The sequence below is a fragment of the Saccharopolyspora phatthalungensis genome (assembly GCF_014203395.1).
In the GTDB taxonomy this organism is placed as follows: Bacteria; Actinomycetota; Actinomycetes; order Mycobacteriales; family Pseudonocardiaceae; genus Saccharopolyspora; species Saccharopolyspora phatthalungensis.
In genome coordinates this window covers 918,144-973,196 of record NZ_JACHIW010000001.1, presented here as the reverse complement: position 1 = coordinate 973,196, position 55,053 = coordinate 918,144, and the positions used below count along the sequence as shown (strand labels likewise).

The window sequence follows — 55,053 nt, the reverse complement described above, 5'->3', positions numbered from 1 at the left end:
TATGCAACGCCACGCTCGCGGGCACAATGGACATCAAGCTCGGCCGTTGCGCCGACTGTCCCTCCGATGTGGACGAGGACCTGCTGTCGCGGCTGAAGGCGTGGCGCAGCGAGCGCGCCCGACAGCTGAAGGTCCCCGCCTATGTCGTGTTCACCGACGCGACGCTGACCGCGCTCGCCGAGCAGCGGCCGTCCGACGTGAGCGCTCTGGTCGGCATCTCGGGGATCGGCGCGTCGAAGGTGCAGAAGTTCGGCTCCGACGTGCTCGCGCTGATTCAGCGCGAGCACCGCGGTGGCCCTGAAACGCCTGGTGACGCAGGTTTTTCAGACGATCGAGCGGATTCTTCGAAAAATACGTTGCGATCGGCACGGCGGTCCCAATAACCTGCAAGAGCGCGAGCCGTGGTCGGACGAAACCGCGGTCTGAGTCCAGAAGGGAGGTGGCCCTGGTGTCCACGATTCTGATGTCTCGCACCCCGAGCCACCTCATGGTGGGGGCCATCGCCCTGTTCCGCGTCACTTTTGCGCCATTCCCGGCTGTTGCCGAACACGATGCCGACTATGGCCGAAAGTCCGCTCCGCGCTGGCTCCGCGCGTTCCCGCAGGGCGTGGCCGCCCTGCGCCGGTCCGTTCGTTGGCGATTCCTTGATCCACTGATCTAGGAACGCCCCAGGCTTCTCGAAGGCCGCGGACCTCACATCGGGTCCGCGGCCTTCTTGTTGTTCCTGGTTTTCCGTCATCCACAACCACAACCTGCCGCCGATCGACTACAGGAGGAAGTTGCATGTTGACCGCGAGTGTGCCGATACCCAGGTCGGGCGGGGTCTTGCTGCCGGACGGGGACACCGTGGCCGGCTTGTTCGACGGCTCCGCAACGCTGGACTGCCGACTGCCCTGCCGTCAGGACCCGGACCTGTGGTTCGCCGAGAGTCCGCGGGACCTGGATCAGGCCAAGTCGCTGTGCGCCGATTGCCCGATCAAGGCCGAGTGCCTGGCCGGCGCCCTGTCCCGCGGTGAGCCCTGGGGGGTCTGGGGAGGCGAAATCTTCGAGCGCGGCGCGGTGGTCGCTCGCAAGCGTCCGCGCGGCCGCCCCCGCAAGCACCCGCTGCCCACCGAGACGCCGGTTGTCGGCGCAACCAAGCGACAAGGTCAGGAGCAGGCAGCATGAATTACCACCGAACGACCGATCCCATCACCGGCACCCGGACGAAGAACGAGGTACGAATGTTGTTGCCCGAGGACCTGTCCCGGTTACGAAGTAAGGAGTTACTGGACGAAGCGCATCGACAACGGTTGGCCCGGCAGGTCGCCGCCGGCCGTTGGTGGCGTTGGCTGGCCGATTACGCCGGCAGGCGGGCGGAACGCGCGGCCCGTGGCGCGAGCCCCTGGGGCCGGGACCGCCTCAGCAGTCCACGGTAGCCACGCGGTGCCGAATCGTTTTGCATCGTTGCGGATTCTCAGTCGCTGTCTCACCCGGCCCCCGACCCGACCACGCCCGGGTCGTCGGAAGTCCGAGGTCGGGGTGGCGACTGAGAATTCGTCGCTTGAAGAACCCGCCGCGCAGCTCGAAGCGCGTTCGAGTGCCTGCGCACCTTGAAAAACTGGCGCGCCGGGCGGGGAGATGCTCGTAAGGTGGTGCCCGTGGCCGCGCACTCACACGACAACATCGACTGGGACGAGCACCTCCAGCACCTTCGGGACGGCGATGAGCTGAACGCACCGGAGATCGCCGAAGTCGTCGCCGAGCTGCTGCGCCCGTCCGACCGCACTGTGCTGGAGATCGGCGCCGGGGCGGGCGGGAAGGCGGCGGCCTTCGCAGCGGCGCTGGCGGATTCCGGGGGCGTGCTGACCATCGTGGACACGGCCCCGCAGCTGCTCGCCGCGGCGGGCGCCCACGTCAAGCAGGTTTCCGACCGGGTGCAGGTGCACGCGGTCCGGGCGGACGCCGCCGAGGACTCGTTGGCCGAAGAACTGGCGCAAGCCGGCGCTCCGACGCAGGCCGATCTGGTCTTCGCGGCGTTAGCCGTGCACCACCTGCCCGACCAGCTGGCCGGGGTGCGACGACTGGCGAGCCTGGTGCGTCCCGGCGGCCGACTGGCGATCATCGAGTTCGGGCTCGCCACCAAGGTGCTGCCGCCGGACGTCGGGCTGAGCGAGCCGGGACTGGAGGCCCGGTTGATCGCCGCCCGCGAGGATTGGTTCCGGCAGATGCGGGCCGAGATGCCCGGCTCGGTCCGGATGCCGCTGGGGTGGGGCAAGGCGCTCTCCGCGAGCGGCCTGACCGAGGTGCGCTCGTGGAGCTACCTCGTGGACCGCCCGGCCCCGGTCGCCGGTGTCGCGCGCCAGGCGGTGCTGCGACGGCTCGAATTCCTCCGGCGGGATGCCGAGAACCGGATCGGACCCGCGGATCTGGCCGCTCTCGACCAGCTGCTCGACGAAGCGAGCGAGCACTACGCCGGGAACCGCGACGACGTGTACTACCTCGCGGCGAACACGGTCCACGTCGGCACCCGGCCCGTGGCTTGAGGGCAGCGGCGACCTCCGGCGCTGCTCGCCGGGGCTGCGGTTGACCACGCGCCCGACCGGAACGGCCTCCGGGGTGCGGCGGCGGTCAGTCGGAAAACCCCGGCTGCCACCGAGCGATGATGTCGCGGGCGCCGACTTCGGCATCGAGCTGGCAGAGGATGCCGGTGGCGCCGAGCGTGACTCGGTGGATCAGCAGGTAGTCGGGCGGCAGGTTCAGTGAGCGCCCGGTCCGAAAGTCCGGGCTGCGCAGGTCGCCGACCCGCTCCGCCTGGCGCTGCAGCCAGCGCCGGGTGAAGTGGAACGTCGGCATCCGGGCCGGGTCCACGAACGGCGCCAGGTAGGCCAGCACGTCCTCGGCCTGGATTTCCCGGTCGGCCTGCACGAACCGCTCCTCGCGCAGCAGGTCCAGCAGTTCCGCGGATTTGTCCTCCAACGCGAGCCGGATCATCCGGCCGAAAGTCGTCGGCAGGCCGTCCGGCAGCCGGGAAACCGCACCGAAGTCGATCACGGCCAGCTTGCCGTCCGGCAGCAGCATGAAGTTGCCGGGATGCGGGTCGGCGTGCAGCAAGCCGACCCGGGCGGGCGCGGAGTAGTGGAACTCGGCGAGCAGCCGACCTGCGACATTGCGCTCCTCGCGGTCGCCGTCGGCGATGATCCGCGCGTACGGCTTGCCCGTCACCCATTCCGTGACGACCGCCTTGGGGGCGCTGGCGACCACGGCCGGCACCCGGACATCGGCATCGCCATGGAACACCTTGGCGAAGGCCCGCTGGTTGTCTGCTTCCGTGCGGTAGTCGAGCTCCTCGACCATGCGGTCCTGCAGCTCGGCCAGCAGCGGCTTGATCTCGGCGCCGGGTGCCAGAGACTGGAAGAGCCGGGAGAAGCGCATCAGCTGCCGCAGGTCGGAGCGCAGCGCCTCGTCCGCGCCCGGGTACTGCACCTTGACAGCGACCTCACGCCCGTCATGCCAGATCGCCCGGTGCACCTGCCCGATGCTCGCCGCGGCCGCGGGGGTGTCGTCGAATTCGGCGAACCTCTTCCGCCACGCGCGCCCCAGCTGTTCGCCGAGCACCCGGTGCACGCTGTCGGCGGGCATCGGCGGAGCCGCCGACTGCAGTTTGGTCAGCGCTTCGCGGTACGGGCCGGCCATCTCGTCCGGCACGGCGGCCTCGAACACGCTCAATGCCTGGCCGAACTTCATCGCGCCGCCCTTGAGCTGGCCCAGAACGGCAAACAGCTGTTCGGCGGTCTTCGCCGACACCTCGGCGTTGATCTCCGCCACGTTCTGCCCGGTGAGCCGCTTCCCCCACCCGGCGGCCATGCGACCTGCGACACCGAGCGGCAGACTGGCGAGCTTGGCGGTGCGGTGTGTTGCTCGGCGGGGAATGTCGGCCACGAATTCTCCTTGGTGCGTGCAGGAAAACCCTCTCGATGTCCGAAGAGTCCGAAGACCTATTCGAGATCGAGAAACCCAGTCACATGCTAGAGGTTTCCTGCGACACCTTGGGCCGTGATCGACATGTTGAGCGCCGTGTTCGGCTCACTGGCGGCACGCACCATTGCACCGAACAGAAAAAAGCGGTGAGCGGATCAAGCCGGGGGACCGCCGAATCGCGACACACGTCGTCCCCCTGGCGCCCCGGCGCGTGACCGGTGCGATGTCGAACGCACGAGCGAAGTGCGTCGGCGTTGCGGGCGGGTGGGCGGCCGGCCGGCGGCCCACCCGTGCCCGGTCACGCCTTACCGAGGATGCGGGTCATCTTGGTGCCGCAGACCGGGCAGATGCCCTTGGCCATCCGGCGACCGTTGGTCTCCGAGACCTCACCGGAAAAGTCACGCTTCTCCCGGCACTTCACGCAGTAGCCGTTGTACGTCTCGGCCACGGCTCCCCTCCTTCATGTTGTGATCCAGCCTGATAGCTGGGTCGTCTGCGGCCCTCCTCCGGGCGGCTGGGGGAACGGTACATGTGGGCCATTCGACATGCATGCATTAAGAGGATCGCACGTTCGACTTAATGGAGTAATACCTTGGCGGATCACGGTCGGTAGGTGCTGAGGCTCAGCTCACAGGGGGATCCGTTTGTCGGGCCCACTCGCTAAGGTCCACTTTCGTGGCTGAACCCCAGGTCGAGGTGCGCCGCAGCAAGCGCCGCCGACAGACGGTTAGCGCCTATCGCGACGGTGACAAGATCGTGGTGTTGCTTCCGGCGCGGATGAGCCGCGCGGAGGAAAAGCGCTGGGTGGCGGATATGCTCAGCCGCTTGCAGCGCAGTGAGACGCGGCGGCGCTCGCCCGCGCGGGAGTCCGACGAGGCGCTGATCCAGCGGTGCCTTGAGCTGTCCGCCAGGTACCTCGACGGCCGGGCACAACCACGTGGTGTCCGGTGGGTGCCACCGATGCGCACGAGGTGGGCCTCCTGCACGCCCAGCGAGGCCACCATCCGGGTGAGTCAGCGCCTCCGAGATGTACCCGGTTGGGTGCTCGATTACGTGCTCGTGCACGAGTTGGCGCACCTGCTGGTACCCGGGCACGGCGCCGACTTCTGGAAGTGGGTACGCCGCTACCCGAAGACCGAGCGGGCCATCGGGTACCTAGAGGGGATTTCGGCGGCCGCCCAACTCGGCATCGGCCTGGACGACGACGCGGAGGAACCCGAAGCGGCAGCAAGATGAGGGGCACCTCCGAAGACGGTTCGAAGGTGCCCCGCCGCTCGCTCGCAGGTGGTCGGTATCAGCTCTCGTCGTCGCGCTTCGACGAGCCGTCGTCCTGGTCGTCGTGCTTCGTCGAGCCACCGCGCTCATCGTCGGACTTCGTCGCCTGGTCGGCCTCCGCGCGGCGGATCGCGGCGATCGGGTCGTCCAGATCCGCGGAGCCCGCGCCCCAGCGGTCGGCGAAGTCCAGCGGCTCGTCCAGGTCCGAGCTGCCCGGCAGCAGGTCCGGGTGGTCCCAGATCCGGTCCCGGCCCTCGATACCGTGGCGTTCGGTCAGCAGCCGCCACAGGTTCGCGGCGTCACGCATCCGCCGGGGCCGCAGTTCCAGGCCAATGAGGGTCGCGAAGGTCTGCTCCGCCGGCCCGCCGCTCGCCCGGCGCCGCCGGACCGTTTCGGTCAGCGCACCGGCGCCCGGCAGCCGTTCGCCGACGGCGTCCCCGGCGACCATGTCGACCCAGCCCTCGACCAGCGCGAGCAGCGTCTCCAGCCGGTTCAACGCGGCCTGCTGCTCGGGGGTGGTCTTCGGTTCGAGCATTCCCGAGGTCATCAGCTCCTGCATCGAACTCGGGTTGGCCGGATCGATCTTGCTGGCCAGGTCTTCCAGCGCCGAGGTATCGATGTGGATGCCGCGGGCGTACTCCTCGACGGTCGCAAGCAGCCGCTGACCCAACCACGGCACGTGGCTGAACAGCCGGTGGTGCGCCGCCTCGCGGGCCGCGAGGAACACGGTCGCCTCGCTGATCGGCCGGTCCAAGCCCTCGATGAAGCTCTCGATGTTGGCGGGCAGCAGCGCGGCAGTGCCCGCCGGGCCCAGCGGCAGGCCGATGTCGGTCGAGGTCAGCACCTCGCCACCGAGCTGGGCCAGGCCGCTGCCCAGTTGCGACCCGAAGGTCATCCCGCCCATCTGCCCGAGCATGGACAGCAGCGGGCCGGCGGCCTGCTTCGCCTCCTCCGGCAACGCCTCCAGCCAGGCGCTGGACATTCGTTGCGCGACCGGATCGCACAGCCGTTGCCAGGTGGGCAGCGTCTTCTCCACCCAGTCCACCGACGACCAGGTCTGCACCGACCGCACCCCGGCGGGCAGCGAGGTGGTGGCATCCAGCCACAGCTCCGCCAGTCGCACCGCGTCCTCGACCGCCTTGACCTGCTCCTGGCTGGGGCGCTCGGTGCGCTGGCTGTTGTGCAACTGCTGCACCGCGAGTTGCTTGGCGAGGTCGTAGTTCACCGGGCCGGAGCCGCCGCTGCCGGAGTGGCTGAGCGCCTGGCCGAGTTGGGTCAACATCTGGCCGAGCTGGCCGATGTCGAAGTTAGGCATGCCGCCCGGTCCGGGCATGCCGCCGAAACCGAAACCGGGTAGATCCCCGGAGTTTCCGGCGCCGCCCTCAGAGCGGCCTTGCGACGAGTCGCCCTTGTCGGGGTCGTCGGGATCCTGGGAGCTGAACCCGAACGGCAAGTTGGTCATAGTTCCACCGTACGCGGCCTGCCTCGCCGCGCAGAAGGCATCCGGAGCTCGCCAGACGCGAACACCGCACACATCGTTAACAGCGAACACGTACGCTGTCGCCTCGTGAATCGCCGTACGTGGACGCTGTTGACAAGTGTCGTGCTGGTAGTCGCGTTCGGCCTGCTCGGCGCGTTCGTCCGGGTGCCGTACGTGGCGTTGGGGCCGGGGCCGACATACGACACGCTCGGGCTCGACGGGAACGTCCCGGTCATCAGCATCGATGGTCAGCAGACCTTTCCGACCGGCGGACACCTGAACATGACGACGGTGTCGGTGACCGACCAGCTTTCCCTGTTCGGCGCGCTGGGGCTGTGGATCAGTGGTCGGTACGCGCTGGCGCCGCGCGAGCTGTACTTCCCGCCGGACAAGAGCGAGCAGCAGATCGAGCAGGAGAACACCAGGGCGTTCAACGACTCGCAGACCTCGGCCGAGACGGCGGCCCTGCGCTACCTCGGTTATCCGATGAAGGTGGTGGTCGGCGAGATCGTCAAGGGCAGCCCGGCCGACGGGGTCCTGGAACCCGGCGATCACCTGCTGACGGCCAACGGCAAGCCGGTGACGGACCCGCCCTCGCTGAAGGCGGCGCTGAACGGGACCAAGGCCGGTGACCGGGTGGAGATCCGGTTCCGGCACGCCGACCAGCCCGAACGGGCCGCGAGCGTGCAGCTGGCGGCGAACCCGGGCAGCGACCCGCAGGGCTTCCTGGGCGTCGGCGCGGTCGAGCGTCCGGACGTCAACTTCCACATCAAGATCAGCCTGGCCGACGTGGGCGGCCCGTCGGCGGGGCTGATGTTCACCCTGGCGATCATCGACAAACTGACGCCGGGCGAGCTCAACGGCGGCCGGTTCGTCGCGGGTACCGGGGAGATCAACCCGGACGGCGCGGTGGGGCCGATCGGCGGCATCCCGTTCAAAATGGTCAAGGCCCGCGAAGCGGGCGCGACGACCTTCCTGGTGCCGGCGGGCAACTGCGCCGAGGCAAAGGCGCAGGCCCCGGAGGGGTTGCAGCTGGCCAAGGTCGCCACCCTCGGCGACGCCACCAAGGCCCTCGACGACCTCCGCGACGGCCAGGTCCCGCCCAGCTGCTGACCGCACGGCGATTTCAGCGGGAGCCTGGTACCGCGGCCGCCAGCAGAACGGCCGCTACTCCGCGAAGGTGGCGTGCAGGGCGGTGAGCAGGTTCGGAGCCAGCGACGGATCTTGAACGATCTCGCCGCCAGTGTCGTCACCGGATGTGCGCAGCCGCATGACGCACGCCTCGCCGCCGTCCCGCAGCACCGCCGCGACCAGTCGTGCCTCACGGCGCTCCGGGTGCTCGGCGGCGGCCTGCCGCGCCGCCTCGGCCTCGCCGGGCAGCTCCGCTTCCGCCTCCGGCGGCAGTACCACGATTTCCTGCACGAGCGCACAACCGGAAACCTGGTCCGGCCACTCGATGCGGCTCAGCGCCTCGGCGAGGTCCTCGGCGGGCAGCGCCTCCTGCGCGATCGGCGTCAGCGGTGCGGCCGGGTCGAGCTGGTCGGCCAGCCCGGGTTCGGCGGCCAGCAGTCGGCTCGTGGGCACGAGGGCGAACACCTGGGCCGGTTGGTCCCAACCCGCCGCGTCGACGAACTCCTCGATCTCGCGGGCGGCCGACGGCAGCGCCGCGGTGAGTTCTTCGGGGGTCTCCGGTGACATGCCGCCATAGTCGCACCGCCGGTTCCGGCAACCGCCGTCGGCCACGGCGGCGACCTGCGAAAGATGTCCAATTAATCCAGTTCGCGACGCCGCTTCCAGGAACTTCCCGGGGGGGTCGTAGAGTTGAACATCACGAGGGCGGCCGTCTTCCGGTACCGCCCAAGGCCTGCTGATCGTCACCAGGAGCGTGCGTTGTGGCCATGCGGCCCCCGGTAGGAATGCCGAAACTGTCCCGGCGAAGCCGGATCCTGTTGATTCTGGGCGGCATCGTGCTGGTCGCCTTGATCGCCGGATCGCGACTGCTGGGCACCTACGTGGACTGGTTGTGGTTCGGTGAGGTCGGTTATCGGCAGGTCTTCACCACTCAGCTGCTGTCGCGGGCCGGGCTGGGGGTGGGCGCGGCGATCTTCCTCGGCGGCGTGCTGGCCCTGAATCTGTGGCTCGCCTTCCGCAACCGGCCGGTGTTCGTACCGGTCAGCGGCCCGGACGACCCGCTGGCCCGGTACCGCACCGTGGCCACCGAGCGCTCCCGCCTCTTCGGCCTAGGGGTGCCGATCGTGGTCGGCGTGATCGGCGGCCTCGCCGCGCAGTCCGACTGGCAGACCCTGCAGCTGTTCCTGCACAGCGTGCCGTTCGGGCAGGTCGATCCCGAGTTCGGCAACGACATCAGCTTCTACACCTTCGAGCTGCCGTTCTGGCGCTTGCTGCTGTCGTGGGGGTTCATCGCGGTCACCGTGTCCTTCATCGGTGCGTTGATCACGCACTACATCTTCGGCGGCATCCGGCTGGCCGGGCGCACCGGCCAGCTGTCCATGCCGGCCCGCGTCCAGCTGGCCGTGCTGGCCGGCCTGTTCGTGCTGTTCAAGGCGGTCGATTACTTCCTGGACCGCTACGACCTGCTGCTGTCGCAGCGCAACCCGCTGTTCACCGGCGCCAGCTACACCGACCTGAACGCGGTGCTGCCGGCGAAGCTGATCCTGATGTGCATCGCGGTGTTCTGCGCGATCGCGTTCTTCGCGGTGATCTTCTTGCGGAACCTGCAGATTCCGGCGCTGGCCACGGTCCTGCTGGTGCTCTCCAGCGTCGTGGTCGGGGCGGTGTGGCCGGCGCTGATGGAGCAGTTCTCGGTGCGCCCCAACGCGAACCAGCGGGAGGCGCAGTCCATCGAGCGCAACCTGGCGGCGACGAAGGCGGCGTTCCACATAGACGGTCCGAACGTCCAATTCATCGACTATCCGGGCCGGACCCAACTGCAGCCGAGCGACGTGGCCGCGGACAAGGGCACCATCCCGAACATCCGGCTGCTCGACCCGAATGTGCTGGCCCCGACGTTCACCCAGCTGACCCAGCAGTACAACTTCTACGGCTTCACCGGCAAGCTGGACGTCGACCGGTACCGCGAACCCAACGGCGAACTGCGGGATTACCTCGTCGCGCTGCGCGAGATCAACACCGACGGGCTCGCCGTCAACCAGCAGAACTGGATCAACCGGCACACCGTCTACACGCACGGCAATGGCTTCGTCGCCGCACCGGCCGATCAGGTCGACTCGACCTTCAAAGAGGGCGCCACCCAGGGCGGCTACCCGGTGTTCCAGATCAGCGACGTGGCGAACAAGGGCCAGGGCGCGATCCCGGTCAAACAGCCGCGGGTCTACTACGGCGAGCTGGTGGGTCGCAATGACTACGCGATCGTCGGCGGGAACCCGGGCGAACAGCCCCGCGAGTACGACACCGACCAGCAGCAGTACACCTACACCGGTCAGGGCGGCGTCCCGGTCGGCAACCTGTTCCAGCGGATGGTGTTCGCCGCCTACTACGGCGAGCGGAACTTCCTGTTCAGCGGCGCGATCGGCAGCGACTCCAAGATCATCTACGAGCGCAACCCGCGGGACCGGGTGCAGCAGGTCGCGCCGTGGCTCAAGCTCGACGGCGACCCCTACCCGGCGGTGGTCGACGGCAAGATCAAGTGGATCGTCGACGGCTACACCACGCTGAACAACTACCCGTACTCCGAGTTGACCGAGCTCGGCGAGGCCACCAACGACACCCTCACCGGCGTCGAGCGGCAGCCCAACCAGCAGATCAACTACATCCGCAACTCGGTGAAGGCCACCGTCGACGCCTACGACGGCAGCGTCGACCTTTACTCGGTCGACGACAAAGATCCGGTGCTCAAGGCGTGGGAAGGCGTCTTCCCCGGTGTGGTCAAGCCGCAGAGCGCGATCAGCCCGCAGCTGCGCGACCACTTCCGGTACCCAGAGGACATCTTCAAGGTGCAGCGCAAGCTGCTCACCGAGTACCACGTCGACAACCCGGGCGACTTCTTCTCCACCCAGACCTTCTGGGAGGTGCCGTCCGACCCGACCAATCGCGGCTCCGGCGGCGGCAGCGCGGGGCAGCAGCCCCCGTATTACGTGCTGGCCCAGATCGGCGACCAGGCGAAGCCGCACTTCCAGCTGACCAGCGCGCTCACCGCCCTACGGCGGCAGAACCTGGCGGCCTGGGTATCGGCGTCCTCCGACCCGGACAGCTACGGCAAGCTCAGCGTGCTGCGGTTGCCGACCAACACCCAGACCCCCGGCCCCAATCAGGTCCAAAACCAGATGGAGTCGACGCCGGAAGTCACCGAGAACCGGACCCTGTTCAACAACCCGAATGTGACCGCGATCTTCGGTAACCAGCTGACGCTGCCGGTCGCGGGCGGCTTGCTTTACGTCGAGCCGATCTACATCCAGCGCAACGAGTCGGACGCCTATCCGCAGCTGGCCCGCGTGCTGGTGTCGTTCGGCGGAAAAGTCGGCTTCTCCGAAACCCTGGCCGGGGCGCTGGAGGAGGTGTTCGGTTCCGGTGCGGGGCAAGCCACCAACCCGGGCCAGACCCCCCAGCCGCCGCCGACAACGGGCCAGCAGCCGCCGTCGCAGACGACGCCCGGCAGTCCCCAGCTCTCCCAAGCGGTGACCGACATCCGGGCGGCCCTGGAGCATGTCCGGAAGGCCCAGCAGTCGGGCAACTTCGCCGACCTCGGCACGGCCTACCAGCAGCTCGACGATGCGATCAAGCGATTCGAGCAGGCCCAGGGCGGCGGCGGCTGACGGAGCGGCACGACGACGGGGCGGGGATTGCGCAGCGGTCCTCGCCCCGCCGCTTTTCCGGCGTCCGTTAGGGTGCAAAATGCCGTGCGTCACTTCTCTGGCCAGGCGATTTGCACTAAGGTTCACTGGCCCGTAAAGTTAGCGGCACACGACGCGGGGTGGAGCAGCTCGGTAGCTCGCTGGGCTCATAACCCAGAGGTCGCAGGTTCGAATCCTGTCCCCGCTACCAACCGCGTGGAAAAGGGCTCCGGCTTTTGCCGGGGCCCTTTTCCCGTTTCCGTCATTTCTGCGTGCGGCCCGCAAGCTGCTGCGGTGCCGGTGCCGACTTCGTCGGCTCCCCGTGTTGCGGGCTGTTCCGGTCTGGACGCCCGACCGGCCCCAGTGGAACGGCCGTGCTCGGGTCTTGCCGTGAACTTGATGTAGGCCCACGCCTTTGGCGGGTTCCCCGCACGATGCGCCGTGGCGTCGGCGGCCTTCGGTCGGCCGCCGTTGCGTGGTTGCTCTGGCGGGTTGGGTTTTTGCTGGTGGGGTGGGGTGCATTCGAATTAGGGACCCCCGTGTTCCGGTCCTTTTCGCGGGGTGTAAAGTTCCTGGCACAACAGAAAAACGCACACGGCGCGGGGTGGAGCAGCTCGGTAGCTCGCTGGGCTCATAACCCAGAGGTCGCAGGTTCGAATCCTGTCCCCGCTACTAAAATCGGTAGGCCCGGCAAGAGCCGGGCCTACCGATTTCTTTTGTTTCCGGCGGTCTTCGGCGGCTACGAGAGGCCTTGGGCCCATTGGCGGGCGCAGGTCGGTGAACACACCCTTCCCTCGCCCCGCACCACGCGCGCCGGGCGCATCGCGCGTCCGCACACCATGCAGGCGTCGGTTTCGCCCTCGCGTTGCATGGGTACAAGCGACTTGGCCCGCCTGGCTTGCTCGGTGACTTTGTTGGTCATCTTCGTCTTGCTCTCGTTGACCTTGGTACGCAACCAACTGCGATGCACGCCCGCACCTCCTGAATCGGCCGCTCGTCGGCCGCCAACTGGTCGGCCAAGTGCAGAGTGCTCGTGACATGACGTAGTTGGGCGGATCCGAAACGTGATAACACCGCATCGCGCCGCGAAGAACCCCCATCCAGGCGAACCGAGGTAGTGCTCGTTGCAATGCGTGGGGGCGCCGGGCCGTCGGCGTGTGCGCCCCGTGTTCGGCGGCGCGGCCTCGCCAGTCATCCGGCGCGCGCGCCAATGGCGCAACCGTTCGTCCACTTGGACCAGTGCACTGCAACCACAGTGGACAGAACCTGGGACCACTGTGGACAGCGGCGCGATGGCATGGCACCGTGGCAGATGTGACCGAGCTGAATGCGACATCCGCTGCCCTGTTGGGACTACTGCACGAAGGTCCGAAGACCGGTGGTCAGCTGGTTGCGGCCGCCACCGAGCGCTTCGGAGGGTTCTTCAGCGTGACCCGCAGCCAGGTTTACCGCGAGCTGCCCGCGCTGACCGACGCCGGTCTGCTGCGCCTCGGCAAGCAGGGCCCGCGCTCCAGCCAGCAGTACGCGATCACGGCCGCCGGCAAGCGGGCTTTCAAGTCGTGGCTGAACACCGAACCGGGACCGGACAACGTCCGCAGCCCACTGATCCTCCGGCTGGTCTACTCCGGCTCCCTGACGCCCAAGCAGCGTTCCGGGCTGGTCGAGTCCGCTCGCTCGCAATACGCGGTCAAGATGGACGAGGCCAAGAATGCCGCCAAGGCCGCCACGGACCCGTACGAGAAGGCGGCCGCGGACTTCACCGTCTCCTACAACCGGGCGATCATCAAGCTGCTGGACTCGATTCCGGACTGAGTCACCGTGAGTGGTGCTGGTCATAACGACGGCCAGAACCGCCCACTGCCGGAAACGGGCCGTCCTCGTGGGCGGCCCGTGGCCGGTGAAGTACGCTGAGCACTGTGAATCCCGACGTCGCCGCCGCCCTCAAGGAACTGTCCAACACCCTCGAAGGCATCGAGAGCGTGATGGATCTGGATACTCTGCGTGCGAATATCGCGGAGCTCGAGACCGAGGCGGCCAAGCCCGACCTGTGGGACGACGTCGAGCACGCGCAGCGGGTCAGCAGCCAGCTCGTGCACCGGCAGTCCGAATTGCGCAAGATCACCGAGTTGCGGCAGCGCCTCGAGGACCTCGAAGTGCTTTACGAGCTCAGCGAGGACGAAGGTGACGCGGCCGGGCTGGCCGAGGCCGACGACGAGCGGGACCGCCTGAAGAACGACCTCGAAGCCCTCGAGGTGCGCACCCTGCTCTCCGGCGAGTACGACGAGCGCGAGGCGATGGTGACGATCCGCGCCGAGGCAGGCGGCGTCGACGCGGCCGACTTCGCCGAGATGCTGATGCGGATGTACCTGCGCTGGGCCGAGCGCCACTCCTACGCGGCGGAGGTCTACGACACCTCCTACGCCGAAGAAGCTGGCCTGAAGTCGGCGACGTTCCGGGTCAACGCCCCCTACGCCTACGGCACGCTTTCGGTCGAGCAGGGCACCCACCGGCTGGTCCGCATCTCGCCGTTCGACAACCAGGGGCGGCGGCAGACCTCGTTCGCCGGTGTCGAGGTGCTGCCGGTCGTGGAGGAGACCGACCACGTCGACATCCCGGAAAAGGACATCCGGGTCGACGTCTTCCGCTCCTCCGGCCCCGGCGGGCAGAGCGTGAACACCACGGACTCCGCCGTGCGCATCACGCACATCCCAACCGGCATCGTGGTTTCCTGCCAGAACGAGAAGTCGCAGTTGCAGAACAAGGCCGCCGCGATGCGCGTGCTGCAGTCCAAGCTGCTGGCCCGCAAGAAGGAGCAGGAGCGCGCCGAACTGGACGCCCTCAAGGACAGCGGGTCGAGCTGGGGCAACCAGATGCGTTCCTACGTGCTGCACCCGTACCAGATGGTCAAGGACCTGCGCACCGATTTCGAGGTGGGCAACCCCGACGCGGTGCTCGACGGCGACATCGACGGCTTCCTGGAGGCCGGCATCCGCTGGCGCCGCCAGCAGCAGAGCGTGGCCTGACCAATACCGCCCGCAGGGGGCTGACCGGTGGCGAAGCCGCAGGTGAGCGGTGGTGTGGCCGCCGGTCCGGGTGAGTGCTGTCCCCCTAAAGGTCGCAGGTAAACTCACGCCCCGTGATCCGCCTTGAGCACGTGTCCAAGACGTACAAAACGTCGACCAGGCCCGCTCTCGACGATGTCTCGGTGGGCATCGACAAGGGCGAGTTCGTGTTCCTGATCGGGCCCTCCGGGTCCGGCAAGTCGACGTTCATGCGACTGCTCCTGCGCGAGGACGTGCCCACCCGCGGACGGGTCTTCGTCGCCGACTGGAACGTCGCCAAACTGCCGCGACGCCGCGTCCCCAGGCTGCGCCAGCGCATCGGCTGTGTGTTCCAGGATTTCCGGCTGCTGAACAACAAGACCGTCGCGGAGAACGTCGCCTTCGCGCTGGAAGTGATCGGCAAGCCTCGCAACGACATCCGCCGCGTGGTGCCTCAGGTGCTGCAGTTGGTCGGTCTTGAAGGCAAGGCAGATCGGATGCCACACGAGCTCTCCGGTGGCGAGCAGCAGCGGGTGGCGATCGCCCGGGCCTTCGTCAACCGGCCGCTGGTGCTGCTCTGCGACGAACCCACCGGGAACCTCGACCCCGACACCAGCCAGGACATCATGCTGCTGCTGGAGCGGATCAACCGGACCGGCACCACGGTGATCATGGCCACCCACGACCACTCCATCGTCGACTCGATGCGGCGCCGTGTCGTCGAGCTCAGCCTCGGCCGGGTCATCCGCGACGATGCTCGCGGCGTCTACGGCGTCGGACGCTAACCCCCGCGAAAGCGGTCGACCCGCACCTGAGGACAACATCCCCGACCGGCAGGAAGCTGACACAAGATGCGCGCGAGCTTCGTATTCAGCGAGGTCGTCAACGGCCTTCGGCGCAACGTGACGATGACCATCGCGATGATCCTGACGACCGCCATTTCGGTGGGTCTGCTCGGTGGCGGTCTCCTCGTGGTCCGGCTGATCGACAAGATGCAGGAGATCTACCAGGATCGCGTCGAGGTCGTGGTGTTCCTGACCGACGACGTCAGCGCCAACGACAATGACTGCACCCAGCAGCCGTGCGCGAGCATCATGTCCGACCTCAAGCGCACCTCCGGCGTGGAGTCGGTGACCTTCGAGAACCGGCAGAAGGCGTTCGAGAACTTCAACAAGGTCTTCGCGTCGCAGCCCGAACTGCGCGACGTCGCCCGCGCCGAGGCGATGCCCGCCTCGCTGCGCGTCAAGCTGTCCGACCAGGCGCGCTTCCCGGCCCTGCAGCAGAAGTTCACCGGGCGGCCCGGCGTGGACAACGTCGTCGACCAGGCCGAATATCTGAACCGGCTGTTCGACGTGCTCAACGGAATCCGCAACGCGACGTTCTCCATCGCGCTGGTGCAGGCGCTCGCGGCGCTGCTGCTGATCTCCAACACCATCCAGCTCTCGGCGTTCACCCGGCGCACCGAGACCGGCATCATGCGGCTGGTCGGCGCCACCCGGTGGTACACCCAGCTGCCGTTCCTCCTGGAGGCGGTGGTCTCCGGTCTCATCGGCGCGTTCCTGGCCATCATCGGCCTGCTGATCTCCAAAGCCACCTTCATCGACCGGGTCATGGCACCGGTGTTCGGCACCGGCATCATCCCCAACGTCGAATGGGGCGACATCGCCCTGATCTCGCCGGTCCTGCTGCTCGTCGCGGCGGCCGTCTCGGCGGTCACCGGCTATGTCACACTCCGCCTCTACGTTCGCCTGTAGCGGGACTATCGGTACCTCGGTTTTCGTTGGAAACCGCGGTACCGAAACTCACGTGACAGGAAAGCTAGAGTTGTCCGCATGGTGAAGGAACGCGGCCGCAAGGTCATCGCGCAGAACCGCAAGGCGCGGCACGACTGGTCGGTGCTCGACACCTACGAGACCGGAATCGTGCTAACCGGCACCGAGGTCAAGAGCCTGCGGCAGGGCAAGGCGCAACTCGTCGACGGCTTCGCCACCGTCGACGACGGCGAGGTCTGGCTGCGCAACGTGCACATTCCCGAGTACACCGAGGGAACGTGGACCAACCACGAGCCGCGCCGGTCCCGCAAACTCCTGCTGCACAAGCACGAAATCCTCCGGCTGATCGGCAAGATCAAGGAGAGCGGGCTGAGCCTGATCCCGATGGCGCTGTACTTCAGCGACGGCAAGGCCAAGGTCGAACTCGCCCTTGCCCGCGGGAAGAAGGCCCACGACAAGCGCCAAGACCTGGCCAAGCGGGACGCGGACCGCGAGATGCAGCGGGCCATCGGCCGGGCGCGCAAGGGCATGCGTTAGTGGTTCCGCGCAGCGACGCGGACGTCCCGGCCTGGGTGGCCGAACTCGGGCTGCCCGGGCTGATCGACATCCACACGCACTTCCTGCCCGAGCGGGTCATGAACAAGGTCTGGGCGTTCTTCGACCAGGCGGCCACGCACTACGGCACTGAGTGGGCGATCTACTACCGGCACGCCGAGGAGACCCGGTTGCAGGTGCTCCGCGACCTCGGGGTGACGACCTTCGCCCCGCTTGTTTACGCGCACAAGCCGGACATGGCGGCCTGGCTGACCGACTGGGCGTTGGACTTCGCGGCCCGCACGCCCGACGCGGTGCCCACGGCGACGATCTTCCCCGAGCCGTCTGTCACGGGCTACCTGACCAAAGCGCTCGACGCCGGGGCGCGGTGCGTCAAGGCGCACGTCCAGGTCGGGGCCTTCGACCCGCGTGACGCGCTGTTGGACCCGGCATGGGGCCTGCTCGCCGAGGCGGGGGTGCCAACCGTGGTGCACTGCGGCGACGGCCCGCAGCGCGGCGAATACACCGGGCTCGACGTGTTCGAAGAAGTCCTGCGTCGCCATCCGCGGTTGATCGCGGTGTTGGCGCACGCGGGCATGCCGGACTACGGCACGGCGCTGGAGCTGGTGGACCGCTATCCGCGGGTGCACCTCGACACCACGATGGTCGGGGTCGCTTTCAGCGAGCAGTTCGCATCGCTGCCTGCCGACTGGCCGTCACGGCTGGCCGCGCACGCCGACCGAATCGTTCTTGGCAGTGACTTCCCGAACATCCCCTACCCCTACGCCGAGCAGCTCGCGGCCATCGCGAGCTGGGCCGAAACCGACCGCCGACTCGGTGCGGAATTCCTGCGCGGTGTGCTGCATGACACACCGTCCCGGCTGCTCGGCCTGGGAGCCTGATCGGTTCAGGGATATGGGAATGATCGTCGGGGAGCGAGGCGTTATCCTGATGTACACCGGTTCGAAAGCCGAACCGGACGAGGGGGTGAACGGTTTCGACTCCGTACGTTGATCCAAGGGAAGCGTGCCGGTGCAGGCGGGAGACCACCGTGAGCGTCGCCGCAATCGAATAAGCGCCGACAAGAGTCAGCGCGAGTTCGCCCTCGCCGCCTGAGCGAGGAGCGACTCTGTCGGACCGGGACTGCCTCCGACCCGGGATCCGGCATCAGCTAGGAGGCTCTTACCGCCAGGTCCGGTCGCGGGACCTGGTGGGACATCGAACAGCGACTGGGCTTGTCACACCGGCTAGTTCGCGAGACCGGTGAAGCCGAGTAGAGACACAGCGGACTGCGCACGGAGAAGTCTTGGTGAAGCGACGGAGGACCCGGGTTCGATTCCCGGCACCTCCACTGAAGATTCGATTTTTGCGCTCTGACCTGCGGGTTGTACGCAGAGCAACCCTCTCGCTCGTAATTCGAGCGAGAGTTTTTTTTGCTGGTCAGGGCGTGTTTTCGGGTTTTACTCCCGTAAGGTGTCGTGCTTGTTGGGGTTGGTGGTGCGGGCGTCGAGGACGGCTTGGACGCGGTCGAATAGGTCCTGCTCGATGATCGGCTCGTGTCGGCCGGGGAGTTCTTCGCCTCGGTAGGTGATGTAGCCGAGGTAGTAGCGGTCGCGCAGCATTCGGGCGAGCTTGCTGATCGACACCTGTTGGGGGTGTCCACGGGTGGGGCGGGTGTGTTGACGTTGGTGGTGAAGTTGTTCGGACAGTTGGGCGAGGGTGACATCGCCGGCGGCGGCCAGTCGTGACAGTTTGTACACGATCACATGATCAGCGTCGCCTGAGTCACGGATGCGACCGAGCATTCGCTGGAATGAGGAGCGCTTCGCGATCTCGGTGCCTGATCGTCCTGGCTCGACGTACTCGTCCGCGATCGTCAAACCGAGCTGTGCGGCCTTGCGGTGACACGCGGCGCGCTGTGCTGGGATCGAGATGCCTTCGGGGTCGTAGTCCCGTCCCACCTGCCGCTTTGATGACACCCGCAGATAGATCACTGCTCGACCTGCTGGGCGCGGTTCTCCGAGAGGCTTGTCGTAGATAGCAGGAGAAGCGGGTGTTGTTCCGTTGGTCATGGCGTCACGGTGCGCAGTGGCGAGATTGTGTGAGCGGCGCCTTTGCAAATCGAACCGTCGGTTCACATCATCGGGTGGAGGCGTGACGGGCAGAATCTCAGAGTCCAGCCGTGTGCCGACAACGTTCGTCCGTGACGTGGGGAAGCGTATGCGCAAGTGGGGCAAGCTCAACGACAAGCAGGTTGCCGTGTTACGGAGGATCGCTGACGGTGATGATCTCAGTAGCTCGGAAGCGGTCGCACTCCGTGTCTCGGCGCGAGCGCTCGCAGCCCGTGGCCTGGTGCGAGTGAGCCGAGGCGATGGTTGGCGCGCGATGATCACCGACGCCGGTCGCTATTACATCGAGCACGGCCATCATCCTGAACAGCCGGTGCAGGACGGTCACGTTGGTACACCCGGTAACCGCAGCGGCGAAGCCATCAAGAAGCGAGCGAGCCCTGATAACGAAGGAGCTGGCAGCAAGGGAACCAAGGGGCGTAGGCCGCCACCTCACGCCACCGCGGCCGTGGCCGCCAATCGGCGGAAGGCCGCCGAGGAATTGCTCGCGACATTGCAACGCGACGGGCAGGTGGTCATCGAGGACGCGAACCCTACCGAGCGGGATGACCTGCGCCGGGTGATCGACTTCGCGAAGCGCAATCACCTTGTACCGGCCGGCCAGCGGCTCGAGAAGAGCCAGTGGCGGACACGCGATATTCGCGTGCAGCTGGTCTCCGCTTCTCACGTCAACTCGAATTCAGCGCCGGGCGCGGCTCGTGTTGAGGTGCCGATCTCGGTAGAGGAATGGCATCCGCTGTTGGCGGTGCTCAGCCAACCCGGCAACGTTCTGGGCGTCTCGGAGAACAGCCTGCCACGTGCCATGCGGATCATGCATACGCTGCTGGTGGAGGCTGAAAAGCGGGGCTACGAAGTCGGCTGGTCGGACGACACCTCGCAAGGCGTCGAGATCCGCATCGACGGTTTCGCCCAGACTGTCACGGTCGAGGAAGAGCTCGTGAAGCAAGACATCCTGCCGGGCACTGCGGAACTCGAGAAAACCGAACTCTACGACTGGCAACGGATCAGGCCAGAGGTCAAAAAGGTGCCCTCGGGCAAGCTTGGCATGAGCGTTTCTGGGACCTGGCGGTTCGGGGCCCAGCAACGTTGGGCCGATCGCAAGCGATGGTCCCTCGAAGATCGGCTCGGTGACGTTCTGGCCGCGGTCGAGGACATTGCGCGGGAGAAGACGGCGCGCAAGCGCGCCGAAGAAGAGAAAGCAGCGGCTCGACAGCGGGCCTGGAAAGACGCAGTGGCGTCCGCGCGGGTCGCGTTCCGGCGCGACAACCGGGTCAAAGTATTGCTGGAGCAGCTCGACGGCTGGGAACAGGCGCAACGGATCCGCGCGTTTGCTCAGGCGGCACGTCACGCTGGTCAAGCCGACGCGAAGTGGCTCGTCGAGTGGGCGGAGGCCTACGCCGATGAGATTGATCCGCTCGCCGGGTCAGTAGAAGCGCCGGAGGACGTCGAGCCGAAGCCCGAAGACTTGCGGCCCTATCTCGGACGGTGGAGCCCGTACGGCCCTGATCGACGCTGATTCTCGCGGTTGGCCTGGCGCAGCACCTCGACCGGTATCCCCAGATCGCGTTCCAGTTCGCGGGCGGACTTTTCGTCGCCTGCGTTGCGTACGGCATCGACAGCGCGCTCGACGAGGGTTCCGAGCCGTTTCACCTCAGCGCGGAGTGCGTCGAGCTCGTCTTGACGCGCGATGGCTTTAGCTCCGCACCACTGGCGGATGAGGTCACGGAGTGGACGGCCGTGTTCTTCGTCTACCTCGGCGCAGATCTCGGCGCTGATGTGGCCCGAGCCGGACATGTATCCCCAGCGGTTCTTGTGCTCGTGCTCGCGCTCCTCCTTCGTGACCTCGGATATGTAGTGGTCGGAGTGCTTCTGTGCCAACAACCGAGCAACCTCATGCATTACTCGCCACGGCACGATCAGCGAGCCGTCGTCGTCGGTGAAGGCCACCGGGTCGCCGACCACTATCGTTCGGTCGATCCCAAGGTCTGCCACCAAAGCATCGACATCCCTGATCGCCAGCGCACCTTCGTCCCGACCCCACAATTGTTTTGCATAGTTGTAACCGGGCAAGAGGTCGAAGATCCAGCCTGCGGCGTCGTTCTCCGTTGTGTTGCGTGCCTCCGCTGATGCGTCCCGCACGGCGTTCCAGCGCTCTTCTCGTTCTTGCCACGCAGCGACGTCTTTCCAGCGGACCTTCAACCGGTTCGGCGGTACCCAGTCTTCGTGTCCCTCGTATGCATCCTCGACGAAACGCACGCGCACTCGCGCAGGGCGGGTGGAACCAAGGCGCAGGATATCGACGCAGGTCACGGGGTCGTGAGCGCCTTTGCGGTATGCCCACCGTTGGTCAGGCGCGATGGGCTCGCCGTTTGCCGCTTTCATCATCGGCTGGTCACCGTCATCTGTTCGAGTCATCCCCGTATCCCTCCCGATCGGCTCCTGGAGCGACCTTTGGGTGTTTCTAGTTGTCGGTTTCTCCGGGCCGATTCCCGAACCCGGCGTATCTGCTACCAGGCGGCGGACTCACCACATATCCCGTGGTCGTTGGTCGTTCTCATGTGTCCATGACGCGGCTTAGTTGGTCGCGAACGAACGGCGACGGAAGTCGTTCTTGCTCGAGGCGCACGTAGATGCCGTGTTCCGCAGCAAGCGCGGCCAGGGTCGCTGTTTCGACGTCGGTGAGGTTGGGATCCGGTTCATCGGCGCGTGTCTGGTCGGTGACGGCAAGAGCCCTGTGTTCTTCAAGCGTGGCCGGGTCCATGAGGACGGAAACGAGGTGTGGCAGACGGGCACGAGCACGCGACAGCAAGGTCAATCCGGCACGGTCGAGGTCGCCCCAGTACAGCTGACGTGCACTATCCAGCCATCCGATCTCGTCGAGGACGTTGAGGTTGTTGCCCAGCGAATGGACGACCACGGTTCGAGGCCGGTCAGGCACCAAGTAGGCGGACTCCTTGTTTTCGACGATCAAGACGATCTCGGGGCGCAGCGGCAGCGCGCCGATCTCCGGCAGCGGGGCACTTAGATGCCGCAGGCCGCCTATCAGCGCGCGATCGGCGGGGTCGGCCAGGATCACATCGACATATACGGGCAGCGCCTTCAGCCCGAGAGGGTCCAGATCGTCCTGTTCCAGCCCCTCATCTGGCTGGTCGCTGCTGGTGCTCGGCTGTTGGGCGATGTTGAGGCAGGCCAGCACGAGCCGGCGGTTTCGGGCAAGCCACTTGGTGTGCATACCTCGTACGGGCACCTGTCGAACCGTTAGTCCGGAACGTGGGTTCTCGGTGAACCACTTGGTGGCATCGAGCAGGATATCGAAGTCGGGATCGTCCAGGTCGACGATCTGCTGCAGGTAAGGGCGCAATCGCTCGTCGACGACACCGCCGGGCAGAGCGCGAAGCTGCGCCCACCTGGCGTTCGCCCGCAGCCAGTGCTCGGTGAGCTCCTGGTCGAGCTCGACGAGGTCGTCGACTGTAGGGAGGTCCAGATGGGTGAATACTTCCTGGGTGCCCACGACCGTACGGCGCATTACGCTGCGTAGCCGGGCGGTCGGGCGTGTCTCTGACCAGTTCCGCCAGAGCCGGACCCAGCGGCCGACAGCGTCGGACTCGCGTGCGATCGCTTGCGCCGATGGCGGTGCAAGGGGAAACGAGGATTGTGTATCGGCGCTGTGCAGCAGCCAGTCGCGCCAGTTCTTCCGGTACCGGGTACGTACTTGGTCGAGCACATGGTCGGGATTGTGCATCAGTTCTGCTCCTGCTCGAGGCGCATAGCCTCCTTCATCGTCATCGGGTAGATGCGTACTTGGGTCGGGTTGTCAGTATCGATGTTGATGTAGGCGACGGATTCCACGTAGTCCTCAAAAGCAGTCGCTTTCTCGCGTGGTGCGCCCACGATGAGCTGGAAGCCGAGGGCTTGCAGGGCGGACAGGGATCTGCCGGTGTAGTCGCTGTCTGCCTTGACGAACCCTTCGTCGAGGATGACCGACGCGTATCTGGGCGGGCCCTCATGCCCTTCGCCGAGGCGAAATCGCAGCGCGGCGCCGAGGATGAAAGCGATCAGTTCCTGTCCTTCGCCGCCACTCATGCCCGAGACGCCGTCATGGATGACCTTGACCCCGTCAGGGCGGGTCTCGATGGCTTGGAACTCGACGTGTTCGCGGGCGTCGAATACTCGCCGCCGCCAGGCGTCTCCGGCTCGCGACTGGTCGTCGAGTTTGGCCAGGTGCTTTCGTAGTTGGGTGAAGGACTTCTCTACCTGGTCAGCGTCTCGCTCGGTGTCCATCCCAATGGTGTTGCTGGTGTACCGGGTGATGACCTTGCGAAATTCGTTCAGGTCGCTGCTAGGGCGCTCGACCGGTTCGATGCTGAGCATGGCGTCGGTACGAAACCGCACGTGGCGCAGCACGTCGTTGATCGGGTCCAGCCCTCGCTTGATGGTCCGCGCATCATCCTGGATTTGGACGAGCACTCCCCGTAGTTGCCGGTTCATGTCTTCGTCGACTTTTACGAGCCAGGCACCCTTGGCTCGGGGGAGATCGTCGGTCACCAGTTGTTGGTAAATCGCCAGCAGGGCTGGTAGGGAATCGATCGTTCCATCAGTCTCGCGCGCAGTTCGTTCGTCCAGGTTCCGGTATGCGGCGATGCGGCTGACCACCGCAGTCTCGAGCTTCTCCCGGTCTTGTTTGTGCCGTTCGATCTGCTCACTCAGGTTGCTGATCGCGGTTGTCAAGCTTGCGGCGATTCCGGCGGTGCCAGTCGGCGCGGTGAACGGGGTGGCGGCGAGCGCGGCATGCTCCTCGTCGGTCAACGGTGGTGCGGCTTCGACACGGTCCTTCGCCGCGTCCATGACGGAGGCGAGGTCGTCGCGTTCTTTGTCGTGCCTGGCCTGCTCCTCCTTCAGTCGATGTAGGTTGCTACAGGCGGTGACAGCCTTCTCGCGATGCACTTCGAGCAGCTCCATGAGGTGCGCTACCTCAGGAGAGTTCGCTTGCATGAGTTGGGTTTCGAGCTCGGTTATCCGCTCTTGCATGGCCGAGGCGTCGATTCGGTCCCAGGTCAGCTCGGTCCGCAAGATTTCTAGCTCAGTTAGCCGGGCACGAACCGAGTCACGTACCTGGCCGGCCTCTTTCGACACGGTGTCGGAGACCTGGAGTTCCCGTTGAATCGACTCGAGTTCATCGTCGAGTTCCTGCAACAGTCGACGGGTGTCCCACCCGATCCATGGGTAACGCAGGCGACGATCGTCCTTGGTGAATCGGTTCCGGGAGCCGGTGCGCATGCCGGCCGGGGTGATCGCCCCCCGCGCCCATGCGGGGCGGGTGCCGTCCAGCTCGGAGTCGGTCTCCACACAGAGAAAGTTCGCGGTCTCGTTCAACTCGGTTGCGAGCCATCCTTGGAATGGGTGGTCGGCGATGTCGAGCAGTGCCGGGACCCCACCAGCCATCGGGGCCGGTGTTGCCACGTCGGAGACTGCGTGGGTGATGGTGATCGACCCTCGCATGTCGTGGTCGTGCACGTACCTTCGCACCCGTGCGAAGTCGCGGGTGTCGACCAGGAGGGTGCTCGATAAAGGCAGCAGCAGGCCGATGACGGCTTTTTCCCATCGACGATGGTCGTGCTTGACTTGGAGCAGCTCCCCGGCATATCGCAACCGGTCGGTATCGATACTGAGCGCGGACACGATCTGGTTGCGACGTTCGTCAGCATCCTTCGGGATGAGGCTACGCCGTGCCCGTAACTCGTTGATTTCGCCCTGCTTCGCTTGGGCTTCGTCTCGTAGCCGCCAGACTCGTCCCTCTGCTTTGCCAGCCGATTCGGAGGCTTCTTGCAGCGTCTTCGCTTCCTGCACGGCGAGGTCATCGAGGCAGGTGTGGGTGAGCGTCACATCTCCCGGCGAGGTAGGCAGCGGTAACTCGAACGTGGAGAGCCGACGCTCGAACTGACGCCGGTCGATCTCGACGTGCGCCAGGTTTTTCTTCGCCTGCTGGAGAAGGATCCCGAGGGCTTCAGAACGGTCGCCCCCGGCCGCGGTGAGCTGTGCGAGAGTGTCCTTCTCGCGCTTGTCCGCCTCTTCGGCTGCTTCGGCTGCGAGTGCGTGGTTTTCGTCGACCTCAGCTCTGGATAGACGATTGTTTTCGATGGCGGCCTCGGCCCATTCGATGACCTTCTGCGCATGCCACACTTGAATCCGAGGTGGATTGTCTCCGTCACGGATCAGAAGCTTGTGCTTGGCTATGTAGTCCGCGCCGGCAGCGCGGTACTTTTCGGCGATCCCGGGAAGAGGAGCGAGGGTTTCGGTGCGACGGCGGGCGGTTTCGAATTCCTCGTAGAGCCGGGACGCCTCGCGATACGCCTCAAGCGCGACATCCCAACGGGTCAAGGCGAGTGGTTCGGTGAGCACGAACTCCTTGAACAGGGCATTGATGGAGAAGATGCCTTTGGATGCCTGGGCACGACGCAGCAGCTGCATTGCCAAGCGCTGCGACTCGTCGGTGGCGCCCATTCCCATGATGGTGCGCATCTTCGCGTGCACCCGCGCCTGCGACGTGTCGACCACGTCTCCGCGACTCAGGTCAACGAGACGCTCCAGCGACGTCTTCGACAGTGGCGAGGCGCCCTGGCGGACGGCGGTGATGCCGTTGAGCTGTGCCAGGTCGAAGGCGTCGTTGACAAATCCGTACACAGTGGCGCCGTTGATCGCGTCTGGCCCGTCTGCATCCGAGCCGACCCACGCCAGCCGGAATGCGGTAGCGCTTCGCCCGTCATCGGTCTTCCACGTGATAGCCGCACCGCTGGGAAACCCAGAACCGCCCGGAGGTCGCAGGTAATTCGTCGTCGCAGAGCGCCGGTTCTCGTCCTGCCGTTGATCGGTGTGACCACGTGCATACGAATAGACGGTCCGTTCGCGCTTCTTGCCGCGATCGTCGCGAGCAGCCTGGTTGAACTCCTGTGGATTGGGCAGGATCACCGAGGCCATAGCGTCCAGCAGGGTCGACTTGCCGCGCCCAGACGGTCCGACGATTGCGGTGCCCGATCGCGCCACGGTCATGGTCTGCAAGCCTGAATAAGCACCCCAGTTAAGGATCTGCACCTGGCTAATGCGGAACTGTGCCGCACCGTGCTCGTCGGTCACGGCAAGAGGGAGGACGTTCTGCTCGGCCTGCCTCGCGGTCGTCTCAGGCGTAGTCACGTGAGGTCCTCGTCGGTCTTGACTTCGTCAGAGCCATCGGTTGCGCCCTCTGCTTTAGCCGCCTGAACGAAGTGCCGCTCCATGCGCATCATCTCGTCAGCGCCGATCAGTGGCACTACGGCAGGCGAAACGGTGAACAGGTAGTCCGCATCCGGGTCCGGCGTCAGCAGCTTCAGCTCGACCACAGCGCGGATGGCCTTGTCCACGCGACTTTCGAACCGGGCCTCGTCGCCGTCGCCGTCCTCCCGGAACGGGCGCAGGAACTCGCCGACCTGAGCGCGGGTAATCACGACCGGTTCGTCGGCTGCGTCCGTGTAAGTGTGTTCCTTGCGCAGGTGAATCAGCAGTAAGGAAGCATCACGGTGCAGCGGTTTGTCGCGGCGCAGAAGTCGAGGTGAGTCTTCCGCCGGGTCCTGCCGTTTGAAGGCGACTTCATAGTCCTTGTCGACGACGAGGAGTAGATACATGTCAGCGAGACGCTCACGGATCTCGTTCTCGTATGCCAGCAACGCGTCCCACGCGGATCGGTTGCGAGAACGGGTGATGAATCGGTTGGTCAGCAGTGTCGTCAACGCTCGCCGCGTCGCAGTCGGCAGCTGCGACCCGCTGGGAAAGTTCGCTGCGCCTTCGAGGCCATGCTCGTCCAAGTCGTCGCTGGATGTCGAGTCGTCGTCGACGGCGTCGGTGCGCTCGTTCACGGCATCTCCTTCACAGGGATAGGGGAGTCGAAGACGAGATGAGGCAGGGTCGCCTCGAGGGCGACGGCTCGGTCTCCGGACAGCCGCACCGTCTTGACGAGGCCGATATCGACCTGCCCGTGCATGACGGCAAGGTCGAGCAGGCTCACCAGGGTGCCCAGGCGCTGGAACTCAGACGCAGTCGCTTCGAACACCTCGGCGCCGGTCACCGCCGGCCGACTGGTGAGCAGCTTGTTGATGGTCCGTCCGATGGCACGCGGGCTCGTGCCCGCAGCCAACCGTAGGGCGGCCCGGTCCTCGGCGGGCAGCGTCGTGCGTTGCTCGCCGACCTCAACGACGACCTCCTGAGGGCCGTGGTCTCGCCATAGTTGGGTCTGGGAGATGTCGACGATCGCGAGAGGGCCCACGCCGAGCACGTCCTGCGGTACATACCGTTGTCCCGGCTTGACTTGTACCCAGGTTCCGCCTGCGTGAAGAGCGCGGTCGGCGAGATTGAGCAGCCGCTGGTGGCGGCCGTGGGCGGCACGTGTGAGTAGACGGCGCAGCGATGCGGACCAGCGTACGTAGCTGTTCTGCACGTCAAGTTCTGCGGCAAGGAGCGTCGAGAGCATGCTGTCGAGTTCGTCACGCTGTGCAGCAGTCATGTGCTCACGCGCGAAGTCCTGCGCGAGGATCTGGTCGATGTCGGAGCGGAGCTGGTCGGTCTGCCTGGACGACAGCAGCTGGGAGAACCCGAGGTACGCCGTGCCCTGGCTCGTCTTCGACAGCAGATCGTTCTCGCGGAGGTAGTCCTCTACAAGATCTGCTTTAGGCGGCCCCTGGGCCATGGCCCGTCGCGAGACTTCCTGGTGGCGGTCCTCAACCATGGTGCGCAGCTGGCGGAAGTCGGCCGGAAGCGATCTGGTCATGGCGAGTATCTCGCGCAGCTGCTGCTTCATCTCCTCCAGGGTCGCCAGCCGCACTCGTCCGGAAGCGATGTCTTCGCGTCTCTTGCGCAACTCGACGATCTGTTGGTCGATACGTCGCACTTGGACAACCCGGTCGGGGTCGGTCATATCGGCCAGGAGCCGTACTGCGTGCGAGATGGAGCCGAGGCGCGCGCCGCTGACAGTGGTCTCGCCTTCGACAAGCTCACGGACGAACCGAAGCGCCCGCAGGGAGTAGGGCGACAGCCGGTACCTCAGGCGCCCGTTGAGCGTCTCGGTCTCCAGCCAACGCTTCTCGACCCAGTCACGGCAGTGGTCGGCCGGTGCGACGTTGCTTTGCCACTCTGGGACTTGTGCCCGCGCCTCGAGAACGCGTTCGTGGAACCACTCGGCGGAAACCGACCCGTCGACCTGCTCGAGATGCTCAGCGAACAGCGGGAGCACCCAGTCTCTTGAGTATGCCTTAAGCAGTGTCAGAGTTGGGTTTGACTCCAGCGCTGCCCGAATTCGCTCGCCTGTGATCTCCATGACCGCCAACCCGCCGCGCTTGATGCCAACGTTGTTAAGCCTGCCGGAGCCCACCGACAACACGCTTGTCGGAGACTAGGCCGATCGGGCGGTCCTGTTGGATTTTCTTGGATCTTTGCCGGGCGCTCCACGTGGGGTGTCCTTCAGGAGCTTTTCAAGCGGATTGGGGCGGTGGAGGCGCTTGTTCCATCACCGCCATAGCCGTTGTTGGTCGGCGCTGGGGCTGGCGGCAGACATGTCAGCCGCATCGGGCCAACCGGCCGGACCGCATTGGGATCGACCGTCAAGGTAGAGAATTCGGGCGACACACCTGTGAGGACGGGCGTCCTGCCCTGGAGGGAAAGGTCGGCAGGTATGAAGTTCAGGCGGAAGAACTCCGAGGCGCTCGCTGACCTGATCTGCGGAAATCTCGGCTCGCACGACCCAGCCCCTGGGACGGAGCCGAAGTACTTCCCGTACCGGTCAAGTAGCTACATCACTGAGTTCTTCCAAGAGCTCGACACCGAATGGAGGCATGACGGATCCACCAGGCATCGCTGGGTCGCCGACGTACTCGATTCTATGCTCGGCGAGCCGCACGACGGCCCAACGCACCCGCCTGAGATCTTCTGTCGCCTGATCGACCATCTCATGAGTCCCAGCGATGCGACGAATGAGGGACCAGACAGGCAGAACGCGCTGCGCCAGCTCAACGAAGTGTTGACCAAGGAAGGCTTTGAAGCCTTTTATGGCGATGATCGGCATTGCTATATCCGTCACGTCGGGACGAACACCGTTACTGTTCTGCAGGCGAACCCCCATCGGCCGCTGACGGCAGCGGAGGTCAAGCGCCGCAACTCACTCGCCGCGTACCTCGGTAGGTGCAGCGAAGACGAACTGATCGAGGAAATCCTGCTACCGCTGTTCCGCCAGCTCGGGTTCCACCGCATCACGGCGGCCGGCCACAAGGACAAGTCGCTGGAGTACGGCAAGGACATTTGGATGCGCTACACGCTGCCTACGCAGCACTTCCTCTACTTCGGCATCCAAGCCAAGAAGGGCAAGATCGACGCGTCCGGTGTCACCAGAGCGGGCAACGCCAACGTTGCGGAGCTCCACAACCAGGCCCTCATGATGCTCGCGCACGAGATCTTTGATCCCGAGACAAACAAGCGCGTTCTGGTGGATCACGGCTTCATTGTTGCTGGAGGCGAAATCACCAAGGCCGCCCGGAACTGGATCGGCAATGCGCTTCACGACGCCAAGCGAAGCCAGATCATGTTCATAGACCGTGACGACATCCTCAACCTCTACGTCGTGACCAATCTACCGCTTCCGGCTGGAGCGCTCCAGGTGGAGCGCGATCCGTGGGGCGAGCCCCCGTTCTAATCATGACGTTTCTCAAGCGGGCCGTGGCGGTGCATCGGCTGTCGCAAGACGGTGATCTACCTGCATGCTTCTTTGGCCGCGCAGGTCAAACGGGACTACGACCTGGAAGGCTCCAGCGGGCAGGAGCCTAATCGTCGTCGCGTTCAGTCACAGTGAACGTCGTGCCGTGCAGTGTCTGTCCGGTAGGGGTTTTGGCCCAGGGCGAGCTGGCCGGGTTGGCTGCTGCGGTTGAGAAGGTCAACGATTTCGGTGACCGCCGGAGGCTGTGACCGGGCACAGGTCAATACGTGTTGTCCTGTTGCTGTGCTGCCCTCGTGCTCAGGGGCTTCGATGTCTTTGTCCCACTGGGAGAGGTCAATTTCCCACTCGTCGCGTCCGTGGAGGATGTTGGGGGCCGCAGCCGGTACATCGAGGAAGTAGGGATCCGGGCTGAATGGTTCGTACGAAATGATCATTTCATGGGTGACCAGCATTGCGTCGTCGTTGCTGCATTGCGCGTGCGCCTCGGCCAGCAACCGCAGATCGGCTGCCCCCTTCTTGATCTGGTCGCCGGGGGCTTTGTGTTCGAGGCGGTTCAGGCGTTCTCGCGTCTCGCTGCTGAGATCGTCCATTCCTCCTGCTGGACGAGGAGCGAAAGGTGCAGGAGATCATCACTTCGCTGGTCAGCGCATCCTAACCGTCGACGTTGTCGATGACCTTCAGCTTGACCCTCACAACGTGCGGCTTGAACTGCCTCACAACGTGATCGAGGGAGATATCGTTCAAGACCTCTTTAGCTATGAGGACTCTCGATGGTGGTCCAGCTGCTGATCGGAAGCAGCGCGATGTGCGTCTACCGGCTGCCGGCGGGGTGAGTTCGGGAGCCGTGGTCGGAGTTCGCGACGTCGACCGATCAGGCGGGTGGTCAGGACGATCAGCTGGCAGAGCGGGGAGGGGAAGCCGAGGGCGAGGCCGGTTGCGATGTCGATCAGGGGAGCTGCCACCGCCGTGGCGAAGATCCAGTTCGGGGCGGTCGGCGGCTTCGGCCCCGCCGCCCAAGGGGTGCGGCGCCAGGGCTTGGCGATCGAAAGCCAAGCCTGGAAGGCGATCGCCGACGCCATCAGCGCGGTGCCGACCAGTTGCGGGAGCGGCGGGGTGGGTTGCCCTGCCGCGGCGGCCTCGACCGAGCGCTGCAGCGCGGCGGAAAGGATGAAGATCCCGGCATAGAGCTGGACGAGGGTGATCGCGAACTTCGCCAGTACCCACCAGTTCCGGAAGAATCCCCATGCCGTGGATGCGGCGAGCATGAAGCCGGTGAACGCCGCGGCGTTGGCGAACGGGGCGAGCAGGCGCATGTCGATCACGTGCGCCATCGAGGTCGCGCCGATCCGGACGGCCGGGTCGGCGCTGGTGAAGCTTGTTGCCAGCAAGGCGAAAAGCACCAGTGCTTGGGCCATCCAGCCGACCGAGGTGATCACGTGCAGCCACACGACGGCATGCCGCCAGCGCTGTGAGGTTCCCTTCGCCACGGATCCAGGCTGCTGGGCGCCGGGACCGGGCGATATCAGGTGGGGTCCGGAGAAGACCCTGACTCGGGACCCCGAGATCGGGTGGTTGATCGCGACGGTGCGCCGCACGACGAGATCACGGTGCCAAGCCACAGGAAATCGCGGGCCCGGGTCATGCCGACCAGACGTTGTCGGTGCAGCGCTTCGCGCTCTTCCCGGTAGCGACCTGACGGCAGCGGTTCGCCAGGCAGGAACACGCTGCGGAACTCGGTGCCCTTGGCACGGTGCACGGTGCCGACGTGGATGGGCGCGCAAGCCCGCCCGTCCCAGCGGCCCACCGGACGAACCGCGAAACCCGCGGCGCGCAACACCTTTTCCCAATGCTCGGCGGTGCCATTGGTGCGGGTGAGCACGGCAACACTGGAGTTGTCGTTGAGGCGCCGGAGCGCGGAGACCACGGCCTCCTCTTGGTTTCTACCTTGCCACTCGACGACCTGCCCGCCGCGCAGCACCGGCCGCGACGAGCGCAGCGAAACGGTCGGGCCGCCCTCGAGGTCGTCAAACCGGTCGATCGCGTCGAGCTCCCCGGCCCGCTCGGTGATCGCGAGCCGGTTCCGGTAGTTGCGGCGCAGGATTTCCCCGCGGCCCCGCAACGAGATTCCGGCCTCGGACAGCCGCCAACCACCGGCGTGCACCTGCTGCTGACCGTCGCCGACGAGCAGCAGCTGGTCCGGCCCGTCGCCGCTGATCGCGTGCACCAGTCGCAGCCCGATCAGCGTCAGGTCTTGGACCTCGTCGACCACAACCGAGGTGTACTGCCGGGGCAACGGGCGGCGTTCGATCTCGGCCAGCGCCCGCATCAGCACGTCGTTGTGGTCGAAGGCGTCCCGTTCGGACAGCGCGCGCTCATACTCGCAGTAGAACTGCCAAACATACGCCCGGAATTCGGGTGGCAGGTTCGCGCCGCGGCCCTTTCGCGACACCGACCGGTAGGTCTCCAACGACCGGATGCCGCGTCCCTTGATCACCCGGTCGATCTCGTCCTTCCAGTAGCCGCGCACCGGCCTGAAGTTGCGCAGCGTCTCGGTCAGCTCGGAGCGTTGCCAAACCGCGTTGAATGCCTGCTCCACCTGCTGCTCGTCGACCTCGGCGGCCCGCCCGCGCCCGGCCAGGAAGTCGCGCGCCCAGGCGTGCAGGTGGGTGAACTCGATGCGTTGCGCGAGCTGCGGCGCTAGGGACCGGAACTGTTCTTCGGCGATCAACGGCAGGTTGCGCAGGTGCGTGGTGAACAGCAGTCGCCCGGTGGTGCGTCGCGCCAGGTAGGCCAAGCGGTGCAGGGCCACCACGGATTTGCCGGTGCCGGCCGGGCCGGTGATCCGCGCGGGCCCCGAGTAGCGCCGTCGCACCGCGCCGAGCTGGGTGCCGTCCAGGAAGAACCGCCAGTCCGGGAACAGTCGCTCCGGGGCGCGCTCGACCTGCTCCCGGCGCGGGTCGGGTATGTCGAACGGGCTTGCCGTACCGCCGGTCCGGCCGGGGCCGCGCTGCTGCGGGATCCGCCGCGGTTGCCACATGATCGGCGTCAGGTCGAAGGTGCGGCCGTCCAGGTGCCGGGCGATGGCCTGCACATCCGCTTCTTCCAGTACCCGTTCGCCGCGCCGCAGGATCCGGTCGAGTTCGCCGTCGGTGATCGTGAGGTGTTCGCCGGTATTCGACGGGCGGCCGCGGTGGCCGGCGGGCTGCACGAGCACCGTCCGGGCCGCCGCTTCGGTCAGCATGCCCGGCCCGATCGAGGCTCCGGCCAGCCGTTCCGCGGCCCACACGAACGCCTCCCGCGAGGTCTCCCACCCGGGTTCCTCGTCGCGCAACAGGATCAGCAACACCCCGAGCGGCCCGACGAGCACCGCGTCGGGCCGGTCGGCCGGGGTGTGCGGCGCGGATCGGTGGAGCAGCGGAAACCAGCCGTTTTCGTGCTCCACCGCGAATCGCTGGAGCACCCGGTGCTGCCAGGTCGGCAGGGACCGGTCCCGCAGCTGCGCCTCGGCCTCGCGGCGCAGTCGTTCCCGGCGATGGTGGCAGGTCCCGGTCACGGTGCCTCCGTATCTTGTGGGCCCCACACCCGGTCGGCTCGGCTAGAGCGGAGAAGCGAACTCGTCGCTCGATGATCCTCCAGCGCCCGGTGGGAAACCCGCCCCCGGACGGCGGCACCGTCGGCGCAGGGTTGACCACGGCTTGGACACGCTCGGTATCGAGGCTAATGCGTAGCGTGGCATTTTCGGGCGCGGTTGAGGCAGATCACCTGGATGTAGCAGGAGGCATCAGGCGAGGCCGTCATCGATCAATAGGTCCAATGTGGACATTGTCGGGCGCCGTTCCTGCACGACCATGCCCAGCCGCGCCAGGCTGAGCTTTAGGTGGGACCTTGTGGAAGGTGATCATCTTGGACGCGTGTGATGTTCGGTACCCCGTCGCGAATGTCGTGGTGCCTTGCGCTCACCGAGTTCGCGTCGAACAAGACGACCAGCAGCTTCTCGGCGAGTTCTGCGGGCGTGCGCAGAGCGCGCCATGCCTAGTCAGTCCGACCGCGCGCCGAGCCGAACGGGGCGGGGACAATGAAAGGGTGGATCCGCTGCACGACCCTGACGACGAAGCCCTGCTCGACCCCCGGCAGGCTCGCGATCTCGCCGGGCTGATCGAGACCGCGCGGCTGGCCTCGGCCACCGTGCGTTACGGGCTGCGCACGCGAGTCGGCGCCGCGACGCTGGTGCTCAACCAGGACAACCCGTTGCCCATCGCGAACCACGCGTGCGCGTTGTGGGGCACGCTCGCCGAGGTCGCCGGGACCCTGTTGGCGCTGGAGCAGGTCTTCGCCGAGGCGGGTCGCGCCGAGGCCGTCGTCTACGCGTCGCCGACTACGGTCGCGGAGATCGAAGGCATCGCCGACGACGCAGGTTGGCGCGCGGTGGAAGAACTCGTGGCGCTGCTGCACCGGGTTCGCCAGGACGCCAAGGGGCTCGCGCGTCCGGCCGAGGACCATGATCTGCCCGCGATCGTTGACCTGATCGCCGACGACGCCGGGCTCTCCGCGTCGGGCGAGCGGCGGCTGCTGCGCAACCTCGGGCACCGGATCGACGATCCGCGCTGCGTGTTGCGCGTCGTCGACGATCCGGGTGCCGACCGCATCGCCGGATTCGCGCAGGGCTTCATCGAGCGCGGCATCGGCCTGGTCGAGCAGGTGATCGTGCGGCCCGGCCGCCGACGCCGGGGCGTCGGACGGGAGCTGGTCGCGGAGGTCGTCGACGAGCTGCACGAGCGTGATGCGCTGCTCGTCGCGGCGCACTGCGAGGAGGGCGGCACGGCCGAGCGGTTCGCCGAAGCCTGCGGTTTCGAGGTGGTCTACGCCGTGACGGCCTATGCCCGCCGCATCGACGATCTCCTGTGACGAACACCTCTCACCCGGAATAGCGGGCCGAGGCGCGCGTTAACAACGCACGAAGTTGCTGAGACGCGGTTAGTTGATTGACCGCGTCGAAGGCGCGTGTTTCGCTTAGTTTGCCTAAGTAGGTTGGGAGGAACGGTGTCGAGCAGCTCGGCAACGGCGGATGAGACCACCGAGGACTCCGGCATCGGTTCCCTACCTCGCGAGATCTGGGTACTGGTCATCGGCAGCTTCATCGTCGCCGTCGGCATGGGCATCGTGTCGCCGGCACTACCGACGTTCGCTGCCAGCTTCGACGTCGGGGTGACTGCGGCGTCCTTCGTGATCAGCGCGTTTGCCTTGATGCGGCTGGTCTTCGCGCCGGTCAGCGGGCGTCTGGTGTCGTTCTTCGGGGAGCGCTCCATCTACGTGTGGGGCATCAGCATCGTCGGCGTCAGCACCGCCGCCTGCGCGTTCGCGGGTTCCTACTGGCAGCTGCTGATCTTCCGGGCCCTCGGCGGCACCGGTTCGACGATGTTCACGGTGTCGGCCTTGGCGCTGCTGGTCCGCCTCGCCCCACCGCACCTGCGCGGCCGCGCGTCCGGACTGTGGGCGACGAGTTTCCTGCTGGGCAGCGTCTCCGGGCCGATCATCGGCGGCCTCATGGTCGGCTACTCGCTGCGCCTGCCGTTCATCACCTACGGAATCGCGCTGTTCGTCGCGGCCTTCATCGGCTGGTTGTTGCTGCGGAAGTCGACGCTGGCCGCGCGGCAGGTCGACACCGGCGCGCCATCGATGACGGTCGGCCAGGCGCTGCGTCACCGCGCCTACCGGGCGGCGATGCTGTCGAACTTCAGCAACGGCTGGGCGGTTTACGGCGTCCGGATCGCGTTGGTCCCGCTGTTCGTGGTCGAGGCCCTTCGCTCCACCCAGTCGATGGCGGGCGTCGCACTATCCGTGTTCGCCGCCGGCAACGCCGCAGTGCTGTTGTTGTCCGGCCGAATCGCGGACAAGCGCGGGCGCAAACCGCTGGTGCTCGTGGGGCTTGCCGTCTCCGGCCTGGCCACGGCCTCACTCGGCTTCACCGACTCCGTCCCGTGGTTCCTCGCCGCCTCGCTGATCGCCGGTATGGGCGCCGGAATCCTCAACCCCGCCCAGAACGCCGCGGTCGCCGACCTCGTCGGCGCGACGGGCAAGGGCGGGCCGGTGCTGGCCGCGTTCCAGATGGCCGCCGATTGCGGCGCGATCGTCGGCCCGCTGATCGCCGGCGTGCTCGTCGACACGGTGTCGTACCGGGCGGCGTTCGCCGTCACCGGATTCACCGCCGTGCTCGGCCTGCTGGCCTGGATCGGCGCACCAGAGACCCGCCCTACCAGGCCGGTCGTTCGACACACGCAGGCGGAAACGCTCGACGAAGCTGCCTGATCCCCCCGCGATCGAGTCGCCGACCGATCGGCCGCACCGCAGCCTGGAGGCACGATCCGGCAGGTGTCCGGTCGCGGCAGGTGGGGTATTCCGGCAATGACGTCGTGACCCCACGGCGTCGCGGTTGCGCCTGCCTGCCGACGCGGGAGGACGACATGAGCACGACCACCGGGATTCCCGGCAACGAGCTGACCGAAGGTCTGCTGCTGCGGGAACTGCGGCACCTGCACCAGACCCGCAACGAGACCTTCCTGCACGGTTCTGCGGATGCGCTGCGGGAACACACGGCGCGCACCTTCGAGCTCGAACAGGAGTACCTGCGGCGGCACCCGGAGCGCGAAGTGGACCCGCGCCGCACCCGCTCCGGTGCGAGAGGGGAGCCGCAGCATGCCTGAGCCACGGATCGTGATCATCGGCGGCGGACACGTCGGCCTGACCCTCGCATTGCGCCTGCAGCGGATGCTGCGGCCGGGCGAAGCCCGAGTCACGGTGATCGATACCCAGCCGCACATGACCTACCAGCCGTTTCTCCCGGAGGCTGCGGCCGGGTCGCTCGAACCGCGGCACGTGGTGGTGCCGCTGCGTGAGGCGCTGCGCAAGTGCGAAGTGCTGACCGCGCAGGTATCCGCCATCGACCACGCCGATCGGCAGCTGACCGCGACGCTCGGCGACGGGAGAGTCGTGCACTGCGGCTACGACATCCTGGTGGCCGTCCCCGGCTCGATCTCGCGGGCGCTGCCCATTCCCGGCTTAGCCGAGCAGGGCGTCGGGTTCAAGACCATCGGCGAGGCGATCTTCCTGCGCAACCACGTGCTTTCCAGGTTGGATATCGCGGCCAGTACCACCGACGAAAAGCTCCGACGCCGGTTGTTGACGTTCGTGTTCGTCGGTGGCGGCTACGCGGGCATCGAGGCGATGGCCGAGCTGGAGAGCATGTCCCGCTACGCGATCCGCAGCTATCCGCAGGTCGCGTCCCGGGACATGCGCTGGGTGCTGGTCGAAGCGATGGGCCGGATCATGCCCGAGGTCAGCCCGCCGATGAGCGAATACACCAAGCAGCGGCTGACGGAACGCGGCATCGAGGTGAAGCTGAACACCACCGCGAAGTCCTTTATGGACGGACATGTGATGCTCTCCGACGGCGACGTGTTCGATGCCGACACGGTGGTGTGGACGGCCGGGGTCAGGCCGCACCCGATGCTGGAGGACAGCGACCTGCCCAGGGACTCCAAGGGCCGTGTCGAGTGCACGGCGAAACTCCAGGTCCGCGGCATCCACAACGTGTTCTCCGCCGGTGACTCCGCCGCGGTCCCGGACCTGACGAGCAGCGACCCGGACGCCCTGTGCAGCCCGTCGGCGCAACATGCGGTGCGCCAGGCCAAGGTGCTGGCGGACAACATCCTCGCGCTCCTGCGCGGTGAGAAACTCGGCAACTACAAACACAAATACGCCGGAGCGGTGGCCGGGCTCGGCCTGTTCCAAGGCGCGGCCGAGGTCTACGGGGTGAAGCTCAAGGGCTTCCCGGCATGGTTGCTGCACCGCTGCTACCACCTGGCGAAGATGCCGACCGCGTCCCACAAGGCCCGCATCCTCGGCGACTGGCTGCTGGAACTGCCGTTTCGCCGCCAGGTCGTCGCCCTCGGTGAGCTCCATGACCCCCGAGCCGAGTTCGTCAAGGCCGCCAATACCCGCGGCCTGCCCAAATCACACGGCCGCGCCGTCTGACCGCGATCATTCGAGTCCGGGCAAGGGAACGACGCCGTGCTCCCAACGGACCAGCCGCGGGGTCTTGCCTGACTCTTCGCGCGGGAGGTGGTCGGGCGGGAGTACCCGGACGATGCACGAGATGCCGAGCCGTGCGTACAGCGCACCGGCGAGCTCGCGTTCCAAGACCTCGGCGTCCCCATGCGGGTCCCGCGGTTCGACGGCGATCCGCAGCTCGGGCCGCGACTGGTCGCGGCGGTCCTCGACGATCAGGTAGTGCGGCGCCACCCGCCGATCGGCCAGCAGGACCGTCTCGATCTCGGACGGGAACACGTTGGTGCCGCGAATGACCAGCATGTCATCGGTCCGCCCGAACACCCGGCTCATCCGGCGCAGCGTCCGCGCCGAGCCGGGGGCGGGCCCGCTCAGCGAAGCCACATCACCGGTCCGGTAGCGCAGCAGGGGGGTACCCGTCTTCGTCAACGTCGTGAACACCAACTCGCCGACCTCGCCGGCGGGCAACGGCGCGCCGTCCGGGCCGACCACCTCGGGGTAGAAGTGGTCCTCGGCGATGTTCAACAAGCCTTCGGAGTCCAGCGACTCGCACGCAACGCCCGGCCCGATCACCTCGGTGAGCCCATAGATGTTGAGCGCCCGCAACCCCAGCAGCCCCTCGATGCTCAGCCGCATCTCCGCTGTCCACGGCTCGGCCCCGAACAAGCCCACCCGAAGCGACAACTGCTCGGCGACGATCCCGGTCGAGGCCAACGCCTCACCCAGGTAGATCGCGTATGACGGTGTGCAGCACAGCACATCTGGACGCAGATCAAGCAACAACCGGAGCTGCCGGTCGGTGGCGCCGCTGGACACCGGGACCACGGTCGCCCCTAGCCGCGTCGCCCCATGGTGAACGCCGAGCCCACCGGTGAACAGCCCGTACCCGTAGGCGCAGTGCACGAAGCTGCGTCGCGTCACGCCCGCGCCCCCCAGCGCCCGAGCCATCACCTGCGCCCACACATCGACGTCGTGCGCGGTGTAGGGCACCAGGGTCGTCCGCCCCATCGTGCCGGACGAGCCGTGCACGCAGACGATGTCGGCCTCGGACGCGGCGCGCAACCCGAACGGGTAGTGGTCCCAGAAGTCCTGCTGGCAGACGAACGGCAACCGGTGCAGCTGGTCGAGCCCCACATCGGAGCCCCGCGAGACGCCGCAGTCTCGAAGCCGCCCGGCCTGCATGCCATCGGCGGCCAGCAGCCGATCGACCAGCCGACGCAAACGGTATTCCTGCAGTTCACGGCGTCGCTCGGGATAGGCCCCCTCGGCCTCGGGGTCCACCAGCGAAGGACGCACGCCCTGTGCTGTCGCCACGCCCCAGGGTCTAGCAGCTCGACGGTGCCCGTGGGTAGATCCAAGAGGGGGGACCCCCCGAAAGACCCCTGCGGGCGCTGTTGTACTGTATTGACACACGAGATGAGCGGGACGGAACGAACCGAACACCTCGGGAAAATCAAACAAGGGGCTGTGGCGCAGCTGGTAGCGCACTTGACTGGCAGTCAAGGGGTCACGGGTTCGAATCCCGTCAGCTCCACTGGTCCGAAGCATCGGTAGCCCCTGCACCACCTCTGACCTGGCATTATGTCGGCTGAGGGGGCTACCGATCGGGCCCTTTCGATCGAGCTATGGCCCGCTCCGCTTCGGCGCTCGTCACGCGTGTCGGCCATCCTCCCGTTGTCGCCGGATTCAGGCGGCGGGTTACTGCGCGGCGAGAGGGTTGCCGACCTATTACGGCTCTGCCCCGGCCCCACGCCGGTCAGCCTCGATGCCCCGCCGATGCGATGATGAGGTCGTCGCAGAGCATCAACGCGGCCTCGCCACACGTACTCGGAGCGAGTCCGGTAACCCGTAGCCGCCCGCCGGGTTCGAGAGGCTGCTGTCGGTCGTCGCCCGGTGCTCACGCGAACTGGTGACCGTCAGATCCGACGTTCGGCTGTGCTTTGCGACCGACGTCGGCGCGCGGACGCCTTCGTTCCATCGGGCAGATCAGCCGTCCCGGCGTTCAGGCGACGTACGCCCCTGTCAGGGCTGTTGCCCCCGCAGCCGCCTCCCGTTTGGCCTCGCTGAGCGGGTCTGGGGTGTCCTTGAGGACTCCCTCGGTCAGGAATACGGCGTGGCCGTGGGCGCAGGCGGCAATCGCCAGTACCAGCCTGCGTGCTTGGTGGTCATCGCGGCACAGGGCGCGGGCCGGCGCATGCAACTCGGTGAACAGGGCCTGGCCCGCTTCGTCGAGGGCGGGGAAGCGTTCCTTGTCCAGGCCAGCGGCGAAGGTCAATTTGAACAGTGCCGGCTGGTCTGCGGCGAACTGGACATAGGCCGCCGCGAAGGCCGCCAGTTGGTCGCCCGGATCGGTGGCGTCGGCCATGGCGGCGCGGTACTGCTGCCGTTGTTCGGTGTAGGCGCGCACCCCGAGGGCGGCCAGCAGCGCGTCACGGTCGGGGTAGTGCTTGTACGGCGCGGCCACGCTGACCCCGGCGCGGCGGCTGGCCTCGGCCATGGTGAATCCGCTGATCCCCTTGGTGGCCACCAGTTCCAGTGCGGCCTGTTCCAGCGCGCGACGCAGGTCACCGTGGTGGTGCCCGCTGGCCCGCTTGACGGTCTCCGACATGCGCCTTAGGTTAGTACCACTAACCTGGTTAGTGTTATTAACCTTGGATTGGGAGGTCACTGTGCCTGATGTGGATCTGGGTTTGGACGTGCATCACACCAGCCTGTCCGTGGCGGATCTGGACGCGCAGCGCGCCTGGTATCAGCGTGCTCTCGGGCTGCACGAGGTCGTCGCGGAGTTCCAACTCGACGAGCTTGCCGTGCGCACCGTCGTGCTGCGCTCCGGCGCCGGCGTACGCCTGGAACTGATCGAACGGGCCGGCGCGAGCCGGCACCGCGACTATGCCGATCCGCTGGACGCCGCGAGCACCCTGGGGTTCGGACACTGGGCGGTGTCGGTCCGCGACTTGGATACCGCGTTCGCCGCGATCGTGGCGGCCGGCGGTGTCGAGGTGTGGCCGCCGGCCGACGCGGTGGAGCCGGGTGCCCGGTTCGCCTACGTCAAGGACCCGGAGGGCAACCTCATCGAACTGATCCAGCCGCCGACGCGGTGAAAGCGCAGCGGCAAGCGCGTCTAACAGACGTCCGAGCGAGAGGAGTGGTGACGTGTTCACGATGATGACCGTGATCCGTAAGCGGCCCGAGGTGTCCACAGAGGACTTCCGGCGGTTCATGGAACTGGAGTATGGGACCAGTTACGTCGAACTCCCGCAGACGAGGGAATACGTTCAGTACTACCTCGACGACGTCATGACCGACGGCGCGGAGGACCCGATCGACGCGATCGTGCATATCAGCTTCGAGTCTCAGGAGGAGATGCGCCACGCCTGCAGACCGAAAGTTACCGCAGGGCCCATGAACTGCGTCAGGGGTACATGCGGGAGACGTCGGTCGGGATTCACTCCGCCATCGTGGACCGCGTGGTCAAGCTCGTGTAGACCGCGCCGGGTCCGTGCGACGGGACGACCCGGCGGTCAGCCGACTGCCGGGGCCCAGGGCAGTATCTGTCCGTTGCGGATGAGCTGGCCGTAGTGGTCGGGGTTGACGGGGTCGAGCGCCAGGTCGACGAGCGGGATGGCGGCCTGTGCCGGGGTGGGGGCCGCGCTGACGTCCCACCACTGGGCGGAGGTGGAGGTGTTCATCATGCCGGGGCAGACCGCGGCGAGCAGGATGCCGTGTGCGGTGTCGTGCTCGCGGCGCTGTGCGGCCAGGGCGCGGACGGCGGCGACCTGGCCGATCTTGGAGGGGATGTTGACGAAGCCGGGCCAGGCCCCGGCCCGGGCGCTGCCGTCGCGCACGGCGTCCCGCCACGCGGCGACCTGCTTGTCCACTTCGTCCAAAGAGGACAGACCGTCGAAGCGGTCGCGCAGCACGGGCGCGAGGTAGTGCAGCGTGCCCAGCGAACTGGCCACCACGATGAGCCGGCTGCCGTCGCGCAGCAGCGGGGCGAAGGCCCGCAGCACGCGGGTGGTGCCGAAGTTGTTGACCTCGGCGTAGTCCTCGACGATCGCACGAGGATCGTCGTCCGGGCCGACCCGCATCACGGCGTTGTTGAACACGATGTCGACGCCCCCGTGGCGCGCGTGCAGCTGCGCGGCGAGGCGGTCGGCTGCCCCGGGGGTGGCCACGTCGAGGACCTCGCCGCGGACCTGGGCTCCGCCGCCGGGCATGGCGTGCACGGCCTGGTTGACCCGGTCGATGTCGCGGCCGGTGAGGTAAACGGTGTCGGCCTGGGTCAGGTGCTGGGCGAGTCCCTCGACCAGGGCCAGGCCCAAGCCTTGAGTAGCACCGGTGACCAGGGCGGTTTTCGGCATCACGACAGTCCTTCCGCAGTGGCGAGCAGGGTTTCGGACAGGGTCCACAGGCGCTTCGCGCCCTCCGGGTCCAGCGCATAGCGCGCCACGCCGTGCAGGCGCGGTGCGTCAGCGCGACGGTCGATGGTCTCGGTCTCGTTGCAGTCGGCGAAGTAACGTCCGCCGATTCCGGCCAGCAGCGGCGAGGTGGCGAGCAAGACCGAGGTCGCTGCGCCTTGTTCCGGGGTCTTGATCAGTTCAGGCGGGACCGTGCCGCTGCCCCGGCCGCCGGTGTGGCGCTGGAGGTCGGTGTAGATCGCGCCGGGCATCAGCGCGTTCGCGGTGATCCCGTCGCCGGCCCAGCGGCGGGTCGCCTCGACCGCGAACAACACGTTCGCCGTCTTGGACTGGCCATAGGCGAGCCACGGATCGTAGGGACGGAAGGCGAAGTGGATGTCGTCGAACACCACCGGCGAGAGCAGGTGACCGCTGGAGCTGACCAGGACGATGCGGGCGGCGCCGTCGGCGGCCAATGCCGGGTGCAGCCCGGTGGCCAGGGCGAAGTGCCCGAGGTGGTTGGTGGTGAACTGCCATTCCCAGCCCTGCGTCGTGTGCCGCTCGGGGCAGGCCATCACCCCCGCGTTGGCGACCAGGATGTGCAGCGGCCCGGCCCAGGCCGCGGTGAACGCGGCGATCGAGGCCGGGTCGGTCAGATCCAGCGGTGCGACCTGCAACGCGGTGTTGCCGGTGGTCGCGACGATGTCCTTGGCGGCACGTTCGCCGGCCTCGGTGTCGCGGACGGCCAGGGTGACCTCGGCACCGGTGCCGGCCAGGGCGCGGGCGGTCTCCACGCCGAGGCCGGAGGACGCGCCGGTCACGACCGCGCGACGGCCGGTCAGATCAATCCCCGCGGCGACCTCGGCCGCGGTGCTGGCAAAACCGAATGGAGTGTTGATCAGGCTCATGCAACCGACGCTAAGCCGCATCCGGCGATGCCGCCAGCGAGAAAAACTCAACCATGATATGCGTAAACGTCATGTCCTTCACTGATGCGTCGCTGGTCGCGCTGCGAGTATTTCGGGAGGTGGCCGAGCGGGGCACGCTCACCGCCGCGGCCGCCGCGCTCGGCTACACCCAGTCCGCGGTGTCCCGTCAGATCGCTGCGTTGGAACGCGCGGCGGGCACGCCGCTGCTGGAACGCCGCCACGACGGGGTACGCCTGACCCCGGCCGGGCGCGTCGTCCTACGGCGTGCCGCCACCGTGGTCGACCAGGTCGACGCCACAGCACGGGAGCTGGCCGGGTTGCCCGACGAGCCTGCCACGGTGCGACTCGGCTGGTTCACCAGCGCCGGGGCCTCCCTGGTCCCGCAGGCGCTGGCCGCGTTGCACCGCACCCATCCGGCCATCACCGTCACCACGCGCGAGGGCAGCACCCCGGCGCTGGTCCGCGCGCTGCGCGCCGGCACGGTGGACCTCGCGCTGCTGGCCTCGGCGCCGCCGTTTCGGCCACCCGACACCGAAACACCGGCCCTGCGCCTGCAGACACTCACCGAACGCAGCCTCCGGATCGCCGTGCCCGCCACCCATCCACTCGCCCGGGCCGAATACATTGACGTCGCCGACCTGCACGGCCAGCGGTGGATCGCCGGCTCGGGCGAGGACCGGGTGATGGGCGTGTGGCCCGGCCTGGACGAGCGGCCCGACATCGCCCACACCGCCCGCGACTGGTTGGCCAAGCTCCGCCTCGTCGCCGCCGGCTGCGGCATCACCACCGTGCCCACCGCGCTCGCCCCCGCCAGGTTCGAGGGCGTGCGCGTGCTGCCCGTCCGCGGCGGGCCCGCCGAACGACGGCGCATCCTGCTCGCCCGGCTGCCCCAACCCATGTCCGAACCCGCCGCCCGCCTTGCCGACGCACTCCGCGCCGCGGCGATCGACACGGAGGACTCGCTGTAGGGCGGTGTCGCGGCAGGGATGTTAGGGCACGAGCAGCAGTTTGCCGGTCGTCGCACGGGACTCGATGTCGCGATGGGCCTGCGCGGCGTCCTTGAGCGGGTAACGTCCACCGATCTCGACCCGCAACCGTCCATCTTGGACCAGACGGAAGATGTCCGCGGTGTGTCGCAGGAGCGCCTCGCGGGTCGAAATGTGGTCGCGGAACACCGGGTAGCAGATCTTGATGCTGCGGGGCAGTTCGCGCAGGTTCACCACCGGAGCGTCGCCGATGACCGCGCCGTAATACAGCAGCGTGCCATGCCGGCGCACCACGGTCATCGACGCGCGGAAGGTCGTTTCCCCGCCGCCGTCGAACACGGTGTGCACGCCCTGCCCGCCGGTGAGTTCCAGGACCGGCTCCACGAAGGCGTCCCCGGTGGAGACCAGAGCGTGGTCGGCCCCGATCTGCCGGGCGAGGTCGGCCTTGGCCTTCGTGGAGGTCAGCCCGATGACGGTCCCGCCGCGCGCCTTGATCAGCTGGACGAGTTTCTGGCCCAGTCCACCGGCCGCCGCGTGCACCAGCGTGATGTGCCCGGGCTCGACGGGCGCGGCCTCGGTGGCGAAGTGGTGTGCGGTGATGCCCTGCATCATCACGCTCGCGGCCACCTCGTCGGAAATGCCGTCCGGCACGGGCACCGCGCTCGTGGCGGGCAGCACCAGCTCTTCGGCGTAGGAGCCGTAGGCGTACACCCATGCGACCCGGTCACCGACAGCGAACTCGGTCACTCCCTCGCCGAGTTCGGCGACCCGGCCGGCGCCCTCGACGCCGGGCACGAACGGCACCTGGCCCACCGCCGGCCCGAGCCGCCGCGCCCCGGTGTCCATGAAGTTCACCCCTGCCGCCGCAACCTCGACGCGGATCTGTCCGGGACCGGGCCGCGGTGTCGGCCGCTCCGCGATCCGCAGTTCCTGCGGCCCACCCAGCTGTTCGACCACAATCGCCTGCATCGTCGTGCACCCTTCTGTCGGTTCGACAGCCACACTCGTCCGGATAAAATGGACCCGCAAGTTCAGAAAATGAGGGATTGCCATGCCGACCGCCAGCACCGCCACACCGCGACTGACCGCCAAGGGAGCCGCGACCCGGCGGCGCATCATCGAAGGAGCGGCAGCCGAGATCCGCGAGCGGGGCGCCGCCTCGACCACCTTGGACGACGTGTGCGCCCGCACCGCGACCAGCAAGAGCCAGATCTTCCATTACTTCCCCGGCGGAAAGGAGGAACTCCTGCTCGCCGTGGCCGCCCGTGAAGCCGACCGCGTGCTGGAGGACCAGCAGCCACACCTGGGCAAGCTGGCCAGCTGGCAGGCGTGGCACGACTGGCGTGACGCGGTCATCGCGCGCTACCGCAAGCAAGGCATCCACTGCCCGCTGGGGGTGCTCATCACCGAACTGGGCCGCAGCACGCCGGCGGCGCAAGCCCTCACCGCGCACCTGATCGACCGGTGGCAGGCCGCCCTGCGGGCCGGGATTCGGCATCTGCAGGACACCGGCGAGATCAGCCGGCAACTCGACGCCGACCGCACCGCGGCCGCCCTGGTCGCCGCGGTGCAGGGCGGCGTGACCATCCTGATGTCCACCGGCCGGATCAGTCACCTGGAAGCCGCCCTGGACACCTCCTTGACGCTGCTGCGAACGACCCGTAATTGAGAGCCAAGCTATCAATTAGTGAGTATGAGCAACGTCACCACGACTCCTGGCCACCTTCTTCACGAACCTGATCGACCTCGCCGGCGAGCCTGCGCCGAGCCGGCCGAGTCCTGTTTGGACACCTACCTCGACGCGGTCGGCGGGGCACTGGCTGCCAACCGTGGCTTCATACACGGGATGTGGGGTGCGCTAGCGCCCACCCAGTTGATCGCCGAACTGGAGGACCTGACCGGCCGCTTGCCGACCAAAGCCCAGCAGGGCGGAATCAGCGAACAGGTCACGGTCGGGGACATCGCCGCCGCGATCTGGGCTCTGCGAGGCGTCATCACCACCAGCGGCGACGTCGCGCCGGACGCCTGGCGCCGGCACCTCACGTATCTGCTCGCCGGATTCTACGCCACCGTCGACCACTCGACCGCCACGCTCACCGCCCAGCAGATCGCCGCAGCGGTTTCCTCGTCCCGGCGAACTCGCTGACCACGTGAGAATCCGATTCGGACAGACCCGTCCGCCGGACATGCCCGGCCGGACCGGGGACGAAGAGGCGGGTCCGCACGGCGTCGACCGCGAGATGGAGCACGGACGCAGGCGGGATACCGATGTGGTCACCAGTGCGTTGCGCTCACGCGCGGGCGCCCGCCCGCGAAGACGTTGGACGGGCCCCGGGGTTCGTCAGGCCGGATTGGTGGTGGGGAACGTGTCCATCCAGAGGATTTCCAGCCTGCGGTGCACGATGCGCCATCCCTCTGGGCGGCGTTCGAGCCGGTCGACGAAGAACCCGGTTTGGATCAAGTTCCAGCCTGCGTCATCCGTGCCGCCCTTGTGGGTGTGGAGGTGCGGAGTGCGGGCCGTGGCGGTGTCGCCGTCGATGTCCACTGTGGGCAGGCCCTCGAAGTGCTGCCAGTTCCGGATGCCGCTCATCGACCCGCCCGGACGGCGCATGAACTCGGCCAGCTCCTGGTAGGTCACACCGTCCAGCGGTGCACCGGTTACGGAATAGTCCACAGTGGCCTCGGGCGCGAACACACGGTCCCACTCGGCCAGCACGTCGTTGTCACCGTCTTGATGCAGATCCTGCCCCAGCCCGTAGCGGGTCACTAGATCCTGGATCTCGATCCGGTCGGCGAGGTAGCCCAGCCGTTGCTCGACCGAGGGGCTTACCCCGGTCTCCGTTGTCGACGTTGTCATGAACCCGACGCTAGGCCTACACTTTCGAAATGAATAGTACTGACAAAAAAGTAAGTATCGAAGCAGCTGGTGGAGACAACCGTCGCCCCTGCACGATCGACCGCGTCGAGCAGGCACTCGCAGTCATCGAGGGACGCTGGAAACTGCTGATCCTGCACCACCTGCTCATCCGCTCGCCGCGGCGGTTCTCCGACCTGGAACGCGCCATCCCCGCCGTGACCCAGAAAATGCTCATCCAGCAACTGCGGGCACTGGAGGCCGACGGTGTGGTGCGACGCATCGTGTACCCCGAGGTCCCACCCCACGTCGAATACACCCTCACCCCCGCCGGCATCGCGCTCGAACCGGCTCTCAACGCCCTGCACGACTGGGCCGCCAGCAAGCACTTCGCCCCCAGCTGAGATCGACCGTAGTCATCACGCACCGGTCTCGGCCGGCAGCAGGTCGCGGCAATGTGTGCGAGCGGACCGCGATCGCGGCCGTTTCCGAACTCCTAGTACCGGCGGTCCTGGCCGCGTGGCGCCACTACCCGACAACCTGAGCTGATCGTCGTTGCGGGTCAGCCCGTATGATCGCGACGAGCAGCCTGGCGCGGGCGGCGCCGATACGGAGCTTCTTCCGGAGTGTGTCCGCGGAGATCGGTCGGCGATACGCATCCCAATGGTGCGCGTCCTCCTTCTTCGCCCGCTCAAGCAGATCATCGTCAACCATCCTGGCGGCTGACGGATTGATCTGCTTGTCCGCCGGAGCGCTGTCGGGCTTCGCCTCGTCCTCAGACGGTTCGGGCGCCGTGGGCACAACACCGGTCGATTCGTCGACGAATGGGACCTGCATCAGCTCTATGTGGTCGCGCGCTGCTTCGGCCGACGGATTTGTAGTGGTCAACGCCCTCAGTAGGTCCGGGCCAACTTCAGCCCAGCCGATCAGTAGCAGCGGGCCTACGGCGTCGAACGCGGCCTTGCCGTAGTGGCCGGCAACGAGCGGATCAGCCACGTTCAGCGCGAGGGTCACCACGCTGGCGAAGACCAGCAACCGTCGAGCTGGACGTAGCAGCTCTACGGAGGCTCCGGCGAGCGCCAGGTGTCGGCTGCCGAGGAGGAGCCCGAGAATCGACAGGTCGACCGCAGGGGCGACGAGCGGCGCGACCCAGACCGGGACTCCGAGCCTGAGGGCGAGGTTGAGGACGTTGCCGAAGCCGAACATGAAGGTGAGGCCGATGACGACGCCCATGATCACGGTGACGGCCTTCACCACGGTGGTCTCGTCGGAACCGGATCGAGTTGACACTTCGGAGACCAGCCGGGTCATCGGGCACCACCTGCTTCGACGCGCGGACGTCCGTGGCTGTCTCGGGTGGGGATGCCGCGTTCACGTAGCTTGTTGAGCACGGTGGTGTGGTTGACGCCGAGGTGGTCGCCGACTCGCGCGAGGGACCAGCCGAGGTTGTAGAGGTGGATGGCGTCGTCGACTTGGGCTGGCGAGAGGCCGCGGCGGCGCATCGGCACGTTGTGCCGGTGGAGGATGTTGCTGACCGTTCGCCGTTCGATGCCGAACCGGTCACCGAGTTCGTACACCGTTGCACCGGACTGGTAGTCGGTGATCAGTTGCTCGACTTGCTCGGCACGGAGTTGCCGGGCGCGGCCGGGGCGGTCGCGCTTGATCGACGGTGGCTCGGGTGTATCAAGACTGGGAAGCTTCTCGCGAAGCTCTTCCAGGGCTCTGACCTGGCCTTTTGTGTTCGAGTAAGGCCCCCTAACCTCCACCATGCAGGGAGAAACACCAGATCAGACGGTGTTTCTCCCTATTTTTGTGCCCGGGTTGCGGCTTCACCAGGTGTTGCAGAGAGTTCGGCGACACCTTGACTGGAGCATGATCGACATGGGGAGTAAGCGCACAAACGCGCCTCGGCGTTTGACTAAACCGGATCTACCGCGCCCGGCTGATGAGGCGTGGTCGACTTTCCTCGACGAGTGGGACCGGTCGCTGCGGGCGGCGAACAGGAGCCCGAACACCCGCTACAACTACGAGCTCGCCGTGACGCAGTTCGCCGACTACCTCGCCACGTTCGGCAAGCTCGGCGGTGAACAAGTTCAAGTGCTTGCAGCAGTTCTACCGATACCCTGTGGACGAGGACGAGATGCCACGTTCCCCACTGGACCGGATGCCGCAACCCACGACACCGAAAAAGCTTGTCCCGGTTCTCGACGACGAAATCACCATCCGGTTGTTCGCCACATGCGACGGCAAGAGCTTCCTGGACCGCCGAGACACCGCCATCATTCGATTGCTATTCGACACCGGCGGACGTCTCTCCGAAGTGGCGAACCTGTCCTTGAACGACGTCAATCTGAAGACCGACACGGTGCAGATCCTCGGCAAAGGGGATAAGTACCTGGCCGTGCCATTCGGCGCGAACACCGGCCGTGCCCTGAGTCGTTATATCCGGGCGCGTGCCAAGCAACCGGGGGCTGATTTGCCGAACTTATGGCTGTCCAGCCGAGGGCCGAAACCTCTTCGCGCGAACGGCGTCAAGATCATGCTCCGGCGCCGGGGTGAAGACGCGGAAATTGAAGGGATGCATGCTCACCGGTTCCGGCACACCCTCGCTCACGAATGGAAGGTGCAGGGCGGCAACGATTCTGCACTGATGGAAGTGATGGGATGGACTTCCGCTGAAATGGTGCGCCACTACGGCAAGGCCGCCGCGCAAACGCTCGCGCAGCAAGCGCACCGCGACATGGCACTCGGCGACCGCCTGTAGCTCGATCGGGTGACATGGGTGCGCTGTGCTCGGTGTATGAACGAGGAACTGACACCGGCGCAGCGCACCTTGCGGGCGAAGATCGCTGCGCACCGATCGTGGGCGAACACCGAAGATCGAGCGGCACGAATCGTGGCAGCCCGGCGAGCGGCCCACGACCGGTTCGAGCGCGAAGTCGACCCCGATAGCACCCTGCCCGCCCGAGGAACGTGCCCGACGAGCGGAGTCGGCTCGCAAGGCCCACTACACGGCGATGGCTCTCAAGAGCTCCAAGGCCCGCCGGCGAGGCCCGGAATCGGCGAGACGCCTTGGACGCAGTACTGCGGAATGACAAAGGCCCCGCCCGCCCAAGCGAACGAGCGGGGCGTCTTTGTCTGTCTGTCAGCCGCCGAGTTTGCCGGACTTGACTGCCGCCAGGAAGGTCGACCAGGTTCGGCGGCTGAACGTCAGAATCGGGCTTGCCTCACCGAGCTTGGAGTCACGAACCCCGTGCGCCGCAGGCGCGTCGCCAACTTCGACGCAGTTGTCGTTACCGCTGCTGCGGCTCGACTTGCGCCAGGTCACCGGTCCCAGGTCAGGGGCACGCATGGTACTGCTCCCTCACTCAAGCTCACTGGCTCGTTGTTCGAGCATTCGCGCCGACTCTCTGTCATCGAGAGCAGCAACCCTCAGCCTATCGAATGCCTGAACGTACACGTTGGTATGGCCGGGGCGATCCAGATAGTCGGCGTCCGTCAGCCCTTCAAGGTAGGCATAGGTCGCCACCGGGTCAGCGAGGTGCAGCACGGTGAACGGTGTTCCGAGGGCAGCGTGCTCGCCCTTGCTGTACGGAAGGACCTGAACCGTGACGTGCCGGAGCTCTGTCAGCTCCCGGATGTGTCGCAGTTGGTCGCGAAGGGTGTCTCGCCCGCCAACCTCGCAATACAGCACGCCTTCGCCGAGAACGACCGAGATCTCACGGTTGCTGTTCCGGACGATCGTTTCGCCACGTCGGGCGCGTTCTGCCGCTCGTTCGTAGATCTCGGGCAACGGTGTGACCAGCGAGGTAGACAGAATGGCGCGGGCGTACGCCTCGGTCTGCATGATGCCTGGTACGAGGTCGACTTTGTAAGCCTTCACTTCGGCTGCCGCAGCTTCGAGGGCAGCGTAGGTCTTCGCCCAGTCGGGTACGCGACTTGGCCGATCTCTCCTGCGAGCGTCCGATGCCAGCTGGCGCAGCTTGTTGGCCTCGTCTTCGTCCGTGATCCCGAAGTGGTCGATCAAGACGTCCATTTCGGCTGCGGCGACCGTGAGCTCGCCCTTCTCGACACGCGTGAGCTTGCCGGGGTACCAGTCAAGCCGGTCGGCGATCGTCTTTGGCTTGACGTCGTGCCGCTCGCGGAGTTCGCGCAGCAGTAGGCCCAGCTGGACGCGTCGGACTGCTGGGTTGTTCTCCGGGGTAACCATCGCTCCCTCTCGTTGTGTCGTCGGGTCGCATCCTGCCTGGTCTCTCGCCGCGATCCCCCAAGATCCCTCTTTCGGAGTATTACAAACCTTCAATTGCAACTTGTAGATTGAATCTTGTCGTTGTGGTGCTCGTGCGTCTGATGAGGCACAGAGTCAAGAGCACCCGCGACTCGCGTTCATGGCCGAGTTCGAGCACGAAGGGAATACCTGATGGTCGGGGAACAGCAGGTTGATGCATGGCCGGAAGCGTGGCTGCGTCCGCACTTGGATGCTTTGCGGACGAGCGTCCGGGCAGGCTTTCGGTTCCGTTATCTGCCAGGGCCCGCCAACGTTCTCGCCGTACAGGGCATGCGGGTCAGTCATGGGGCGATGGACATGTTCATGGCGAGCGCGGCTGACGACGCCATCGCCGCCCGGTTCCGGATTGAGGATCTCGAACTCGGTTCTCCGCCGGCCGTCTGGCACAGGCACGGCCAGGTCGCTGACGTGGTTCCGGCCTTGCTGGAACTACCGCTGCACGACTCGCCGGGTGCCCCTCGCCTGGCGGGTTCGCCGGTTTCTGATCTGTGGTTGCCCGGCGATGCGCTGCCGTGACCGGGCTCCGGTCGGATGTGGTGTGCCCGGGGTTGTATTCCGCCCGGTTGCATCGCGTGTCGCGGGTCAACGTCGAGCGGTTGTTGTTCGGGCCGGATCGGGTTCGGCTTGCTCTTGCTGATTGCGGTGCTGCGTGTGCGCCGCCGCATCCATCTGTGGTCGGGCGCCTGCCGAGGTGCTCGCGATGTTTCGGAAAGGACTGAACTGGGGTGTCTTCTTTACTGCTTTTCCTTGCCGGCTTGTTGCTGGTGCCGTGTTGCTGCTCTTTGTCGCGTGGCGGATGCAGATTGCCGAGCCGGGCGGTCAGCATGCCGGCGCTGGCGAGGGCGCGCTGACGGTGGCGCACCTGCTCGACAGGGTCGCGAAGGAGCACGGGCAGATAGCCGAAAGCACAGGGCGGCATGCGTTGCGTGAAGACGTTGCAGCGAAGATCGCCGCGATTGTCGGACTCTAGGACATGGGGGCCGGTTTCACGGCTTGTGCGGTTCCGATACTGCGCACGAGCTATCAGCGTCCGGAGGACTACGAGCCCGTCGAGCGGATCGTCGAGGCATACACCTGTCCCTCGGGCGATACCTTCACCGTTGTTCTCGCCGCCGACTGCGAGCGGCCGGAGACGTGGGAGTGCCGACGGCACGGTCTCGCTGCCGTTCGCGCTGACTTACCACCGGCCACAAGCGAAACCAGGAGTGCGGATTTGCCCAGGGCTCCGCAGGGGCTTGCGTCGAAAACACATCTGGACTACGTGCGAGAGCGCCGAACCGAGAAAGAGCTCCGGGAACTTCTTGGCGAGCGGCTCGCCCTACTTGTTGACGGGCGGTGTCGGTGATGGTCGGTATCCGCCCAATCCCGTCAGCGTAGAAAACGCGATTGCAAGGGATGGCTATGCGGAAAGTTCAGCGAGGGGCCCGCGTAACCGGGCATGCCAGGGAAAAGCTGGCGGCTGACCTCAAACGTTGGTACGACCGCGAAACGAGCATCCGGCAACTGGTCGAGGTGTCCGGCCGGTCCTATGGGGCTGTGCGCCTGCTGCTTCAAGAAGCCGGCGCCGAGTTCCGTCCGCCTGGCGCTCCCTCCAAAACGGCCGCGAACCCTACGCCGCAGCGTCCAGAACCGATCTTGTCCCGTGTCGCGCTATGAGCATGAAGGGGCCGAAGCGGTTTCTGCCGATGGCCTGGCGCGTCGAACGCGTCTCACCGACCGAGGTCTACACGTTCCGTTGGGGCCGAGGATCCGGAGTCGTCACCGTCCACCGCGGCGACATCGGTAGCTCCCACGACAACGACCAGCTCATCGACACAGTCCACATTGGATCCGACTGGGCTGACGAGTCGGACGTCGCTACTCAGGCACGCCTGTGGCTGCGCTCGCGCATTGGCCCACGTCGCCGGAGCGCATGAATCATCCGAGACTCCGCTCGATGTTGTTGCCCCGACCTCCGGCATCGAGCGGACGGCCGGTCGGTGCGGCGCCTCCCAGGGCACCGACCGGCCACACCATCCCAGCCGTATGCGAAAGGAATCCCGCATGGCTAACTCGCCTGACGACCGACCAGAGATCACAGGCCCACCAATCCCGGTACCGGTCGATATTGATCCCGTTGCCACCGGCGTCGGTCACGATGTTGATGAGGAGGAGCTTGATTCCGGGGATTGAGTAGTTCGGCTCTGTCACGGGAAGTGGCCGGCGCCGTAGAGATGATCTACAGCGTCGGCCTTTGTCGTGTTTGGGCCTTTCGGGTGACGTGTTGTTAAGGTCGACTGGGAGGACGATCAGCTCGGTATCGTGCCCGCCTGGGAAAACAGTCGTATGAGGGGGAAGTTTGGCTTACGGGGACCGTGAGGTGATGCGGGATCACGGGGACGCGGCGCCGTCGGTGATCGGCGCTGACTACGTCGCAGAAGCCAACGGCGAGGAACCCGAACCGGCTTTCGTTCCGCTTGCCGAGCGCTTCCTCAGTCGCGACAAGGACGTCACCGTCGAACTGCGGCGACTTGAGGACGGACGCCTGGCGGTGCTGGCATTCAGCTCGCTGGAGGCGCTGGTCATCGGCTGCGGGGATCTGCAGCCCTGGGCGTCACTGCCTGCCGACAAGGTCGCGGAGATCCAGCAGCACAGCGGCGCTGATCTGGTGCTTTGGGACGCAGTGCTTCCCGACAACCAACGCAACGATTCCGCAGGGGGAACCAACTGATGTCCGGAACCCACGCCCAGCTCGGAGAACTGGATGCCCTCGCAAGCAGGCTCCGCACCGGGGCGGCCGAACTGGACGGCAGTGCCGCACCCCCTCCCGCTCCGCAGGTCGGGGTGGCGAGCGAGGCAGTCGCAGGCGTAATGGCGATGCTGACGCTGTCAGCGGCAGGGATCGTCGAGGCCCTCAACTACGTCGGCGATGAGGTCGCGGCGGGCAGCAATCTCTACATCGAGACCGACCACGGCAATGCCGACAACATCGCTGGCTCCAATCCGAACGCGCCGAGATGATTTTCACTGGGGATTTGAATCATGCCACTTGATATCAAGGTCGACGCGCAGCCGGGAACGATCCGCACGGCAGCGGACTGGCTGGACGGGATGGCGCGTGCCGTTGATGCGGCGTTGGACATCATCAACCGTGTTCGTGGCGAGTCCGAAGGCAGCTGGCCCAGCGAGGCTGGCCAATCCTTCCGCGACGGCATGGGCAAGGTCGCGCCGCGTGTGGATGACGTGTCGATCAGTTACTCCGACCTGGCCCGAGAACTGCGGCGCCACGCCGACGCTATCGACACCGTCAAAGTGCGTATGGATCAAGCGCGCGAGCTCGCGTTGAAGGATGGGCTGGTGGTCCAGGGCGACCTGATCATGGAGCCTGGCCCGGAACCACCGGACCCTACACCGCTGCCCACCGACAAGCCGGCCAGCTCCGAACAGAAACAGATCCACGCCGAGGCCGTGCGAGCACAATCCGACTTCGCCCGAAAGGTCCAGGCGTACGCGGACTGTGCTGCCTTGGTTACCGAAGGTCGGCAGCTGGAGAGCGACTCGATCGCCATCCTTAACCGGTTCCTCGGCGGACTCATCGAGAAGTCCCCTTTCAACGCCTCGGACGTTATCGCCGGACTTGCTGGTGCCACGTTGGGACAGACCGCTGCAATGCGCGCCAAGGCGACGCAGATCGCGCGCAGCGGTACGATCGAGGTTTCTGAGCGTCTCTCGCAAAACCCGTACATGAGCCTTCAAGCGCGAACACGAGCTGCGGCTATCAACATCACCCGTTCCCAGGCGGCGGCTGCGTTGGAGAGCAAGGCA

General features: G+C 66.6%; 57 protein-coding genes, 3 tRNA genes and 1 other RNA gene (2 of these 61 running past the window's edge). 37 read left to right on the top strand and 24 right to left on the bottom strand.

Annotated elements, in window-relative coordinates:
* The 5 genes from BJ970_RS04345 to BJ970_RS04325 all read left to right on the top strand — a co-directional run.
* Positions 1–383: the end of an ATP-dependent DNA helicase UvrD2 gene (locus BJ970_RS04345; protein WP_281399414.1), read on the top strand. Its footprint begins 1,786 nt before the window's first position; 383 of the gene's 2,169 nt are visible here — the last part of the coding sequence; its start codon lies off the left edge, out of view; it ends in the stop codon at positions 381–383.
* Between the two features lie 65 nt (positions 384–448).
* A complete protein-coding gene (locus BJ970_RS04340) occupies positions 449–661 on the top strand; it encodes a hypothetical protein (RefSeq protein ID WP_184724035.1) in 213 nt (70 codons plus the stop codon).
* A gap of 122 nt (positions 662–783) precedes the next feature.
* On the top strand, positions 784–1,167 hold the full coding sequence (locus BJ970_RS04335; RefSeq protein WP_184724032.1) for a WhiB family transcriptional regulator: 384 nt from the start codon (positions 784–786) through the stop codon (positions 1,165–1,167).
* Entirely contained in the window at positions 1,164–1,418 is a 255-nt protein-coding gene (locus BJ970_RS04330) for a hypothetical protein (protein WP_184724029.1), read from the top strand. The genes BJ970_RS04335 and BJ970_RS04330 overlap by 4 nt, the downstream gene beginning before the upstream one ends.
* Positions 1,419–1,640: 222 nt before the next feature.
* Positions 1,641–2,525, top strand: coding sequence for a class I SAM-dependent methyltransferase (locus BJ970_RS04325; RefSeq protein WP_184724026.1), 885 nt, complete (start codon positions 1,641–1,643; stop codon positions 2,523–2,525).
* Positions 2,526–2,610: 85 nt separating this feature from the next.
* Here the strand turns inward: BJ970_RS04325 and BJ970_RS04320 are convergent, their stop codons facing one another.
* Together BJ970_RS04320 and BJ970_RS04315 are read right to left on the bottom strand one after the other, a co-directional pair.
* Positions 2,611–3,921: an ABC1 kinase family protein gene (locus BJ970_RS04320; protein ID WP_184724023.1), complete on the bottom strand. Its 1,311-nt coding sequence runs from the start codon at positions 3,919–3,921 to the stop codon at positions 2,611–2,613.
* Positions 3,922–4,258: 337 nt separating this feature from the next.
* Positions 4,259–4,408, bottom strand: coding sequence for a DUF5679 domain-containing protein (locus BJ970_RS04315; protein WP_184724020.1), 150 nt, complete (start codon positions 4,406–4,408; stop codon positions 4,259–4,261).
* Between the two features lie 227 nt (positions 4,409–4,635).
* On the opposite strand from BJ970_RS04315, the gene BJ970_RS04310 reads away from it, so the two are divergent.
* Positions 4,636–5,196 (top strand): M48 family metallopeptidase, encoded by a 561-nt coding sequence (locus tag BJ970_RS04310; RefSeq protein WP_184724017.1) that lies wholly within the window; start codon positions 4,636–4,638, stop codon positions 5,194–5,196.
* 58 nt (positions 5,197–5,254) lie between these two features.
* Here the strand turns inward: BJ970_RS04310 and BJ970_RS04305 are convergent, their stop codons facing one another.
* The gene (locus BJ970_RS04305; protein ID WP_184724014.1) at positions 5,255–6,697 is read right to left on the bottom strand and encodes a zinc-dependent metalloprotease; all 1,443 of its coding nucleotides are present in this window, start codon (positions 6,695–6,697) and stop codon (positions 5,255–5,257) included.
* 105 nt (positions 6,698–6,802) lie between these two features.
* Here BJ970_RS04305 and BJ970_RS04300 point away from each other — a divergent pair, with 105 nt between their 5' ends.
* Entirely contained in the window at positions 6,803–7,828 is a 1,026-nt protein-coding gene (locus BJ970_RS04300; protein ID WP_184724011.1) for a YlbL family protein, read from the top strand.
* 54 nt (positions 7,829–7,882) lie between these two features.
* On the opposite strand, the gene BJ970_RS04295 is transcribed toward BJ970_RS04300, so the two are convergent.
* On the bottom strand, positions 7,883–8,413 hold the full coding sequence (locus tag BJ970_RS04295; RefSeq protein WP_184724008.1) for a PPA1309 family protein: 531 nt from the start codon (positions 8,411–8,413) through the stop codon (positions 7,883–7,885).
* Positions 8,414–8,631: 218 nt separating this feature from the next.
* Here BJ970_RS04295 and BJ970_RS04290 point away from each other — a divergent pair, with 218 nt between their 5' ends.
* From BJ970_RS04290 to BJ970_RS04280, 3 genes are all read left to right on the top strand, one after another.
* Positions 8,632–11,508 (top strand): UPF0182 family protein, encoded by a 2,877-nt coding sequence (locus BJ970_RS04290; protein ID WP_246471177.1) that lies wholly within the window; start codon positions 8,632–8,634, stop codon positions 11,506–11,508.
* A 152-nt stretch (positions 11,509–11,660) separates the two neighbouring features.
* A tRNA-Met gene (locus BJ970_RS04285) sits at positions 11,661–11,737 on the top strand.
* 387 nt (positions 11,738–12,124) lie between these two features.
* A tRNA-Met gene (locus tag BJ970_RS04280) sits at positions 12,125–12,198 on the top strand.
* Positions 12,199–12,265: 67 nt separating this feature from the next.
* Here BJ970_RS04280 and BJ970_RS04275 read toward each other — a convergent pair.
* On the bottom strand, positions 12,266–12,496 hold the full coding sequence (locus tag BJ970_RS04275) for a hypothetical protein (protein ID WP_184724005.1): 231 nt from the start codon (positions 12,494–12,496) through the stop codon (positions 12,266–12,268).
* A 344-nt stretch (positions 12,497–12,840) separates the two neighbouring features.
* Here BJ970_RS04275 and BJ970_RS04270 point away from each other — a divergent pair, with 344 nt between their 5' ends.
* From BJ970_RS04270 to ssrA, 7 genes are all read left to right on the top strand, one after another.
* Positions 12,841–13,338, top strand: coding sequence for a PadR family transcriptional regulator (locus tag BJ970_RS04270; RefSeq protein WP_184724002.1), 498 nt, complete (start codon positions 12,841–12,843; stop codon positions 13,336–13,338).
* A 104-nt stretch (positions 13,339–13,442) separates the two neighbouring features.
* On the top strand, positions 13,443–14,549 hold the full coding sequence (prfB, locus tag BJ970_RS04265) for a peptide chain release factor 2 (RefSeq protein ID WP_184723999.1): 1,107 nt from the start codon (positions 13,443–13,445) through the stop codon (positions 14,547–14,549).
* 113 nt (positions 14,550–14,662) lie between these two features.
* Positions 14,663–15,352, top strand: coding sequence for a cell division ATP-binding protein FtsE (gene ftsE, locus BJ970_RS04260; RefSeq protein WP_184723996.1), 690 nt, complete (start codon positions 14,663–14,665; stop codon positions 15,350–15,352).
* A gap of 66 nt (positions 15,353–15,418) precedes the next feature.
* A complete protein-coding gene (ftsX, locus tag BJ970_RS04255; protein WP_184723993.1) occupies positions 15,419–16,321 on the top strand; it encodes a permease-like cell division protein FtsX in 903 nt (300 codons plus the stop codon).
* A gap of 78 nt (positions 16,322–16,399) precedes the next feature.
* Complete coding sequence (smpB, locus tag BJ970_RS04250) at positions 16,400–16,876, top strand: SsrA-binding protein SmpB (protein WP_184723989.1); 477 nt, start codon at positions 16,400–16,402, stop codon at positions 16,874–16,876.
* On the top strand, positions 16,876–17,775 hold the full coding sequence (locus BJ970_RS04245) for an amidohydrolase family protein (RefSeq protein ID WP_184723986.1): 900 nt from the start codon (positions 16,876–16,878) through the stop codon (positions 17,773–17,775). The genes smpB and BJ970_RS04245 overlap by 1 nt, the downstream gene beginning before the upstream one ends.
* Before the next feature lie 81 nt (positions 17,776–17,856).
* Positions 17,857–18,227: a transfer-messenger RNA gene (gene ssrA / locus BJ970_RS04240) on the top strand.
* Positions 18,228–18,333: 106 nt separating this feature from the next.
* Here the strand turns inward: ssrA and BJ970_RS04235 are convergent.
* Positions 18,334–18,945 (bottom strand): recombinase family protein, encoded by a 612-nt coding sequence (locus BJ970_RS04235; RefSeq protein WP_184723983.1) that lies wholly within the window; start codon positions 18,943–18,945, stop codon positions 18,334–18,336.
* A 313-nt stretch (positions 18,946–19,258) separates the two neighbouring features.
* On the opposite strand from BJ970_RS04235, the gene BJ970_RS04230 reads away from it, so the two are divergent.
* Positions 19,259–20,518, top strand: a complete 1,260-nt coding sequence (locus BJ970_RS04230; protein ID WP_184723980.1) for a hypothetical protein — start codon at positions 19,259–19,261, stop codon at positions 20,516–20,518.
* Here BJ970_RS04230 and BJ970_RS04225 read toward each other — a convergent pair.
* From BJ970_RS04225 to BJ970_RS04205, 5 genes are all read right to left on the bottom strand, one after another.
* Positions 20,476–21,417, bottom strand: a complete 942-nt coding sequence (locus BJ970_RS04225) for a hypothetical protein (protein WP_184723979.1) — start codon at positions 21,415–21,417, stop codon at positions 20,476–20,478. The two genes, BJ970_RS04230 and BJ970_RS04225, sit on opposite strands and share 43 nt — an antisense overlap.
* Positions 21,418–21,556: 139 nt before the next feature.
* Positions 21,557–22,744 (bottom strand): Wadjet anti-phage system protein JetD domain-containing protein, encoded by a 1,188-nt coding sequence (locus BJ970_RS04220; protein WP_184723976.1) that lies wholly within the window; start codon positions 22,742–22,744, stop codon positions 21,557–21,559.
* Positions 22,744–26,190 (bottom strand): ATP-binding protein, encoded by a 3,447-nt coding sequence (locus BJ970_RS39380; protein ID WP_184723973.1) that lies wholly within the window; start codon positions 26,188–26,190, stop codon positions 22,744–22,746. Before BJ970_RS39380 ends, BJ970_RS04220 begins: the two co-directional genes overlap by 1 nt.
* Complete coding sequence (locus BJ970_RS04210) at positions 26,187–26,888, bottom strand: DUF4194 domain-containing protein (protein WP_184723971.1); 702 nt, start codon at positions 26,886–26,888, stop codon at positions 26,187–26,189. The genes BJ970_RS39380 and BJ970_RS04210 overlap by 4 nt, the downstream gene beginning before the upstream one ends.
* A complete protein-coding gene (locus BJ970_RS04205) occupies positions 26,885–28,342 on the bottom strand; it encodes a DUF3375 family protein (protein ID WP_221467028.1) in 1,458 nt (485 codons plus the stop codon). Before BJ970_RS04205 ends, BJ970_RS04210 begins: the two co-directional genes overlap by 4 nt.
* Before the next feature lie 354 nt (positions 28,343–28,696).
* Between BJ970_RS04205 and BJ970_RS04200 the strand changes: the two genes are divergently transcribed.
* The gene (locus BJ970_RS04200; RefSeq protein ID WP_184723966.1) at positions 28,697–29,710 is read left to right on the top strand and encodes a PDDEXK family nuclease; all 1,014 of its coding nucleotides are present in this window, start codon (positions 28,697–28,699) and stop codon (positions 29,708–29,710) included.
* Between the two features lie 143 nt (positions 29,711–29,853).
* On the opposite strand, the gene BJ970_RS04195 is transcribed toward BJ970_RS04200, so the two are convergent.
* The 3 genes from BJ970_RS04195 to BJ970_RS04185 all read right to left on the bottom strand — a co-directional run bounded on the left by BJ970_RS04195 (position 29,854) and on the right by BJ970_RS04185 (position 33,284).
* Entirely contained in the window at positions 29,854–30,321 is a 468-nt protein-coding gene (locus BJ970_RS04195; protein WP_184723963.1) for a hypothetical protein, read from the bottom strand.
* A gap of 165 nt (positions 30,322–30,486) precedes the next feature.
* Entirely contained in the window at positions 30,487–31,146 is a 660-nt protein-coding gene (locus tag BJ970_RS04190) for a hypothetical protein (protein ID WP_246471168.1), read from the bottom strand.
* A 107-nt stretch (positions 31,147–31,253) separates the two neighbouring features.
* Positions 31,254–33,284: a UvrD-helicase domain-containing protein gene (locus BJ970_RS04185; RefSeq protein WP_184723960.1), complete on the bottom strand. Its 2,031-nt coding sequence runs from the start codon at positions 33,282–33,284 to the stop codon at positions 31,254–31,256.
* A 530-nt stretch (positions 33,285–33,814) separates the two neighbouring features.
* Here BJ970_RS04185 and BJ970_RS04180 point away from each other — a divergent pair.
* The 4 genes from BJ970_RS04180 (at position 33,815) to BJ970_RS04165 (ending at position 37,762) form a co-directional block, all read left to right on the top strand.
* On the top strand, positions 33,815–34,636 hold the full coding sequence (locus BJ970_RS04180; RefSeq protein ID WP_184723957.1) for a GNAT family N-acetyltransferase: 822 nt from the start codon (positions 33,815–33,817) through the stop codon (positions 34,634–34,636).
* A 135-nt stretch (positions 34,637–34,771) separates the two neighbouring features.
* Positions 34,772–36,037, top strand: a complete 1,266-nt coding sequence (locus BJ970_RS04175) for an MFS transporter (RefSeq protein WP_184723954.1) — start codon at positions 34,772–34,774, stop codon at positions 36,035–36,037.
* 155 nt (positions 36,038–36,192) lie between these two features.
* Positions 36,193–36,432 (top strand): DUF6158 family protein, encoded by a 240-nt coding sequence (locus BJ970_RS04170; RefSeq protein ID WP_184723952.1) that lies wholly within the window; start codon positions 36,193–36,195, stop codon positions 36,430–36,432.
* Complete coding sequence (locus BJ970_RS04165; protein ID WP_184723949.1) at positions 36,425–37,762, top strand: NAD(P)/FAD-dependent oxidoreductase; 1,338 nt, start codon at positions 36,425–36,427, stop codon at positions 37,760–37,762. The genes BJ970_RS04170 and BJ970_RS04165 overlap by 8 nt, the downstream gene beginning before the upstream one ends.
* A gap of 6 nt (positions 37,763–37,768) precedes the next feature.
* Here the strand turns inward: BJ970_RS04165 and BJ970_RS04160 are convergent, their stop codons facing one another.
* Positions 37,769–39,109, bottom strand: coding sequence for a phenylacetate--CoA ligase family protein (locus BJ970_RS04160; protein WP_184723945.1), 1,341 nt, complete (start codon positions 39,107–39,109; stop codon positions 37,769–37,771).
* Between the two features lie 147 nt (positions 39,110–39,256).
* On the opposite strand from BJ970_RS04160, the gene BJ970_RS04155 reads away from it, so the two are divergent.
* Positions 39,257–39,329 (top strand) — tRNA-Ala (locus tag BJ970_RS04155).
* A gap of 468 nt (positions 39,330–39,797) precedes the next feature.
* Here BJ970_RS04155 and BJ970_RS04150 read toward each other — a convergent pair.
* A complete protein-coding gene (locus BJ970_RS04150; protein ID WP_184723942.1) occupies positions 39,798–40,403 on the bottom strand; it encodes a TetR/AcrR family transcriptional regulator in 606 nt (201 codons plus the stop codon).
* Positions 40,404–40,464: 61 nt separating this feature from the next.
* Here BJ970_RS04150 and BJ970_RS04145 point away from each other — a divergent pair, with 61 nt between their 5' ends.
* A complete protein-coding gene (locus tag BJ970_RS04145) occupies positions 40,465–40,896 on the top strand; it encodes a VOC family protein (RefSeq protein WP_221467026.1) in 432 nt (143 codons plus the stop codon).
* A 420-nt stretch (positions 40,897–41,316) separates the two neighbouring features.
* Here BJ970_RS04145 and BJ970_RS04140 read toward each other — a convergent pair whose 3' ends face one another.
* Together BJ970_RS04140 and BJ970_RS04135 are read right to left on the bottom strand one after the other, a co-directional pair.
* A complete protein-coding gene (locus BJ970_RS04140) occupies positions 41,317–42,156 on the bottom strand; it encodes an SDR family NAD(P)-dependent oxidoreductase (protein WP_184723935.1) in 840 nt (279 codons plus the stop codon).
* A complete protein-coding gene (locus tag BJ970_RS04135) occupies positions 42,156–43,100 on the bottom strand; it encodes an SDR family NAD(P)-dependent oxidoreductase (RefSeq protein WP_184723932.1) in 945 nt (314 codons plus the stop codon). Before BJ970_RS04135 ends, BJ970_RS04140 begins: the two co-directional genes overlap by 1 nt.
* A gap of 71 nt (positions 43,101–43,171) precedes the next feature.
* Here BJ970_RS04135 and BJ970_RS04130 point away from each other — a divergent pair, with 71 nt between their 5' ends.
* The gene (locus BJ970_RS04130) at positions 43,172–44,089 is read left to right on the top strand and encodes a LysR family transcriptional regulator (RefSeq protein ID WP_184723929.1); all 918 of its coding nucleotides are present in this window, start codon (positions 43,172–43,174) and stop codon (positions 44,087–44,089) included.
* Positions 44,090–44,110: 21 nt separating this feature from the next.
* Here the strand turns inward: BJ970_RS04130 and BJ970_RS04125 are convergent, their stop codons facing one another.
* Complete coding sequence (locus tag BJ970_RS04125) at positions 44,111–45,076, bottom strand: quinone oxidoreductase family protein (protein ID WP_184723926.1); 966 nt, start codon at positions 45,074–45,076, stop codon at positions 44,111–44,113.
* A gap of 82 nt (positions 45,077–45,158) precedes the next feature.
* Between BJ970_RS04125 and BJ970_RS04120 the strand changes: the two genes are divergently transcribed.
* The gene (locus BJ970_RS04120) at positions 45,159–45,776 is read left to right on the top strand and encodes a TetR/AcrR family transcriptional regulator (RefSeq protein WP_184723924.1); all 618 of its coding nucleotides are present in this window, start codon (positions 45,159–45,161) and stop codon (positions 45,774–45,776) included.
* A 114-nt stretch (positions 45,777–45,890) separates the two neighbouring features.
* Positions 45,891–46,253, top strand: coding sequence for a TetR family transcriptional regulator (locus BJ970_RS04115; protein WP_184723921.1), 363 nt, complete (start codon positions 45,891–45,893; stop codon positions 46,251–46,253).
* A 195-nt stretch (positions 46,254–46,448) separates the two neighbouring features.
* On the opposite strand, the gene BJ970_RS04110 is transcribed toward BJ970_RS04115, so the two are convergent.
* On the bottom strand, positions 46,449–46,964 hold the full coding sequence (locus BJ970_RS04110) for a nuclear transport factor 2 family protein (RefSeq protein WP_184723918.1): 516 nt from the start codon (positions 46,962–46,964) through the stop codon (positions 46,449–46,451).
* A gap of 29 nt (positions 46,965–46,993) precedes the next feature.
* On the opposite strand from BJ970_RS04110, the gene BJ970_RS04105 reads away from it, so the two are divergent.
* A complete protein-coding gene (locus BJ970_RS04105) occupies positions 46,994–47,365 on the top strand; it encodes a winged helix-turn-helix transcriptional regulator (RefSeq protein WP_184723916.1) in 372 nt (123 codons plus the stop codon).
* 124 nt (positions 47,366–47,489) lie between these two features.
* Here the strand turns inward: BJ970_RS04105 and BJ970_RS04100 are convergent, their stop codons facing one another.
* Positions 47,490–48,272, bottom strand: coding sequence for a hypothetical protein (locus BJ970_RS04100; protein ID WP_246470693.1), 783 nt, complete (start codon positions 48,270–48,272; stop codon positions 47,490–47,492).
* The gene (locus BJ970_RS37610; protein ID WP_246470692.1) at positions 48,269–48,730 is read right to left on the bottom strand and encodes a helix-turn-helix domain-containing protein; all 462 of its coding nucleotides are present in this window, start codon (positions 48,728–48,730) and stop codon (positions 48,269–48,271) included. Before BJ970_RS37610 ends, BJ970_RS04100 begins: the two co-directional genes overlap by 4 nt.
* Positions 48,731–49,086: 356 nt before the next feature.
* Here BJ970_RS37610 and BJ970_RS04090 point away from each other — a divergent pair, with 356 nt between their 5' ends.
* Positions 49,087–49,725 carry a tyrosine-type recombinase/integrase gene (locus BJ970_RS04090; protein WP_312864106.1) on the top strand — a complete coding sequence of 213 codons (639 nt, stop codon included), beginning with the start codon at positions 49,087–49,089 and terminating at the stop codon, positions 49,723–49,725.
* A gap of 381 nt (positions 49,726–50,106) precedes the next feature.
* Here BJ970_RS04090 and BJ970_RS04085 read toward each other — a convergent pair whose 3' ends face one another.
* Complete coding sequence (locus BJ970_RS04085) at positions 50,107–50,313, bottom strand: DUF397 domain-containing protein (RefSeq protein ID WP_184723914.1); 207 nt, start codon at positions 50,311–50,313, stop codon at positions 50,107–50,109.
* A 12-nt stretch (positions 50,314–50,325) separates the two neighbouring features.
* On the bottom strand, positions 50,326–51,270 hold the full coding sequence (locus tag BJ970_RS04080) for a DUF5753 domain-containing protein (RefSeq protein WP_246470690.1): 945 nt from the start codon (positions 51,268–51,270) through the stop codon (positions 50,326–50,328).
* A gap of 111 nt (positions 51,271–51,381) precedes the next feature.
* On the opposite strand from BJ970_RS04080, the gene BJ970_RS04075 reads away from it, so the two are divergent.
* The 7 genes from BJ970_RS04075 to BJ970_RS04050 all read left to right on the top strand — a co-directional run.
* Positions 51,382–51,765 (top strand): hypothetical protein, encoded by a 384-nt coding sequence (locus tag BJ970_RS04075; protein ID WP_184723912.1) that lies wholly within the window; start codon positions 51,382–51,384, stop codon positions 51,763–51,765.
* A gap of 184 nt (positions 51,766–51,949) precedes the next feature.
* Positions 51,950–52,219: a hypothetical protein gene (locus tag BJ970_RS04070; RefSeq protein WP_184723910.1), complete on the top strand. Its 270-nt coding sequence runs from the start codon at positions 51,950–51,952 to the stop codon at positions 52,217–52,219.
* Positions 52,220–52,222: 3 nt separating this feature from the next.
* Entirely contained in the window at positions 52,223–52,594 is a 372-nt protein-coding gene (locus tag BJ970_RS39855) for an RNA polymerase-binding protein RbpA (protein WP_184723908.1), read from the top strand.
* 50 nt (positions 52,595–52,644) lie between these two features.
* Positions 52,645–52,905 carry a helix-turn-helix domain-containing protein gene (locus BJ970_RS36925; RefSeq protein WP_312864105.1) on the top strand — a complete coding sequence of 87 codons (261 nt, stop codon included), beginning with the start codon at positions 52,645–52,647 and terminating at the stop codon, positions 52,903–52,905.
* Positions 52,906–53,611: 706 nt separating this feature from the next.
* Entirely contained in the window at positions 53,612–53,959 is a 348-nt protein-coding gene (locus BJ970_RS04060) for an SAV_915 family protein (protein ID WP_184723906.1), read from the top strand.
* Entirely contained in the window at positions 53,959–54,249 is a 291-nt protein-coding gene (locus BJ970_RS04055) for a WXG100 family type VII secretion target (protein WP_184723904.1), read from the top strand. The genes BJ970_RS04060 and BJ970_RS04055 overlap by 1 nt, the downstream gene beginning before the upstream one ends.
* Before the next feature lie 21 nt (positions 54,250–54,270).
* A protein-coding gene (locus BJ970_RS04050; protein ID WP_184723903.1) for a WXG100-like domain-containing protein crosses the window boundary here: on the top strand, positions 54,271–55,053 show its 5' portion. The gene runs 441 nt beyond the window's last position; 783 of the gene's 1,224 nt are visible here — the first part of the coding sequence; the start codon lies at positions 54,271–54,273; its stop codon lies beyond the right edge, outside the window.

What these genes read in the sequence shown, in the direction of transcription:
- BJ970_RS04335 (WP_184724032.1), top strand. Translation starts at nt 784, where the DNA reads ATGTTGACCGCGAGTGTGCCGATACCCAGGTCGGGCGGGGTCTTGCTG.
- BJ970_RS04330 (WP_184724029.1), top strand. Translation starts at nt 1,164, where the DNA reads ATGAATTACCACCGAACGACCGATCCCATCACCGGCACCCGGACGAAG.
- BJ970_RS04305 (WP_184724014.1), bottom strand. Translation starts at nt 6,697, where the DNA reads ATGACCAACTTGCCGTTCGGGTTCAGCTCCCAGGATCCCGACGACCCC.
- BJ970_RS04295 (WP_184724008.1), bottom strand. Translation starts at nt 8,413, where the DNA reads ATGTCACCGGAGACCCCCGAAGAACTCACCGCGGCGCTGCCGTCGGCC.
- BJ970_RS04290 (WP_246471177.1), top strand. Translation starts at nt 8,632, where the DNA reads ATGCCGAAACTGTCCCGGCGAAGCCGGATCCTGTTGATTCTGGGCGGC.
- ftsX (WP_184723993.1), top strand. Translation starts at nt 15,419, where the DNA reads ATGCGCGCGAGCTTCGTATTCAGCGAGGTCGTCAACGGCCTTCGGCGC.
- smpB (WP_184723989.1), top strand. Translation starts at nt 16,400, where the DNA reads ATGGTGAAGGAACGCGGCCGCAAGGTCATCGCGCAGAACCGCAAGGCG.
- BJ970_RS04235 (WP_184723983.1), bottom strand. Translation starts at nt 18,945, where the DNA reads ATGACCAACGGAACAACACCCGCTTCTCCTGCTATCTACGACAAGCCT.
- BJ970_RS04230 (WP_184723980.1), top strand. Translation starts at nt 19,259, where the DNA reads ATGATCACCGACGCCGGTCGCTATTACATCGAGCACGGCCATCATCCT.
- BJ970_RS04225 (WP_184723979.1), bottom strand. Translation starts at nt 21,417, where the DNA reads ATGACTCGAACAGATGACGGTGACCAGCCGATGATGAAAGCGGCAAAC.
- BJ970_RS04220 (WP_184723976.1), bottom strand. Translation starts at nt 22,744, where the DNA reads ATGCACAATCCCGACCATGTGCTCGACCAAGTACGTACCCGGTACCGG.
- BJ970_RS04205 (WP_221467028.1), bottom strand. Translation starts at nt 28,342, where the DNA reads ATGGAGATCACAGGCGAGCGAATTCGGGCAGCGCTGGAGTCAAACCCA.
- BJ970_RS04200 (WP_184723966.1), top strand. Translation starts at nt 28,697, where the DNA reads ATGAAGTTCAGGCGGAAGAACTCCGAGGCGCTCGCTGACCTGATCTGC.
- BJ970_RS04195 (WP_184723963.1), bottom strand. Translation starts at nt 30,321, where the DNA reads ATGGACGATCTCAGCAGCGAGACGCGAGAACGCCTGAACCGCCTCGAA.
- BJ970_RS04190 (WP_246471168.1), bottom strand. Translation starts at nt 31,146, where the DNA reads ATGGCCCAAGCACTGGTGCTTTTCGCCTTGCTGGCAACAAGCTTCACC.
- BJ970_RS04170 (WP_184723952.1), top strand. Translation starts at nt 36,193, where the DNA reads ATGAGCACGACCACCGGGATTCCCGGCAACGAGCTGACCGAAGGTCTG.
- BJ970_RS04165 (WP_184723949.1), top strand. Translation starts at nt 36,425, where the DNA reads ATGCCTGAGCCACGGATCGTGATCATCGGCGGCGGACACGTCGGCCTG.
- BJ970_RS04150 (WP_184723942.1), bottom strand. Translation starts at nt 40,403, where the DNA reads ATGTCGGAGACCGTCAAGCGGGCCAGCGGGCACCACCACGGTGACCTG.
- BJ970_RS04140 (WP_184723935.1), bottom strand. Translation starts at nt 42,156, where the DNA reads ATGCCGAAAACCGCCCTGGTCACCGGTGCTACTCAAGGCTTGGGCCTG.
- BJ970_RS04135 (WP_184723932.1), bottom strand. Translation starts at nt 43,100, where the DNA reads ATGAGCCTGATCAACACTCCATTCGGTTTTGCCAGCACCGCGGCCGAG.
- BJ970_RS04130 (WP_184723929.1), top strand. Translation starts at nt 43,172, where the DNA reads ATGTCCTTCACTGATGCGTCGCTGGTCGCGCTGCGAGTATTTCGGGAG.
- BJ970_RS04125 (WP_184723926.1), bottom strand. Translation starts at nt 45,076, where the DNA reads ATGCAGGCGATTGTGGTCGAACAGCTGGGTGGGCCGCAGGAACTGCGG.
- BJ970_RS04120 (WP_184723924.1), top strand. Translation starts at nt 45,159, where the DNA reads ATGCCGACCGCCAGCACCGCCACACCGCGACTGACCGCCAAGGGAGCC.
- BJ970_RS04110 (WP_184723918.1), bottom strand. Translation starts at nt 46,964, where the DNA reads ATGACAACGTCGACAACGGAGACCGGGGTAAGCCCCTCGGTCGAGCAA.
- BJ970_RS04105 (WP_184723916.1), top strand. Translation starts at nt 46,994, where the DNA reads ATGAATAGTACTGACAAAAAAGTAAGTATCGAAGCAGCTGGTGGAGAC.
- BJ970_RS04100 (WP_246470693.1), bottom strand. Translation starts at nt 48,272, where the DNA reads ATGACCCGGCTGGTCTCCGAAGTGTCAACTCGATCCGGTTCCGACGAG.
- BJ970_RS37610 (WP_246470692.1), bottom strand. Translation starts at nt 48,730, where the DNA reads ATGGTGGAGGTTAGGGGGCCTTACTCGAACACAAAAGGCCAGGTCAGA.
- BJ970_RS04085 (WP_184723914.1), bottom strand. Translation starts at nt 50,313, where the DNA reads ATGCGTGCCCCTGACCTGGGACCGGTGACCTGGCGCAAGTCGAGCCGC.
- BJ970_RS04075 (WP_184723912.1), top strand. Translation starts at nt 51,382, where the DNA reads ATGGTCGGGGAACAGCAGGTTGATGCATGGCCGGAAGCGTGGCTGCGT.
- BJ970_RS04070 (WP_184723910.1), top strand. Translation starts at nt 51,950, where the DNA reads ATGTTTCGGAAAGGACTGAACTGGGGTGTCTTCTTTACTGCTTTTCCT.
- BJ970_RS39855 (WP_184723908.1), top strand. Translation starts at nt 52,223, where the DNA reads ATGGGGGCCGGTTTCACGGCTTGTGCGGTTCCGATACTGCGCACGAGC.
- BJ970_RS36925 (WP_312864105.1), top strand. Translation starts at nt 52,645, where the DNA reads ATGGCTATGCGGAAAGTTCAGCGAGGGGCCCGCGTAACCGGGCATGCC.
- BJ970_RS04060 (WP_184723906.1), top strand. Translation starts at nt 53,612, where the DNA reads ATGCGGGATCACGGGGACGCGGCGCCGTCGGTGATCGGCGCTGACTAC.
- BJ970_RS04055 (WP_184723904.1), top strand. Translation starts at nt 53,959, where the DNA reads ATGTCCGGAACCCACGCCCAGCTCGGAGAACTGGATGCCCTCGCAAGC.